The sequence below is a fragment of the Pseudoalteromonas sp. GB43 genome (genome assembly GCF_054923805.1).
This window is the reverse complement of record NZ_JBPCHJ010000001.1, coordinates 1,441,538-1,499,208: the sequence shown is the minus strand read 5'-3', so window position 1 is coordinate 1,499,208 and position 57,671 is coordinate 1,441,538. Positions and strand designations below refer to the sequence as shown.

At 42.4% G+C, this 57,671-nt stretch carries 46 protein-coding genes, 4 tRNA genes, 5 pseudogenes and 1 riboswitch (1 of these 56 cut by a window edge); of the genes and pseudogenes, 36 read left to right on the top strand and 19 right to left on the bottom strand.

What is annotated here, in order from left to right; genetic code table 11:
- Positions 1–27 precede the first annotated feature (27 nt).
- The 4 genes from tuf to ACRWSG_RS07150 all read left to right on the top strand — a co-directional run bounded on the left by tuf (position 28) and on the right by ACRWSG_RS07150 (position 5,893).
- The gene (gene tuf / locus ACRWSG_RS07165; RefSeq protein WP_054564107.1) at positions 28–1,212 is read left to right on the top strand and encodes an elongation factor Tu; all 1,185 of its coding nucleotides are present in this window, start codon (positions 28–30) and stop codon (positions 1,210–1,212) included.
- Positions 1,213–1,706: 494 nt separating this feature from the next.
- Positions 1,707–3,296 (top strand): alkaline phosphatase, encoded by a 1,590-nt coding sequence (locus tag ACRWSG_RS07160; RefSeq protein ID WP_187489787.1) that lies wholly within the window; start codon positions 1,707–1,709, stop codon positions 3,294–3,296.
- 11 nt (positions 3,297–3,307) lie between these two features.
- Complete coding sequence (locus ACRWSG_RS07155; protein ID WP_138601209.1) at positions 3,308–5,104, top strand: alkaline phosphatase; 1,797 nt, start codon at positions 3,308–3,310, stop codon at positions 5,102–5,104.
- Between the two features lie 72 nt (positions 5,105–5,176).
- Positions 5,177–5,893: a hypothetical protein gene (locus tag ACRWSG_RS07150; RefSeq protein ID WP_166339644.1), complete on the top strand. Its 717-nt coding sequence runs from the start codon at positions 5,177–5,179 to the stop codon at positions 5,891–5,893.
- A gap of 53 nt (positions 5,894–5,946) precedes the next feature.
- Here the strand turns inward: ACRWSG_RS07150 and ACRWSG_RS07145 are convergent, their stop codons facing one another.
- The 3 genes from ACRWSG_RS07145 to ACRWSG_RS07135 all read right to left on the bottom strand — a co-directional run bounded on the left by ACRWSG_RS07145 (position 5,947) and on the right by ACRWSG_RS07135 (position 8,012).
- The gene (locus ACRWSG_RS07145) at positions 5,947–6,384 is read right to left on the bottom strand and encodes a TonB-dependent receptor domain-containing protein (RefSeq protein WP_462166908.1); all 438 of its coding nucleotides are present in this window, start codon (positions 6,382–6,384) and stop codon (positions 5,947–5,949) included.
- An 81-nt stretch (positions 6,385–6,465) separates the two neighbouring features.
- Positions 6,466–6,603, bottom strand: a complete 138-nt coding sequence (locus ACRWSG_RS07140) for a hypothetical protein (RefSeq protein ID WP_462165967.1) — start codon at positions 6,601–6,603, stop codon at positions 6,466–6,468.
- Positions 6,579–8,012 (bottom strand): TonB-dependent receptor, encoded by a 1,434-nt coding sequence (locus ACRWSG_RS07135; protein ID WP_462165966.1) that lies wholly within the window; start codon positions 8,010–8,012, stop codon positions 6,579–6,581. The genes ACRWSG_RS07140 and ACRWSG_RS07135 overlap by 25 nt, the downstream gene beginning before the upstream one ends.
- Positions 8,013–8,243: 231 nt before the next feature.
- Here ACRWSG_RS07135 and ACRWSG_RS07130 point away from each other — a divergent pair, with 231 nt between their 5' ends.
- From ACRWSG_RS07130 to ACRWSG_RS07110, 5 genes are all read left to right on the top strand, one after another.
- On the top strand, positions 8,244–9,038 hold the full coding sequence (locus tag ACRWSG_RS07130) for a VOC family protein (RefSeq protein ID WP_462165964.1): 795 nt from the start codon (positions 8,244–8,246) through the stop codon (positions 9,036–9,038).
- A gap of 113 nt (positions 9,039–9,151) precedes the next feature.
- The gene (locus ACRWSG_RS07125) at positions 9,152–9,817 is read left to right on the top strand and encodes an SDR family oxidoreductase (RefSeq protein ID WP_199530011.1); all 666 of its coding nucleotides are present in this window, start codon (positions 9,152–9,154) and stop codon (positions 9,815–9,817) included.
- A gap of 138 nt (positions 9,818–9,955) precedes the next feature.
- Entirely contained in the window at positions 9,956–10,336 is a 381-nt protein-coding gene (locus tag ACRWSG_RS07120) for a hypothetical protein (protein ID WP_054554103.1), read from the top strand.
- Positions 10,333–12,669 carry a fatty acid cis/trans isomerase gene (locus ACRWSG_RS07115; protein ID WP_462165963.1) on the top strand — a complete coding sequence of 779 codons (2,337 nt, stop codon included), beginning with the start codon at positions 10,333–10,335 and terminating at the stop codon, positions 12,667–12,669. Before ACRWSG_RS07120 ends, ACRWSG_RS07115 begins: the two co-directional genes overlap by 4 nt.
- Positions 12,670–12,766: 97 nt before the next feature.
- A complete protein-coding gene (locus ACRWSG_RS07110; protein ID WP_462165962.1) occupies positions 12,767–14,518 on the top strand; it encodes a hybrid sensor histidine kinase/response regulator in 1,752 nt (583 codons plus the stop codon).
- Positions 14,519–14,531: 13 nt separating this feature from the next.
- Here ACRWSG_RS07110 and ACRWSG_RS07105 read toward each other — a convergent pair whose 3' ends face one another.
- The gene (locus tag ACRWSG_RS07105; protein WP_138601195.1) at positions 14,532–15,155 is read right to left on the bottom strand and encodes a DUF4097 family beta strand repeat-containing protein; all 624 of its coding nucleotides are present in this window, start codon (positions 15,153–15,155) and stop codon (positions 14,532–14,534) included.
- A gap of 129 nt (positions 15,156–15,284) precedes the next feature.
- Here ACRWSG_RS07105 and modF point away from each other — a divergent pair, with 129 nt between their 5' ends.
- Positions 15,285–16,742, top strand: coding sequence for a molybdate ABC transporter ATP-binding protein ModF (gene modF / locus ACRWSG_RS07100; protein ID WP_462165960.1), 1,458 nt, complete (start codon positions 15,285–15,287; stop codon positions 16,740–16,742).
- 26 nt (positions 16,743–16,768) lie between these two features.
- On the opposite strand, the gene ACRWSG_RS07095 is transcribed toward modF, so the two are convergent.
- Positions 16,769–17,647, bottom strand: coding sequence for a TraB/GumN family protein (locus ACRWSG_RS07095; RefSeq protein ID WP_138619838.1), 879 nt, complete (start codon positions 17,645–17,647; stop codon positions 16,769–16,771).
- Between the two features lie 537 nt (positions 17,648–18,184).
- Between ACRWSG_RS07095 and ilvG the strand changes: the two genes are divergently transcribed.
- The 7 genes and pseudogenes from ilvG (at position 18,185) to can (ending at position 26,636) form a co-directional block, all read left to right on the top strand.
- On the top strand, positions 18,185–19,777 hold the full coding sequence (gene ilvG / locus ACRWSG_RS07090; RefSeq protein ID WP_462165959.1) for an acetolactate synthase 2 catalytic subunit: 1,593 nt from the start codon (positions 18,185–18,187) through the stop codon (positions 19,775–19,777).
- 53 nt (positions 19,778–19,830) lie between these two features.
- Positions 19,831–20,076 (top strand): acetolactate synthase 2 small subunit, encoded by a 246-nt coding sequence (gene ilvM, locus ACRWSG_RS07085; protein WP_054554110.1) that lies wholly within the window; start codon positions 19,831–19,833, stop codon positions 20,074–20,076.
- A gap of 104 nt (positions 20,077–20,180) precedes the next feature.
- A complete protein-coding gene (gene ilvD, locus ACRWSG_RS07080; protein WP_462165958.1) occupies positions 20,181–22,037 on the top strand; it encodes a dihydroxy-acid dehydratase in 1,857 nt (618 codons plus the stop codon).
- A 2-nt stretch (positions 22,038–22,039) separates the two neighbouring features.
- Complete coding sequence (gene ilvA / locus ACRWSG_RS07075) at positions 22,040–23,590, top strand: threonine ammonia-lyase, biosynthetic (RefSeq protein ID WP_199530008.1); 1,551 nt, start codon at positions 22,040–22,042, stop codon at positions 23,588–23,590.
- A 102-nt stretch (positions 23,591–23,692) separates the two neighbouring features.
- Positions 23,693–24,726, top strand: a pseudogene (locus ACRWSG_RS07070) (ABC transporter substrate-binding protein).
- Positions 24,727–24,776: 50 nt separating this feature from the next.
- Complete coding sequence (locus ACRWSG_RS07065) at positions 24,777–25,955, top strand: methyltransferase (RefSeq protein WP_462165956.1); 1,179 nt, start codon at positions 24,777–24,779, stop codon at positions 25,953–25,955.
- An 18-nt stretch (positions 25,956–25,973) separates the two neighbouring features.
- The gene (gene can, locus ACRWSG_RS07060) at positions 25,974–26,636 is read left to right on the top strand and encodes a carbonate dehydratase (protein ID WP_054554114.1); all 663 of its coding nucleotides are present in this window, start codon (positions 25,974–25,976) and stop codon (positions 26,634–26,636) included.
- A 50-nt stretch (positions 26,637–26,686) separates the two neighbouring features.
- Here can and ubiK read toward each other — a convergent pair whose 3' ends face one another.
- Positions 26,687–26,950, bottom strand: a complete 264-nt coding sequence (ubiK, locus tag ACRWSG_RS07055) for a ubiquinone biosynthesis accessory factor UbiK (protein WP_054561163.1) — start codon at positions 26,948–26,950, stop codon at positions 26,687–26,689.
- 111 nt (positions 26,951–27,061) lie between these two features.
- Here ubiK and rep point away from each other — a divergent pair, with 111 nt between their 5' ends.
- On the top strand, positions 27,062–29,074 hold the full coding sequence (rep, locus tag ACRWSG_RS07050; protein WP_462165955.1) for a DNA helicase Rep: 2,013 nt from the start codon (positions 27,062–27,064) through the stop codon (positions 29,072–29,074).
- Here the strand turns inward: rep and ACRWSG_RS07045 are convergent.
- The 3 genes and pseudogenes from ACRWSG_RS07045 to elbB form a co-directional block, all read right to left on the bottom strand.
- Positions 29,064–31,643 (bottom strand): diguanylate cyclase domain-containing protein, encoded by a 2,580-nt coding sequence (locus tag ACRWSG_RS07045; protein ID WP_462165953.1) that lies wholly within the window; start codon positions 31,641–31,643, stop codon positions 29,064–29,066. The genes rep and ACRWSG_RS07045 overlap by 11 nt on opposite strands.
- 183 nt (positions 31,644–31,826) lie before the next feature.
- Positions 31,827–32,219 (bottom strand): c-type cytochrome, encoded by a 393-nt coding sequence (locus ACRWSG_RS07040; protein ID WP_054554118.1) that lies wholly within the window; start codon positions 32,217–32,219, stop codon positions 31,827–31,829.
- Positions 32,220–32,403: 184 nt separating this feature from the next.
- Positions 32,404–33,053, bottom strand: a pseudogene (gene elbB, locus ACRWSG_RS07035) (isoprenoid biosynthesis glyoxalase ElbB).
- Between the two features lie 511 nt (positions 33,054–33,564).
- Here elbB and polA point away from each other — a divergent pair.
- Positions 33,565–36,302 (top strand): annotated as a pseudogene (gene polA / locus ACRWSG_RS07030) (DNA polymerase I).
- Positions 36,303–36,444: 142 nt separating this feature from the next.
- Here the strand turns inward: polA and ACRWSG_RS07025 are convergent.
- The 3 genes from ACRWSG_RS07025 to ACRWSG_RS07015 form a co-directional block, all read right to left on the bottom strand.
- Positions 36,445–37,521 (bottom strand): phosphotransferase enzyme family protein, encoded by a 1,077-nt coding sequence (locus ACRWSG_RS07025; protein WP_054554121.1) that lies wholly within the window; start codon positions 37,519–37,521, stop codon positions 36,445–36,447.
- Between the two features lie 37 nt (positions 37,522–37,558).
- A complete protein-coding gene (locus ACRWSG_RS07020) occupies positions 37,559–38,446 on the bottom strand; it encodes an NTP transferase domain-containing protein (protein WP_462165952.1) in 888 nt (295 codons plus the stop codon).
- A 177-nt stretch (positions 38,447–38,623) separates the two neighbouring features.
- Positions 38,624–38,914 (bottom strand): hypothetical protein, encoded by a 291-nt coding sequence (locus ACRWSG_RS07015; RefSeq protein ID WP_054554123.1) that lies wholly within the window; start codon positions 38,912–38,914, stop codon positions 38,624–38,626.
- 72 nt (positions 38,915–38,986) lie between these two features.
- On the opposite strand from ACRWSG_RS07015, the gene ACRWSG_RS07010 reads away from it, so the two are divergent.
- Positions 38,987–39,199, top strand: a complete 213-nt coding sequence (locus ACRWSG_RS07010) for a hypothetical protein (protein WP_054554124.1) — start codon at positions 38,987–38,989, stop codon at positions 39,197–39,199.
- Here the strand turns inward: ACRWSG_RS07010 and epmB are convergent.
- The gene (gene epmB / locus ACRWSG_RS07005) at positions 39,196–40,209 is read right to left on the bottom strand and encodes an EF-P beta-lysylation protein EpmB (RefSeq protein WP_462165951.1); all 1,014 of its coding nucleotides are present in this window, start codon (positions 40,207–40,209) and stop codon (positions 39,196–39,198) included. The genes ACRWSG_RS07010 and epmB overlap by 4 nt on opposite strands.
- Positions 40,210–40,250: 41 nt before the next feature.
- On the opposite strand from epmB, the gene efp reads away from it, so the two are divergent.
- Together efp and epmA are read left to right on the top strand one after the other, a co-directional pair.
- Positions 40,251–40,817, top strand: a complete 567-nt coding sequence (gene efp / locus ACRWSG_RS07000; RefSeq protein WP_054554126.1) for an elongation factor P — start codon at positions 40,251–40,253, stop codon at positions 40,815–40,817.
- Between the two features lie 225 nt (positions 40,818–41,042).
- Positions 41,043–42,017 carry an elongation factor P--(R)-beta-lysine ligase gene (gene epmA, locus ACRWSG_RS06995; RefSeq protein WP_462165950.1) on the top strand — a complete coding sequence of 325 codons (975 nt, stop codon included), beginning with the start codon at positions 41,043–41,045 and terminating at the stop codon, positions 42,015–42,017.
- Positions 42,018–42,085: 68 nt separating this feature from the next.
- Here the strand turns inward: epmA and ACRWSG_RS06990 are convergent.
- Positions 42,086–44,184: pseudogene (locus tag ACRWSG_RS06990) on the bottom strand (TonB-dependent receptor).
- 123 nt (positions 44,185–44,307) lie between these two features.
- Between ACRWSG_RS06990 and ACRWSG_RS06985 the strand changes: the two are divergent.
- From ACRWSG_RS06985 to ACRWSG_RS06950, 8 genes are all read left to right on the top strand, one after another.
- Positions 44,308–44,697 carry an acyl-CoA thioesterase gene (locus ACRWSG_RS06985; RefSeq protein ID WP_054554129.1) on the top strand — a complete coding sequence of 130 codons (390 nt, stop codon included), beginning with the start codon at positions 44,308–44,310 and terminating at the stop codon, positions 44,695–44,697.
- Positions 44,698–44,821: 124 nt separating this feature from the next.
- A complete protein-coding gene (locus ACRWSG_RS06980) occupies positions 44,822–45,223 on the top strand; it encodes an META domain-containing protein (RefSeq protein ID WP_054554130.1) in 402 nt (133 codons plus the stop codon).
- 64 nt (positions 45,224–45,287) lie between these two features.
- A riboswitch (TPP riboswitch) is annotated at positions 45,288–45,389 on the top strand.
- A 145-nt stretch (positions 45,390–45,534) separates the two neighbouring features.
- Entirely contained in the window at positions 45,535–47,487 is a 1,953-nt protein-coding gene (gene thiC, locus ACRWSG_RS06975) for a phosphomethylpyrimidine synthase ThiC (protein ID WP_462165949.1), read from the top strand.
- Between the two features lie 73 nt (positions 47,488–47,560).
- The gene (locus ACRWSG_RS06970) at positions 47,561–48,565 is read left to right on the top strand and encodes an FAD-dependent oxidoreductase (RefSeq protein WP_462165948.1); all 1,005 of its coding nucleotides are present in this window, start codon (positions 47,561–47,563) and stop codon (positions 48,563–48,565) included.
- An 8-nt stretch (positions 48,566–48,573) separates the two neighbouring features.
- On the top strand, positions 48,574–48,771 hold the full coding sequence (thiS, locus tag ACRWSG_RS06965) for a sulfur carrier protein ThiS (protein WP_054554133.1): 198 nt from the start codon (positions 48,574–48,576) through the stop codon (positions 48,769–48,771).
- 1 nt (position 48,772) lies between these two features.
- Positions 48,773–49,555 carry a thiazole synthase gene (locus tag ACRWSG_RS06960; protein WP_462165947.1) on the top strand — a complete coding sequence of 261 codons (783 nt, stop codon included), beginning with the start codon at positions 48,773–48,775 and terminating at the stop codon, positions 49,553–49,555.
- Between the two features lie 15 nt (positions 49,556–49,570).
- Positions 49,571–51,094: a thiamine phosphate synthase gene (gene thiE / locus ACRWSG_RS06955; RefSeq protein ID WP_462165946.1), complete on the top strand. Its 1,524-nt coding sequence runs from the start codon at positions 49,571–49,573 to the stop codon at positions 51,092–51,094.
- Position 51,095: 1 nt separating this feature from the next.
- Positions 51,096–51,851 carry a HesA/MoeB/ThiF family protein gene (locus tag ACRWSG_RS06950; protein WP_462165945.1) on the top strand — a complete coding sequence of 252 codons (756 nt, stop codon included), beginning with the start codon at positions 51,096–51,098 and terminating at the stop codon, positions 51,849–51,851.
- Positions 51,852–51,915: 64 nt separating this feature from the next.
- Here the strand turns inward: ACRWSG_RS06950 and asd are convergent, their stop codons facing one another.
- Both asd and rsgA read right to left on the bottom strand, forming a co-directional pair.
- Positions 51,916–52,782: an archaetidylserine decarboxylase gene (gene asd, locus ACRWSG_RS06945; RefSeq protein ID WP_462165944.1), complete on the bottom strand. Its 867-nt coding sequence runs from the start codon at positions 52,780–52,782 to the stop codon at positions 51,916–51,918.
- A gap of 18 nt (positions 52,783–52,800) precedes the next feature.
- The gene (rsgA, locus tag ACRWSG_RS06940; RefSeq protein ID WP_462165943.1) at positions 52,801–53,859 is read right to left on the bottom strand and encodes a small ribosomal subunit biogenesis GTPase RsgA; all 1,059 of its coding nucleotides are present in this window, start codon (positions 53,857–53,859) and stop codon (positions 52,801–52,803) included.
- A 122-nt stretch (positions 53,860–53,981) separates the two neighbouring features.
- Here rsgA and orn point away from each other — a divergent pair.
- The 5 genes and pseudogenes from orn (at position 53,982) to ACRWSG_RS06915 (ending at position 55,564) form a co-directional block, all read left to right on the top strand.
- Positions 53,982–54,528: pseudogene (gene orn, locus ACRWSG_RS06935) on the top strand (oligoribonuclease).
- Positions 54,529–54,886: 358 nt separating this feature from the next.
- Positions 54,887–54,962, top strand: a tRNA-Gly gene (locus tag ACRWSG_RS06930).
- 168 nt (positions 54,963–55,130) lie between these two features.
- Positions 55,131–55,206: transfer RNA gene (locus ACRWSG_RS06925), tRNA-Gly, on the top strand.
- Positions 55,207–55,320: 114 nt separating this feature from the next.
- Positions 55,321–55,396 (top strand) — tRNA-Gly (locus ACRWSG_RS06920).
- A 92-nt stretch (positions 55,397–55,488) separates the two neighbouring features.
- A tRNA-Gly gene (locus tag ACRWSG_RS06915) sits at positions 55,489–55,564 on the top strand.
- Positions 55,565–55,759: 195 nt separating this feature from the next.
- Here the strand turns inward: ACRWSG_RS06915 and ACRWSG_RS06910 are convergent.
- The 3 genes from ACRWSG_RS06910 to ACRWSG_RS06900 form a co-directional block, all read right to left on the bottom strand.
- The gene (locus ACRWSG_RS06910) at positions 55,760–56,185 is read right to left on the bottom strand and encodes a secondary thiamine-phosphate synthase enzyme YjbQ (RefSeq protein ID WP_462165942.1); all 426 of its coding nucleotides are present in this window, start codon (positions 56,183–56,185) and stop codon (positions 55,760–55,762) included.
- Positions 56,182–56,649 (bottom strand): chemotaxis protein CheX, encoded by a 468-nt coding sequence (locus ACRWSG_RS06905; RefSeq protein ID WP_054554140.1) that lies wholly within the window; start codon positions 56,647–56,649, stop codon positions 56,182–56,184. Before ACRWSG_RS06905 ends, ACRWSG_RS06910 begins: the two co-directional genes overlap by 4 nt.
- 73 nt (positions 56,650–56,722) lie before the next feature.
- On the bottom strand, positions 56,723–57,157 hold the full coding sequence (locus tag ACRWSG_RS06900; RefSeq protein ID WP_054554141.1) for a transcriptional repressor: 435 nt from the start codon (positions 57,155–57,157) through the stop codon (positions 56,723–56,725).
- A 94-nt stretch (positions 57,158–57,251) separates the two neighbouring features.
- Between ACRWSG_RS06900 and ACRWSG_RS06895 the strand changes: the two genes are divergently transcribed.
- Positions 57,252–57,671, top strand: the 5' portion of a protein-coding gene (locus ACRWSG_RS06895; protein WP_138601917.1) for a MarC family protein. It continues 201 nt past the right edge of the window; 420 of the gene's 621 nt are visible here — the first part of the coding sequence; its start codon is at positions 57,252–57,254; its stop codon lies beyond the right edge, outside the window.

The following is a 57,671-nucleotide window of genomic DNA, read 5'->3' as shown; positions in this document are numbered from 1 at the left end:
TTAATTTCTTTATAGGAATTTTTTAAGATGGCAAAAGAAAAGTTTGAACGCGTAAAACCGCACGTAAACGTTGGTACAATCGGCCACGTTGACCACGGTAAAACAACTCTAACAGCAGCAATCACTAACGTACTTGCAAAAGTATACGGTGGTGTAGCTAAAGACTTCGCATCAATCGATAACGCTCCAGAAGAGCGTGAGCGTGGTATCACAATCTCAACTTCACACGTTGAGTACGATACTCCAACTCGTCACTACGCACACGTAGACTGTCCAGGACACGCCGATTATGTTAAAAACATGATCACTGGTGCTGCTCAAATGGACGGCGCAATCCTAGTAGTTGCTGCGACTGACGGTCCTATGCCACAAACTCGTGAGCACATCCTACTTTCTCGTCAGGTTGGTGTACCTTACATCATCGTATTCATGAACAAATGTGACATGGTTGACGACGAAGAGCTACTTGAGCTAGTTGAGATGGAAGTTCGTGAACTTCTTTCTGAGTACGACTTCCCAGGTGATGACTTACCACTAATCCAAGGTTCAGCGCTTAAAGCGTTAGAAGGCGAGAAAGAGTGGGAAGACAAAATCGTTGAGCTTGCAGAAGCACTAGATTCTTACATCCCAGAGCCAGAGCGTGACATCGATAAGCCATTCATCATGCCTATCGAAGACGTATTCTCAATCCAAGGTCGTGGTACTGTTGTAACTGGCCGTGTTGAAGCTGGTATCATCAACGTGAATGACGAAGTTGAAATCGTAGGTATCAAAGAAACTACGAAGACAACTTGTACAGGTGTTGAGATGTTCCGTAAGCTTCTAGACGAAGGTCGTGCGGGTGAGAACATCGGTGCACTTCTACGTGGTACTAAGCGTGAAGACGTTGAACGTGGTCAAGTACTAGCTAAGCCTGGTTCAATCACTCCACACACGAAGTTCACTTCAGAAGTATACGTACTTTCTAAAGATGAAGGTGGTCGTCACACGCCATTCTTCAAAGGTTACCGTCCACAGTTCTACTTCCGTACAACTGACGTAACAGGTGACGTACAGTTACCAGACGGCGTTGAAATGGTAATGCCTGGTGATAACATCAAGATGACTGTAGAACTAATCTGCCCAATCGCGATGGACGAAGGTTTACGCTTCGCTATCCGTGAAGGTGGCCGTACAGTTGGTGCTGGTGTTGTTGCAACTATCGTTGAGTAATCAACTATAGTGATGCATCGAGCATTAAGAAAAACCCGAGCTTAGTCTCGGGTTTTTTTATGGGTGAAGAAAAGCTATCAGCTGTCAGCTTTCAGACGTCAGATTAGATTGGTGGAGTTGTTTTGTGCGGTATCTCACTCAGCATTCGGCCTGTTCATTCTTCGGATAGGTTGGTTTGAGCGCAGCGAAACCCAACACAATCCATGTAAACCTTTTCTTTGGTAAAGCCAAACCACATTAAAGCACTCCCAAGGTTATGCTTGACCTAGAAGCTAGAACTTTTACCCTCGCAACTCACACCTAGCAACCAACTCTGTTATTTCTACTAAAACTAATTACTTACCTATAGCTAAAGTTGTTTTTGGTTTCATCATTTCGTCATGAAAAACCACTTTTTTAGTAACAATGCCTTCTTAGTATGGCTGCGCTAATTATCCAAGTGCAGTTTAGTTAGCACTCAAATTCTTAAAATAACGTACTAACGGAACGTAACGATGAAAATTAATAAAATTGCTACTGCAATTGGTTTAACGTTGGCATTGTCAGCGACAGCCAATGCAGGTGTGTTACCAGACAGTCAAAAACAAAATGATTGGTATAGTGCCGCTGAAACAAAATTAACGGAAAAAGAGGCGGCGGCTCAGGCTGAGCAAACGTTTAAAGCTAAAAATGTCATTTTATTTGTTGGCGATGGTATGGGGATCTCAACGCTGACTGCATCTCGTATCATGGCGGGACAAATGGAAGGCAAGTCAGGCGAAGAAGGCTTACTAAGCTTTGAAGAATTTCCATACTCAGCGCAAATCAAAACCTATAACGTTGATGCGCAAACCCCTGACTCTGCAGGCACAATGACAGCAATTATTTCAGGTGTTAAAACCGATGTAGGTGTAATTGGTGTTAACGAAAATATCGAACGTGGCGAGTGTGGAACTGTTGCTGGTAACGAGTTAATTACCGCAACAGAACTGGCAGAAATTAAAGGTTTAGCAACAGGTGTTATCTCTACGGCGCGTATTACTCACGCAACACCGGCTGCAACCTATGCAAAATCAGCTGACCGTAACTGGGAAGACGTATCAGATATGCCGGCTGATGCTGTAGAAGCCGGTTGTGAAGATATTGCCTCACAACTTGTAAATTTTGAGAAAAACCTAGAAGCACGCTTCGTAGGGACTGACGTAGATGGTCTTGAAGTTGTGATGGGCGGTGGTCGTCGTCACTTCTTACCAAAAGACGCAACGTTTAACTCAACTGATGCAGTGAGCGAAGTAGAAGGTGACCGTACGGATGAGCGTGACCTAACGGCTGAGTGGCAAGAAATGTACCCTGATGGTAAGTACGTCATGGACCAAGCAGGCTTCGATACACTAAATGCTGACAGCAAACGTGTATTTGCATTATTTAACGAATCACACATGCAATACGAAGCAGATCGCGCTAACGATGTAGCGGGTGAACCGTCATTATCTGAAATGACAGGTAAAGCAATTGATATCTTAAAGAGCAATGAAAAAGGCTTTTTCTTAACGGTTGAATCAGGCCGTATCGATCATGGTCACCATGCGGGCAATGCTTATAACGCGTTAAACGATACCGTTGAATTTGCCAAAGCAGTGCAAACAGCAGTTGAGAACACCAACCCAGAAGAAACTCTTATTCTTGTTACTGCCGACCACAGCCACGTATTCACTATCGCGGGCTACCCAAAGCGTGGTAATCCAATCTTAGGTCAAGTAGTTGCTATTGGTAGCGAAGAGCCAAGCCTTGCGGCAGATGGTATGCCTTACACCACAGTTGGTTATGCTAATGGTTTAGGTTTTCGCGATTTAGGCGATGAAACCGACGCTGATGCATCTTATAGCGAAGCGGCATTTGCAGGCCGTGTTGATTTAACGGGTGTTGATACGACTACTCCTGGTTATCACCAAGAAGCCACTGTGCCACTAAGTTCAGAGACTCATGCAGGTGAAGATATTTCACTGCATGCAAAAGGTCCAGGTGCGCAACTAGCACAAGGCGTTGTGGAGCAAAACGTAATTTTCCACATCATTAACCAAGCTCTAGAACTAATTGAAGAATAATGGCGACGACGATGAAAAAACTAAATTTAATTTCTCTTGCTGTAGTAGTGGCATTAGCGGGTTGTTCTGATGACGATGACAACTCACCAAAAACATTAACCATTGAAAATACATTAGCTGTTGGCTCTGAGCAGTGCGTAAACGGTGGTACAGAAACCCTTACCGGTGAAGATAGCAACGATAACGGTGAGCTAGACTCAGCAGAAGTAACGGATACAAGCGTTGCATGTAATGCACCAGCAACGTCGTTAACGGCATCGCAATTAGCGCCGTTGACTGATAATGAATGGTTCAAGTCAGCACAAGTTAAAGTCGCTAGTAGCGAAGAAAACATTGCTGCCGTTGTAAAAGAGTCAGGTAAAGCGAAAAACGTGATTCTGTTTGTTGGTGACGGCATGGGTATTTCAACTGTCACAGCAGCACGTATTATGGCCGGTCAACTAGAGGGTAAGCTAGGAGAAGAACATCAACTAAGCTTTGAAACACTACCATTCTCAGGGTTTGCTAAAACCTATAACGTTGATGCGCAAACACCTGATTCTGCGGGTACGATGACAGCAATGGCATCGGGCGTAAAAACGGATGCTGGCGTTATCGGTGTTGATGAAGACATCGAACGTGGTAACTGTGCAACGGTTGCAGGTAATGAACTAGTTACAGCCACTGAGCTTGCTGAGATTGCCGGTAAGTCGACGGGTATTGTTTCGACAGCGCGTATCACTCACGCAACGCCTGCAGCAACGTATGCAAAATCGGCTGACCGTAACTGGGAAGACGTATCAGATATGCCAGAAGCGGCAGTTACCGCTGGCTGTGAAGATATTGCATCGCAATTAGTTAATTTTGAAGCAAACCTAGAAGCACGCTATGAAGGCTTAGATGTTGATGGTTTAGAAGTTGTCATGGGCGGTGGTCGTCGTCATTTCTTACCGAAAGACGCAGCGTTTAACTCTGCTGATGCTGTGAGCTCAGTAGAAGGTGACCGTACAGATGGTCGCGACCTAACAGCTGAGTGGAAAGCTAAATATCCTGCAGGTCAATATGTGATGGACCAAGCTGGTTTTGATGCAATTGATGCAGAGTCAACAGAGCGCGTATTTGGTTTATTCAATGAATCACATATGCAATACGAAGCAGACCGTGCAAACGATGTAGCAGGCGAGCCTTCACTTGCTGAAATGACAGCAAAAGCAATTGATGTGTTAGATAACAACGCCAATGGTTTCATGCTAACAGTTGAAGCTGGTCGTATTGACCACGGTCACCACGCGGGTAATGCTTACAATGCACTAAGCGACACAGTTGAGCTTTCAAAAGCAGTCCAAGTTGCTCTTGATAAAACCAGCATCGAAGACACGTTAATCATAGTAACAGCTGACCACAGCCACGTATTTACCATTGCAGGCTACCCAAAACGTGGTAACCCAATCTTAGGTAAAGTGGTACCTGTGGGTAGTGATGAACCATCACTTGCAGCAGATAACATGCCATACACAACGGTTGGTTATACCAATGGTGGCGGTTTCCGCGACTTAGGTGATGAGACTGATGCTGATGCAGGTTATAACTTTGCACCGGTAACAGGTCGTGTTGATTTAACAGATGTTGACACAACAACACCAGGTTTCCACCAAGAAGCCGTCGTACCTCTAGGCTCTGAAACACATGCAGCAGAAGATGTGGGTGTGTATGCAGTTGGTCCAGGTGCACATTTAGTAACAGGCACTAATGAGCAAAGCCTTATCTTCCATGTTATGGATTATGCCGCTGACCTTGTTAAACAAGCTGATGCTAAATTAGCACAATAATGAGTGTTTGGGAGGCTCCATGCCTCCCTTACTCAATTAGTTATAAAGTAAACCAAGACAAAAGAGAATCCCGTGAAAGCAGCCATCTTACTTGCCTCATTACTTAGTCCACTTGCTGTTGCAGGGCAATGCGATATGAACACCGGTTTTACGCAAGCAGACTATAAAGTCACCACAGAAATCGTTGCTAATAAGCAGCATACTGAAAACACTTTTACCCTTTGGCGTACGCCTCACCAGGTGGCTAAGCAGAATCCACAATTTATTGAATTATGGCAACAGTTGCGCAATCAACAAATTCGCCCAATTCGTTATTTTCAGCATGCCCAGCGTGGTATTGAGTATCAACCATCGGAAGTGCAAGGTGAACAAGATTGGAGTAGCAAATATCAGCTAGTAAGCGATAAGTTTTTAGCCTCAATGACGCACCAGAAAAGCACCGGTGAAGGCTGTGAGTTAACAGAGTATTACACACAGCAGCAGGGTGAGAGCAAAATAGAGCTAAGCTGGCTTGCCAATCAAAAGTTACTCAAAGCAATTCGTATTTCAACACCAACTTATAGCCGTGAAATTGCTTTAACAGCCAGTCATTACAACCAGCAAAAGATTCAGGCAGAGTTTGCGAAATGGGATAACTACCAAACCACCGATTACGCAGATATCGGTGATAATGAAAGCGATCCATTTTTAGCTAAAATGATCAACTTAGGGTTTGTTGAGCATGGTGCAAGTGGATTTTATGATGCGCAAGGTAATCAGCTCAAAGGTGAGCATGGTCATCATCACTAATTAAAAAAGGCATCTTGGTGCCTTTTTTGTTGTTTAATTACTTTAGCTTAAATCTAAAATGCATAGTTCCAAGTTAGATTTACAGTACGGCCAGTGCCTGCAAAATAGCGAGTTGCCGATGGGTTTGTTTGCCCATAATAAGTGATGTAGTACTTATCTAGCAGGTTATCGATACCTAGGCTAAATGCACCATACTCAGCACTTTGATATTGCACTGATAAATCAACGGTTGTGTAGCCGTCAAATTCTTCACCAGTATTAAAGTCGCGGTCAAACACTTTATTAACTTGTAAGCGGCTAGACAGACTTGCTGGCCATTGTTGCTGCCAGTAAAGGTTTAACCGTGTCGGTGAAATATTGCTGCCGCCTAAGTCGCTCTCTACTTTATTGTCGCCATCACCGTCATATTGGCCTTCTGTATCAGCGTAACTTGCACCGAATGTTGTGCTGTTAGTTAGGTAATACTGTGCATTGGCTTCAAAACCTGAGATCTCAGTGCGTTCACGTTTTACACTGTAAATACCATCAGCATCAGCTTGTAAACGAGAGCCTAAGTCTGAGTCAGATTCAAACTAGCTGGCTTTAATATTGAAGCTATCGCTTGCATATTCAAAACCTAATTCGCGGTTATCAGAAATCACAGGTTCTAGGTTTAAGAAACTTTCAACCGATAAGCCAGCTTGGTTTATACCACGCAGTACACGCCCCACATGGACATGCTAAAGCCTTCGCTGTAGCTTGCGTAGAAACGAAGGTCATCAGTCACTTGGTAGACAACACCTAAGTTCTCTAATAATTCGTTAAAGCTTGGCTCACCGCCTTCTACAAAGCTGCTGTTGTAAGATGCTAGGGTAGTAAAGTCATCTACTTTTAATTTGCCGTACTCGTAACGAACACCGGCATTGAAAGTCCAATCTTCTAAGCCGTCATAACGTAGCTGAGCGAATGGTGCGATGTTATTAAACTTGGTTTTTGGCACCCAATGACGACCTGTTTGCGCAAGCTCTTGGTATGTTTCGTCAGAAAGTAAATCGATACCGGTCGCAATATCAAACTGGCTGCTTAATAGGTTATCTTTATTATAAGTAACGCGACTTCCAAACTTTTGTGACTTGTTTTGAGATTGGTCGTAAAGGTTTTCACCAAATTCAGGATCTTGGAAAGTGCCAAATGTACCGCCGCCATACATTGCCGCAAAATCTTGCGTGAATAACTGAACTGCAAGGTTGCCGCCAGCGATATTCGTGTGGTTGTAATCAAGGGTGAAGGTTGTTACACGGTTGCGTGGTGCATCACCTTCTATATCGCCTTTTTCAGCTGATGTGGTAAGGCCTGTTGTTGGGTCACCACTAATAGCAACAAAATCTCCATTACCCTCAATTTTGTAGTGGTTCAGCATCGCTTGAATACTTTGTTCATTATCAAGCTGATATTTAACTTTTAAAAATAGGTCTAGGCTGGTTGAGTCTTGCGTATCACCTTGTGTGCCATCTAACCCAACAAAGTCTCCGTTACCATCGCGATACATACCAGTACTACGTGCCGATACACCGCCAATAAAACTAATATCATCTAGCTGTTGGCTGAATAAGTAGCTGGCTTTATAGCTTTGGCTGTCGCTGCCACCGTCTGTCGGAGTGCTAAACCCTGCGCTCATTTGGTGATTAAAATCGCCTGCTGATTTTGTGATGATATTAATAATACCGCCGCTTGCGCCCATGCCTTGGATTGCATTAGCACCACTGATCACTTCGATGCGTTCGATCATGGCAGGATCAATTGTATTGCCGTCACGAGAACCATTACGCAACGGGTTCGACTGAGGTACACCATCAATCATGTATAGCGGTTCACGGCCACGTAGTGTTTCACCTGCACTGGTCATTTTTTGACGACTTGGTGAAAAGCTCGGTAATAAATTACCTAAAATTTGCGATAGATCTTGAGTGTGAGCAAGTTGCTCAGCAATGTCTTCACTGGTAATAACGCTGATAGTTGCAGGTACAGTACTAACAGGTGCAGTACTACGCGTTGTAGAAACAGTAATACGCTCAATATCTTGAGCCTGATTTGCTAGCGCAGCGATAGGAGTAAGTAAAAAAGGAAGCGCAAATTTCATTGACATCGTTAAATCGCTATATAATTGTTATTAAAAATTGTTCGTATTTATATATGTGTTTATTGCTGCAATCAATATTGTGTAAAGACTATAAAAACTTGGTTTACTTTGGCTTTTCTGTAAGTGACTGATAATGATTATTTAATTTTTCTAAACGGTTATTTAATTAATTTAAAAAATAATTGGTAAAAAAGCCGCTTGTTGATTACCGTTAATGAAGGAGGAACAGTCATGACAAAAATAAATACAAAACACCCTGCGGGTACTTTCTGTTGGGCCGAGTTATGCGCAAAAGACTGGCAAGCTGCAAAGCAATTTTACACGCAACTTTTTGACTGGGGTTTTGATGATCAGCCAATAGGTGAAGACATGTATTACACCATGCTGCAAAAGCAAGGTGATGATATTGCCGCTATGTATCAACTGCCTGCAAGTATGAGTGAGATGCCAACCCATTGGTTATTATATATTGCTGTTGATGATGTTGACCAAAGCACTGAGCTGGCAAAATCATTGGGGGCAACGGTTTTGGCAGGGCTACATGATGTCATGACGGCAGGTCGAATGGTGATGCTGCAAGAGCCTGGCGGCGCAACATTTGCCTTGTGGCAAGCGGGTGAGCATATCGGAGCTAAAAGAGTGCAAGAGCTTAACCTACCTTATTGGTTTGAGCTTGTGTCGAAAGACATGCAAAAAAGTCGCGACTTTTATTGTCAGTTATTCGGATGGCAGTTTGAGGTGAAACCCATGGAAGGTATGGACTACACCTTATTCACTATTGATGAGCAACCGATAGCAGGCATGCTCGAAATGACCGATGAATGGCCAGATGATATTCCACCGCATTGGATGCCGTATTTTGCGGTAGCAGATTGCGATCAGGCGGTTGCCAAAGCAACGCAGCTTAATGGCGCTATTTGTGTGCCAGCAACAGACATTCCAGATGTTGGGCGTTTTAGTGTGATTACCGACCCACAAGGGGCCGTTTTTTCTATTCTTAAGTCAACCATTGATGAATTAACTTAAGCTCTTGGTTTTTGCCAATCTGTCCCAAAGTATACACCTAAGCCTCATCAAGATGCAGAAACTCGCACCTTGAGGTGGTTTAGGTATAAATACCCCAACTAAGGAGCAGATTGATGACTAAGCATGTGGTGGTTACAGGGGCCAATAAAGGTATTGGCCTTAATTTATGTAAACAGTATTTAGCCCAAGGTTACCGTGTTACCGCGGTGGTTCGCACCCCAAGCGAAGAACTTCAAGCACTCGATGTGAAAGTTATTAGCGACATTGATGTATCTAACGCCGATGATGTTGCAACACTTGCCAATTACTTACACGGCGACAAAATTGATATTTTGGTTAATAATGCCGGTATTTTTCACAACGAAACATTCGCTGATATGGACTTTGCTGCCATCGAAAAGCAAATTAGCGTGAACAGTATCGCGCCTATTCGTATTACGCATGCATTACAGCAAAGTTTAGGCATTGATGCTAAAGTGGCGATGATTACATCGCGCATGGGCTCAATTGCTGATAACGGCTCGGGCGGTTACATTGGTTATCGCATGTCAAAGGCGGCCCTTAATGCCGCGAGTGTTAGTTTAGCCTATGAGTTAAAAGATAAAAAAATTGCTGTTGGCTTATTTCACCCAGGCTTTGTACAAACGCAAATGGTTAATTTTGCTGGCGATATCAGCCCTGAAACTGCCGCAGAGCGTCTCATCAAACGTATTGATGAACTAAACCTTAGCAACACAGGTGGGTTTTGGCATTCAAATGGTGAAACGCTACCTTGGTAATACTTTTTTCACTGTTTTTATAACTCGGTTAGTTAGTAGCTAAAAAGCTGCTAACTGCTGATAAGTTTCGCTAATTTTTGAACTTATAGTTTGCTATACTCGTACAATTAAAAGTCATTTTGATGTAGAGAACAGCACATGGAATTAGAGCAAAATAGCGAATTAACCCTTCCTCTTTTTTATTTCGATGAAAACCTTCATAGCCGTGACATCGAGTCCCCAGATCTATTATTACATGTAACGTTAAGCGAAGAGTTACTTGCGCAGCTTTGCCAAAACCCAGCTGCTGATAGCAGTGTCGCTATTGCTATTAATGAATATCGTCTTGAAGCGTTAAATGATGATTATCAAGTATTGATTAATAGTGAGCACGACGCGCAGTTAACTTTAGTTCGCGGGCCATTATTGAGCGCAATGCTTAGCTGTGACAATGATCAAACTTTTGTGTCGCCGCAAGTAGATATGATGCCAACCTTCGATTTAGGTGATGACGTTGAAGATATCGAGGAGGAAGGATGAGAAAAACCCTCACGACCGTATTCGGCCTTATTCTTTTAAGTGGCTGTGCATATTTAGGCGCTGCTCATTACGATGAATTGTTTGGTGAAGAGCAACCTAGAGAGCGTGTTGTTGCTGCATCAACACTTGAAGGTGCTGAGTTTTTAAGTGATGTAAAGCCCGTACTTGATAGTCGCTGTGTGGTTTGTCATGGCTGCTATGATGCACCGTGTCAGCTTAAGTTATCTTCTGTGGAAGGTATCGACCGCGGCTTAAGTAAAGAGCGTGTTTATGACGGCACACGTTTACTAGCGCAAGAGCCAAGCCGCTTGCTGTTTGATGCGACAAGTACCGCCCAGTGGCGTGAAAAAAGCTTTACCCCTGTACTTAATGAGCGAGCTCAAACCGAAGAAGCGAACCTTGCCGGTAGTGTGCTTTATAATGCCTTAGTACTTAAGCAAAGTAGCCCACTACCTAAGCAAGCTATTTTAGGCGATGAGTTTGATTTTTCACTCGACCGTGAGCAAACATGTACCACAATGAATGAGTTTGACTCATTTGCTAAAGATAGCCCGCACAGTGGTATGCCTTATGGTTTACCGGGGATCTCAAGCGAAGAGTTTCAGCACCTTGCTAAATGGCTCAGAAAAGGCGGATATCTTGCTCATATTGAGCCCCCTGAAAAAGGCGTACTTAAGCAAGTGGAGCGCTGGGAAGCTTTCTTAAATCAAGATGGTTTAAAGCATCAACTAGCTGCTCGTTATATTTACGAGCACTGGTACTTAGCGCATATTTATTTTCCTGAGCATGGCGATAAACACAGCTACTTTAAACTAGTTCGCTCTTCGACTCCGCCGGGAGAAGAGATCAAGCATATTAGCACGCGTCGCCCTTATGAAGACCCTAAAGTTGAACGAGTTTACTATCGTTTAATGCATGACCGCTCGACTATTTTAGCTAAAACACATTTACCTTTAGCATTAAATGATGAAAAACTTGCCCGCTTACATTCGCAATTTATTGAAGCTGATTATCAAGTAAATAAATTGCCAAGCTATAAGCCTGAAGTAGCATCAAATCCGTTTAAAGCTTTTGCAGCAATTCCAGTAAACTCGCGTTATCAATTTATGCTTGATGAAGCAGAGCTTATAATCATGGGCTTTATTAAAGGTCCTGTTTGTCGTGGTCAAATCGCGTTAAACGTGATTAACGATCAGTTTTGGGTTGGTTTTGCTAAGCCTGAAATGGCGGCGACACCTAAAGTCGGTGAAATGTTGTTACAACATGAAGATGCGCTAGCTTTACCTGCAGAAGAAGAAAGTAACGCTTTACCGATTTCTAGTTGGGTAAAGTACTCAAAACGCCAAAACAAATACTTATCAGCAAAAGTTGCACTGGCAAATAAGATGTTTGAGAACGGTCTGCACCTTACCACCGATTTACTTTGGCAAGGTGATGGTCATAACCAAAATGCAGCGCTGACGGTGTTCCGTCATTTCGATAGTGCAACGGTTGTAAAAGGTTGGATAGGTCAGCAACCAAAGACTGCTTGGATACTCGATTATGCCTTATTTGAGCGTATTCATTACCTGCTGGTGGCGGGGTTTGATGTGTACGGCAATATAGGTCACCAGCTTTTAACTCGTTTGTATATGGACTTTTTACGCTTAGAAGGCGAAGCGAATTATTTGGCGTTATTACCAGAAGCTAAACGTAAAGAAGTTAAAGCTCAGTGGTATCGTAAATCACCACCTAGTTTAACCAGTTTCTTTGAAGATGAACTGTCATTTAGTCAACCTACTGGCATTGAATTCAAAACAGCAGATCAGCAGTCTGAGCTGTATAACATGCTTAAAGAGAAGCTCAAACCAATTTTGAGTCCTCGTTATGACTACACCAAAGTGCCAGAACCGCTTGCACAAATAAATGATTTGCCTGTCAAAGCAATTAATCTACTGCCGCAAATTTCGTTTGTGTTAGTCAAAGAGGGCGATGAACAGCACAAAGCCTATACTCTTATTCATCACAATGCTCATTACAATATTTCGAGTTTATTGAATGAAGAAGGGCAGCGAGCTTATGACGAAGATACTGTAACAATTGTACCGGGGTTTATTGGTGATTACCCAGAAGCAATTTGGTATCTACATAACGAACAACAGGTTGCTGCATTTGCAGCTGGGCTTGCTAAAGTGACTGATGAGTCGGCATATAGAGACCTGAAAAGCGAATTTGCGATTCGTCGAACGCATCCTCAGTTTTGGCAATACAGCGATATTTTGCATCGTGTAGCTAAAGAATACCGAGGTGTCGAATTTGGGTTATTTGATTATAACCGCCTCGAAAATAGGTAGCCTTTAAGTACTGCTTTGTTTGTTGATAAAGCCCACTTAATAGTGGGCTTTACTGCTTAATTTAGACTAGAATAAAATAAAAAGATCAGAGAAATGCATGTTAAACCTAGTTATTGATATCCGTAAAAGATATCGCTGGGGGTTATTAGCGATAGCGCTTCTAATATCCTTTTCAGCGGCCTTGATTCAATCTTTGTTGTATATCCAAAAGGGTGATGCCGAGGTGATCAATATTGCCGGCAAGCAACGAATGCTCTCTCAAAAGATTGCTTTGCATGGTAACGCATTAATTTATGACAAGTCTCTGCCTGTAAAGCAACAGCATCGCAAGCTGCTACAAGACACCGTTGAGCAGTTTATTGCAGGTCACCAGTTTTTGGTTGCTCGCGATGGTCCAAATACGTTTCGTCATTTAAATCAGGAGTTAGAGGCACATTACTTTGCTGCTCCAAATAAGCTTGATGCGCGTGTTAAGCGCTATGTAAGTAAAGCACAGAAGCTATTAAATAGCCGTGACGACTACACAGATTTTGACGGGCCTGTTTTCGAAACTCAACAAGTTGAAGTCTTATTAAATGAATTAGATGTAGCTGTTGAGTTGCTTGAGCAAGAGTCTGTAAAAAAAGTCACATTTATTGCAACAGTTGAATTAATATTTTGGTTAACGGCTTTGCTGTTGTTATTGATTGAACTATTTTTTGTCTTTAAGCCAATGGAATCATTAATCGCTAAAACAATTAATAAGTATCAAACTCAAAAAGAATATGCGGAGCAAATAAGCAAAAATAAAGAGCGCTTTATAGCTCGCGCAAGTCATGAATTTCGAACACCAATACAAGGCCTTAGAGCCTCTATTGAAGCGCTTGATATCAATGAACAACAGCTCGCAACTAAAAAACAAGCTGTTTATTGTGTGAATAGATTAGTCGCAATGTTAGATGAACTTGTTGATTTACAACAGCTCACAACAGGAAATTGGCAATTAAACCCGAGTCGTGGAAATTTAAAGTCGACTCTAAAACACGCGATCACCCCATTTGAATATGTTTGCGACGAAAAGAATATTCTGCTTAGTATCGATATTCCAGAATCTCTTAACAAAGATGTACTCACTGATCATGCTCGTTTACAGCAAGTTTTGGCTGAACTCATCAACAATGCAGTAAAATTTACTGCTGAACAAGGTCGAATTGCGATCACAGCAAGAAGCCAAGGCGAACAAAACTATATTATTGAAGTGCAAGATAACGGCAAAGGGTTTGAAAAGCCACCGACCGATATACTCAGCTTGGAAAATGATAGCGAGCAGCATTTTCAAGGCCTTAAAACTGGTTTGTTGAGGGTGGTGCATATTGTTAAAGCTTTGCAGGGGAATATTGAGTTTTTAAGTGCTCAACCGCAAGGTGTTAAAGTGGTGCTTAGCTTAGAGTTAAGTAATGCCGCTGGTGATGACGCAGAGGTTTTATTACCCAATAAGTTACACTGCTTAATTGTGGAAGATAATCAGTTGAATGCCACTATATTAGGTCGTATTTTAGGGCAGTTAAATTACAGCTTTGATATCGCTGAAAATGGCTTAATCGCCACAGATAAAGCGTCAGATAAGCAGTATGATTTAATCTTTATGGATTTGAATATGCCAGTTATGGATGGCTTTAAAGCGATTGATATTATTCGTAATGAGCAGGGGCAACAGGTGCCAATTTTGGTGGTGACGGCCAATACATCAAATGATGATTTACAACGTGTGTATGAACTTGGGGCTAACCTACATGTATACAAACCGATCTCGCTAGATTCAGTGCAAAAAGCTCTCAGTATTTTATTTACCGAGAGCTCACAGGGATAACCAAAGCGTTAAATTAGTTTGTTACTTTGATGTCGCCAACACCTACTTCAACGTCAATATCATGCAGTCCATTGCCTCGGTAGCTTGAGTGAGAGCTAACGACTTTGCGGCTGGTGTTAGCCTCTTTTTTCAAGCCGCGAATCTTGGTGTCGCCCACACCGGTATCCAGTTCAATGCGTCTGTAATCGTCAAGCGCACTATCAATTCTTACTGCGCCCACACCAAGCTCAATCTCAACTGAATTACTTGCGTCGTTAATTTCAATATCACCTACACCTAGCTCAACATCAATTGCCATTGATTTAGGCATTTTTACATACCAGTTTTGTTGAATGTCATCGTTATCTAATTTTAAGCTAAGTGAGCTGGCACTTTGCGAGTGGCTTAATTCGATATCAGATAAGTCAACATCAGAGCTGAACCAGCTATTGTCATTTTTTGGTTCAATGCGAACCGTAACCACGACTTCACTGCCGTCATAACTTTCGACTTCTAAGCTGCCCACCGGAAAATCAATATCAAGCTGGCTTGCGCCATTCACTGTAAAGTTATGATTTAGCTCACGTGAGTCTTTTGCCATTGCGTATGTTGTTGTAAGTGCTAGGCCTATTGCTGCTACACAAAGTAATTTTTTCATTGTCTGATTCCTGTTAATGACCTTTTATACCTTAGTCGCAGCCGTGTTCAAAAAAGGTTTAAACGATTTTTAATTTTTTATCGAATGCGGTAACGTCAAGCTAACGGTAACTTAGAATGAGGATTCAAAGTGCAACAAGTGCAGTTGGTTAATGTTCGAGCCAGCCTGAAGGTTCAAGGCAATGACGTTTATTATTTAGATGAGCTCAATATCAATGTATCGCCATTGCAGCATTGGGTATTACTTGGCGCCAATGGGGCGGGTAAATCGGCTGTGGCCGCTGCCATTGCTGGTTTTGCGAAAATAGAGCAAGGCCAGTATGAGAATAGCTTTGAGCGTATAGCATTGGTATCGCCAGACAGCCAAAAGCAGCTCCTCGCGGCCGAGTTAACTAAAGATCAAGATGATATTATTGAGGGTGTTACGGCTACGAGTACAGTTTATGAGCTGATTATTGCAGGTCGAGACGAGCAACAGCTTGATAGTGATTTGCTACAGCAACTAATAAGCCTATTTGATTTTAGTGACAAACTTAGCAAGGCATTTCGCGATTTATCGACCGGCGAAACCCGCAAACTAATGTTGATTCAAGCCATAATCGGTCGGCCAGATTTACTTGTGCTTGATGAGCCTTTTGATGGTTTAGATGTTACGGCAATGGCTGAACTTAATCAGCTACTCACTGAGCTTAGTAAAACAACGACCCTTATTTTTGTGCTCAATCGCTTAACTGAGATCCCTGACTTTGTGGATCATTACGCCTACGTTAAAGAGGGTCATGTGGCTCAGCAATTAGCAAAGCCTACAGCCGAGCAGCGCGATGATTTACTTAAGCTATTGCACCTTACTCATACTCAGCTACAAATACCTGAGGCAGATATTGACCATCAAGCGCCTCCGCTCACAGACTCTATGCTGGTAAGATTAAACAACGCATCAGTCAGTTATGGCGGCGAGGCTATATTTGAAAAACTAAACTGGCAAATTAACCAAGGCGAACATTGGCAGTTAACAGGTAAAAATGGTTCAGGTAAAACCTGTTTGCTGAACCTTATCACGGGTGATAACCCGCAGTGTTACAACAACGATATCAAGGTGTTTGGTTACCAGCGCGGCAGCGGTGAGAGTATTTGGCAAATTAAACAACACATTGGTTATATCTCTAACGCGCTACATATGGATTATCGAGTGAGTATCACTGCGCTCAATACGGTTGTTTCGGGCTTTTATGACAGCATTGGTCTTTACCAAAAAGCCACTGATAAGCAACTTGCCATTGCCAAAAAGTGGTTAGCGTTATTAGGTTTAAGTGATAAACAAAGCAGTTCATTTAGCCAACTGTCTTTTGGTGATCAGCGCTTATTGTTGATTGCTCGGGCTATGGTTAAACACCCTAACTTGTTGATTCTTGATGAGCCTTGCTTAGGTCTTGATGAAGCGAATAGGCAGCGCGTGTTATTACTAATAGAAAAAATCTGTGCTGCAGGCACCAGCACCGTGGTGTATGTTAATCACCACGCGAGTGACAAAATAGTCGGTATCAACAATTATTTAGAGATGGCTGATTTCACAAAAAAAGCGCCATAAGGCGCTTTTTAAACGATTGAAATCATTTAAATACGGGTAACGGTAAAACCCTTATCTGTTAATTGCTTCAATAAGCCGTGTTGCTCTGGTAAGTGCAAAGCGCCCACTGCAATGAACAGCTTTTCTTTACCGATGCGAGTAGATAGTTGATTAACCCAATCGTTGTTACGGTCTATCAACATCACTTGCTCGCTTAGCTGACCATACTGAGAGTCATCAAAGCTTTCGTTATAAAACTGTGTAAGTGTTTTCATGTCACCTGATTTCCAAGCCTTGATGAGGCCAAAAAAGTAGGTGTCTACATCTGCAAGTTGGTCGAACGTTTCTTCGATCATTTTGTCATTCATGATTGCTAAGTGCTCAAACATTTCCATTTGGCGTTCAAGAGTTTCTAGCTCACCAACAGAAATTTTATGTTCTTGAGCATAAGCAAGTACTTGCTTGTCTATGCCGTATTGATCTGAAAAACCAACGCTTTGGAACTCCATTTGCATCATGGTGACCATCACCGCCCACGGTGCTAAGTTCTTAAACATCGCAATATCAATTGATTTATCCGCAAAGTACTTTTGCAGTTTTGCATAGTTTTCTGGTGATAATTCTGATTGTAAGGTTTTGCCATTTTTCAGCATCATAAATGGTAATGAGCGACGCTGCATTTCCATCGGTGAAATAGCGCTGATATCCACCTCAACAATGACTTTATCTGAGTTATCGAGTGCTTTTTTTACCTTGCTCGGTAAGCCTTTCATGCTGTCATCGCCAACATGTACGGTACCAAATAAATATGAAGCAACGCCGTTCTTTTCTACTTTCCATAATCCCGGCTCGGCAAGTGCATGTTGGCTAAAACCAAGCAGTAGCACCATAAAAAACAGGGCATTTATACGTTGGACGAATTTCATAACTTTCCTTTTCATTACGTGGTTATTTTCAATACTAAACTAATTCTTCTTTGATGCGTTAAATTAAATCGGCTTTAAGCAGAAAAAATTACATTTAATTGCCAAAAATTAATCAATCATAGAATGGCAGATAAAGAGGTATGAAATTTCAATATTAAGCAAATGGCGAAAAATAAATCTTATTAATGGTAAAGTTTAGATATTTATTTCTATAAAGTCGTTTTTTTGCTTGTTTTTTGAATTGAATTTTATGTTGACTTAACGCCCCCAGCGCGGTACTAATAGAAAAAGACAGCGGGATGGCTAGATTTCCGCTACAAATGAACAGAATTTGGTTACAGATAAATGCTTACAAACAAACTTTCTCTAATTCTAATTAACGTCGTGGTGATTATTATTACCGCGGGGGCTAGTTAGTGCTTAGAGAAAAGTGAAGCATTTAAAAAGCCCCCCGCACTTAACAGTCCGGGGGGCTTTTTTGTTTTAAGGTTTGAGTCGCAGCAAATACACAATGTCACTGAGGAATGAGGATTTACGATGACAGGCGCAGAGTTAACAATCGATTTATTAGCCAAACATGGCGTTAAGGATGTTTTTGGTTACCCAGGCGGTGCCATCATGCCTATTTACGACGCCTTGTACGGTGCGCCAGTCAAACATTATTTGACGCGTCATGAGCAAGGAGCGGGTTTTGCAGCAGTGGGGTTTGCCCGCAGCACAGGTAAGTTAGGTGTGTGTTTTGCAACATCAGGCCCTGGTGCAACCAACTTAATAACCGCTCTTGCTGATGCAATGATGGATTCAGTGCCGTTACTTGCCATCACAGGGCAAGTACCTACCGCCGCAATAGGCTCCGACGCCTTTCAGGAAGTGGACGTGTTAGGTATGTCGTTATCATGTACTAAACATAGTTACATGGTTGAAAGAGCAGAAGATTTAGCCGAAATCCTACAAGAAGCCATCCACTTAGCGCAAAGCGGTCGCCCAGGTCCTGTGTTAGTTGATATCCCGAAAGACATCCAAATGGCACAAGTGCCATTCCACCCTTGGTTAGCCGCCGAAGATCATTTACCAAAATTAGACCCGAACCAAGTTGCAATAGCTAATCAAATCTTAAGTGAAGCGCAGCGCCCTGTGGCGTATATCGGTGGTGGTGTACAAGCTGCTGATGCACAAAACGAGCTTATGCAGTTTTTAGAAAAAACACATATGCCTGCGGTATCAACTCTAAAAGCGCTAGGCAGTGTATTACCTGATTATGAATATGATTTGGGTATGCTAGGTATGCATGGTGGTAAAGCAGCTAACTTAGCAGTGCAAGAGTGTGATGTTTTGGTTTGTATCGGTGCCCGTTTTGACGACCGTGTTACTGGCAATTTAAGCAAGTTTGCCGCAAAAGCAAAAGTGATACACCTTGATATCGACGCAGCAGAGGTTGGTAAGCGTAAGCCTGCAAAAGCGTCATTAGTCGCAGATTTAAAAACGTCATTACCGCAACTTGATTGTTTTGTAACGCCTGATGAATGGTTAACGCATATCGAAAGCATGATGAAAGAGCATGCATGGCGTTATGACTATCCAGGCGAGAAAGTATTTGCCCCATATTTATTAAACCAACTAAGCCAAAAAATGCCAGCAACGGGTGTTGTGTGCTGTGATGTGGGTCAGCACCAAATGTGGGTGGCGCAGCACATGAAGTTTAGCCACCCAAGCAATCATTTAAGTAGTGGTGGTGCAGGTACCATGGGCTTTGGTTTACCGGCCGCTATCGGCGCTCAAGTTGCTCGTCCAAATGATTTTGTGATCACGGTGTCGGGTGATGGCTCAATCATGATGAACATTCAAGAACTGGCTACAATTCGCCGTAACAATCTGCCAGTTAAAATTCTAATCTTAGATAACCAGCGCTTAGGCATGGTACGTCAATGGCAGCAGCTATTTTTTGAAGGTCGTTATTCTGAAACAAACCTTTCAGATAATCCTGATTTCGTGCAGTTAGCAGCGGTGTTTGGCATTCCAGGTCAAACCATCACTAAAGCAGATGAAGTCGATGCTGCGGTTGATGCGCTAGTTAATAGTGAAGGTCCATACATTCTGCATGCCTGTATTGATGATAAAGAAAATGTATGACCGCTTGTACCACCGGGTGCAGCTAATGATGAAATGATGACGGAGACAGTAAAATGAAACACACCCTAACGATTGCACTAAAGAATCAAAGTGTCGCTGTAGAGCGTTTTTTACGCGTTGCACGTCATCGCGGCTTTGACCTAACAACCATGAATTTAGAAATGGCTGATGAAGCGTTTCACGTCACTATGACGGTAGACAGCGATAAGCCAATTTATCTACTAACATCACAGTTAAATAAATTGGTTGATGTTAAACACGTTAATGTTGAAAACCAATTTCAACAACAAGCAATCTAGTAAAAAATCAACAGGTAGCTAGAGCAATCAGATTGATGCTTTAGTGAGAAATAAATTCGGAATGAGGAAGTCAGTGGCATGCCACTGCAACAACTGAGGTAATTATGGCTAAATTAAGAAGTGCAACAACAACAGAAGGTCGCAAACGTGCAGGGGCGCGTGCTTTGTGGCGTGCAACAGGGATGACAGATAAAGACTTCGGTAAGCCAATTATCGCTGTTGTTAACTCATATACTCAGTTTGTACCGGGTCATGTTCACCTTAACCAACTTAGTGAGCTGATGGCTGAAACCATCACCGAAGCCGGTGGTGTACCAAAAGAATTTAATACTATTGCGATCGACGATGGTATCGCAATGGGTCACGGCGGCATGCTGTATTCACTACCATCGCGTGACTTAATTGCTGACTCAGTGGAATACATGGTTAATGCACACTGTGTCGATGCCATGATCTGTATTTCTAACTGCGACAAAATCACCCCAGGGATGATGCTAGCTGCACTGCGTTTAAATATTCCGGTTATTTTCGTATCAGGTGGTCCAATGGAAGCGGGTAAAACACGCCTTGCTGATATCGACATTAAACTTGATTTAGTGGATGCCATGGTAAAAGGCGCTGATACCACAGTAAGCGATGAAGACTCTGAAAAAGTCGAGCGCTCTGCGTGTCCTACTTGTGGTTCGTGTTCGGGTATGTTTACTGCCAACTCAATGAACTGCTTATTAGAAGCGATTGGTTTAGCGCTGCCGGGTAACGGTACCACACTTGCTACGCATAAAGACCGTAAACAACTTTACGTTGAAGCAGGTGCGCGCATTGTTGATTTATGCCGTGAGTATTATCAAAAAGATAATGCAGCAGTATTACCACGTGCGATTGCTAATCGCACTGCCTTTATGAATGCAATGGTAGTTGATATTGCTATGGGTGGTTCATCAAATACGGTTTTACACTTATTAGCTGCCGCGCAAGAAGCGGGTGTCGATTTTGACATGTCGCACATCGATGAGCTTTCCCGTAAAACTCCTTTCCTTTGTAAAGTGGCACCCGCAACCAATAAATATCACATTGAAGATGTGCACCGCGCTGGTGGCATGATGGCAATTATCCGTGAGTTAGGTAAAGCAGGCCTTGTTGATTTATCTGTTGATCACGTTGCAGGCCACAGTATGGCTGAAATGGTGGCTAAATGGGATGCCACCGATCCTAATAATGAAGTAGCGCAAAAATTCTATAAAGCAGGCCCAGCCGGTATCCGCACTACAAAAGCAATGAGCCAAGAATGTCGCTGGCCAGAACTTGATAATGACCGTGAAAACGGCTGTATCCGCAGTGTTGAAAATGCCTTTCGTCAAGATGGTGGCCTAGCTGTACTTTCAGGTAACTTAGCCCTTGATGGCTGTATTGTTAAAAGTGCTGGCGTAGTTGAAGAAATGCTGCACTTTGAAGGCCCTGCTGTTGTATACGAATCACAAGATGATTCGGTTGAAGGCATTCTTAATGGTGAAGTAAAAGCAGGCGATGTTGTTGTAATTCGTTACGAAGGGCCAAAAGGCGGCCCAGGCATGCAAGAAATGCTGTATCCAACGAGTTACTTAAAATCAATGGGCTTAGGTGAAAAGTGTGCGCTTATCACCGATGGTCGTTTCTCGGGTGGTACATCGGGTTTATCAATAGGTCACGTTTCACCAGAAGCAGCAAGTGGTGGTGCAATCGCCTATGTTGAAAATGGCGATAAAATAGTAATTGATATTGCAACCCGCGAAATCACTTTAGCGCTGTCAGATGAAGAGCTTGAAGCACGTAAACAAAAGCAACTTGCACGTGGTAAAGACGCTTATAAACCACTTGATCGTGACCGCTATGTTTCATCTGCACTTAAAGCCTATGCATTACTTGCAACCAGTGCAGACAAAGGAGCTGTTCGCGATTTAGCAAAACTTGAGGAGCTTAGTTAATTATGGTTTCTCAAGAGCTCGATTATTTTCGCGCTATCATCCAAGCGAACATGGAGCCGCTTGCAAAAGTCACTGAGGTCAGCGAAATGGCTGATCTTAGTGCACGGTTAGGCAACCATGTGTGGTTAAAGCGTGAAGACCAACAACCGGTTTATTCATTTAAGCTTCGTGGTGCTTTTCATAAACTGAGCAAGTTGCCAAAAGGGTCTGATGTGATCACAGCCTCAGCGGGTAACCATGCGCAAGGGGTTGCACTCAGTGCCTCATTTTTAGGGCATAACGCAACGATTGTGATGCCAGTTACAACACCAGAAATTAAAGTGAATGCAGTACGTTCACTCGGTGGTGAAGTGGTATTACACGGCCATCATTTTGATGCGGCAAAAGCCCATGCTTTAGAACTGACAGAGCAGCGTAACGGGGTGTTTGTGCCACCGTTTGATGATCCTGATGTGATTGTTGGCCAAGGTACCGTTGCCCGTGAATTAATGCAGCAATTGAACGACCTCGATGCTGTTTTTATTCCTGTTGGCGGTGGTGGTTTACTTGCAGGCATGGCGGTGTACATTAAGTCGTTACGTCCTGATATCAAAGTCATTGGTGTTGAAGCTGATGAGAGTGCTTGCCTAAAAGCAGCGCTTGAAGCAGGCAAGCCCGTTGAGCTTGACCGTGTTGGCAGCTTTGCTGATGGGGTAGCCGTAAAAGTCATCGGCACAGAAACATTTCGTTTAGCGCAAAAGTTTTGTGATGAAGTGGTCACTGTAACGGGCGATGAAATCTGCGCCGCAATGCAAGATATCTTTGTTTCGACTCGTGCGATAGCGGAGCCTTCTGGGGCGCTATCAACAGCTGGGCTGAAAAAATGGTGCCAACAAAATGGTGTTAAAGGCTTAAACGTTGCTGCGATTTTATCGGGTGCAAACTTAAACTTTGACCGCTTACGTTATGTTGCTGAGCGAACGGCACTTGGTGAAAAGAACGAGGCACTGCTTGCTGTGACTATTAAAGAAGAAAAGGGCAGCTTTAAGCAGTTTTGTAACTCATTAGGTGGCAGAGCTATCACCGAGTTTAATTACCGTTATGCAGGCCCCGGCGAAGCACAAATTTTTGTTGGTATTGCATTAAGGCAAGGGCAGCAAGAGCTTGAAGAGTTAAAAGCGGCACTGACAGAAAACGACTACACGTTTTGCGATCTATCAGATAACGAGCTGGCTAAATTGCATATTCGTTATATGGTGGGTGGTAAAGCGCCAGCTCAACTTCATGAGCGTTTATTACGCTTTGAGTTTCCTGAATACCCAGGTGCACTGGCACGATTCTTAGATACCCTTGGTAGTAATTGGAATATCACTTTATTCCATTATCGTAATCATGGTGGAGCGATTGGTAATGTGCTGGCGGCCTTTGCTATTGAACCGAGTGATTATGAGGTATTCAATGAGCATTTGAACCGTTTGGGATACAACGTTCAAGATGAAACGAACAATCCATGTTTCACCCAGTTCCTAACCAGCCAAGGTCAGGAGTTGAGCGCAGTGAAAGTGGCTAATTAGTTATAAAATCAGAATAAGGCTGCTAATTAGTAGCCTTGTTTTTTTGTCTATTTTTCCTATAGTTATTGCACGGTTCTCAATCAAGGATGATGCGTGCAAGGAATGAAAAGTCTACTAGGGTTAATCTGTCTAATGCTCTCTATGAGCGCACAGAGCGTTGATAACGTTAGCTTACAATTAAAATGGACTCACCAGTTTCAATTTGCAGGTTATTATATGGCTGCAGAAAAAGGCTTTTACAAGGAAGCGGGCCTTAATGTTGCTATTATACCTGCCGACCCAAATGACCCTGATACCTTTCCTAAAGTGTTAAACGACAAGCCGACTTTGCCATTACTCACTCAGGCATATTACAAAAACGCCAGCAAGGCGCATCGGTTGTTGCCCTTGGAGCCATTCTGCAGTTTTCGCCTTACTGCTGGATGGTAAAGAATAACTCAGATATTTTTCAGCCCAGAGACTTTGTTGGAAAGAAACTCAGCAAAGTTAGCTCACTAGAAAATGCAGAACTCTTGGTCATGTTACAGCGTGCTGGGTTGAGCCAAGAAAGCTTGATGGCAGCTAGCTATGAAGGCGGCGTTAAAGAGTGGCTTGCCGGTGATTTAGATGCGGTGCAAGTTTATGTCACCAATGAGCCTTACAGCATGACTCTTAGAGGGGTTGGCTATCGACTCATTTGCCCTCAAAAGTTCGGCTTGAATGTGTATGGTGATATTTTATATACCTCTGAGCAGTTTTTAGCGAAGAAGCCTGAGGTTGTAGAGCGTTTTTACCGCGCGAGCCTAAAAGGGTGGCGGTATGCTTTATTGCACTTAGAAGAAAGCATCGATGTGACCAAGCAGCACTATGCTAAACATAAAAGCGTACAGGAGCTGGCTTATGAAGCACATGTTTTGGCAAGCTATATTCAACCTCCAGGGATTAAGTTAGGCAATATGTCGATGGCAAAATGGCGTTTAATTGCAGATCTATATGGCATCGAGCAAGCTGATTTTGATCAGGCTTTTGATGGCTTTATGTATGATCAGCAGCAAGCTGAAGCTATTGAGCTGTCGTGGATGTTGATCCTCGCCATCATTTTAAGTATTGCGTGTGTGCCATTGTACAGTCGCTTGATCAGCAGTAACCGACGTTAAATAAGATAAAAGCTGTTATACTGCTCTTTATTTCTTGTCGCTAAGTAGTTATGACACTTGCCGAGCACTTTGCAGCTTTAGATGCACTGCTATTTTCAACCCGCCAATACTGGCAATGTACCGCATTTGATTTTGATGATCTTCCTTGGCCTGAATTAGCCAACTTATTATGGGCGCTTGATGACCAACAAGTGAGTGAACTTGATGCCGATCAGCAAGCTTTATATCGTTATTTTACTGAGGCAATAGGGGGTATCGACCAGTTGGCTGAGTTGTGTAATTTGCCTGCTATAAGTGCTGCCCGTAATGAATTTCCATTTTGGATAAGTAATGGCATTAAGGGCCGTAAGTTTGAACAACTACAAGACTTTGTCGCGGCCATTAGTCAGCAGTCATTAAACCAGCCTGTTTTAGAGTGGTGTGCAGGTAAAGGGCATTTAGGTCGTATGTTGGCATTTAATGGGGTACCACGTGTCCATAGCATTGAGCTACAACAACACTTGTGCGATCAAGGTCAACACAGTGCTAAGCAACAGCAATTGGCGATGCAGTTTTCACAAGCTGATGTATTAACCGATGACACAGATGGCTTTTTTGAAAGCCAGCAGCATGCAGTTGCATTGCATGCCTGTGGTCGTTTGCATCAAACATTTATGCAGCAAGCAAGTAAAGCGAAAACTCAGCAAATTAGTTTTTCACCGTGCTGTTATCATTTATTCACAGATAACGCTTATCAAGCAATGAGCGAGCCTGCCAAGCAAAGCCAACTTGCGCTTACTCATCGCGATTTAAAACTGGCGCTGCAAGAAACGGTAACAGCACCGAGCCGAGTTGATAAGGTAAGAAAAACAGAGGTTGAATGGCGTCTTGGATTTGATGCGTTACGTAAATCACTGACCGGTGAAATGCACTATGTGAGTGTACCGTCAGTGAACAAAGCGATCTTCTCTGATTCGTTTAACTCATTTTGTTTATGGGCTGCTGAGAAAAAATCATTACATTTACCTGAAGGTATTGATTACAATAAGTTTTTAGAGATAGGTAAAAAGCGCAAAAGGGTCACCGAGCGAGTTGAACTCGTCCGACATGTGTTCAGAAGGGCAATTGAAGTTTGGCTCGTGCTCGATCGTGCTTTATATTTGCAACAACAAGGGTATCAAGTAACAGTTAGTAAGTTTTGCGAAAAGCAGCTGACACCAAGGAATATCTTGATCCAAGCTAATTATTAAAAACCGTAAAGAGGCGCAATGAGAAAGTTAAAAAATTTATTCGAAAATAATAGACGTTGGGCAGCGCGTACGAGTGAAAATGATCCTGAGTTTTTTAAAATTCTATCAATGCAGCAAAATCCAGAGTATTTGTGGATCGGTTGTTCTGACTCGCGTGTACCTGCAAACGAAATTGTAGACTTATTACCGGGTGAGCTATTTGTTCACCGTAACGTAGCAAATGTCGTTGTGCATACTGACCATAACTGTCTTTCGGTAATGCAATACGCTGTTGAAGTGCTGAAAGTGAAGCACATCATGGTCGTTGGTCACTATGGCTGTGGTGGTGTTCAAGCAGTATTAAACGAAGCGCGTTTTGGCTTAATTGATAACTGGCTACGCCATGTAGGTGATGTAAAAGAAAAACACATCGAACAACTCAATGCATTACCTGAGCAAGAGCGTTTAAATAGCTTAATTGAACTAAACGTTATCGAACAAGTACGTAACGTGTGCCGTACTAACATTGTGCAAGATGCTTGGGCGAAAGGCCAAGATTTAACAATTCATGGTTGGGTGTATGGCTTAGCGAATGGTCACCTTAATGATCTTGAGTCGGTTGTGACCTGTGCGGAAGAAGCTAGCGATACTTACGGTATTGCCGTTAAGCGCGTATTTGAACGTGTGGCAGAAAAAAGCTAAAACCTAAACTAGTTAGGTAGAAAAAAGGAGAGCTAATTTGCTCTCCTTTTTTATTGTTCGTCTTGTTTGCTAGCAAGTTGCTGCTCGAGTAATGCAACTTTCTCTTCAAGCTCAGTGAGTTTTTCACGAGTACGAATAAGTACTTGGCTTTGAATATCAAACTCATCACGGCTTACAAAGTCCATCTCAGCAAGTTTGTTTTGAATAGCTTGCTTTGTTTTGCCTTCAACTGTTTCGGCAAGGTTTTTCACGCCTTGCGGCATGTTGTCAGTAATTTGCTTAGCGATTTCTTCAAGTTTTGCTGGGTTGATCATCTTCGTCCCTTGAGTCACGTAAAAAAACAATCTTACCTTATTGGCTAGGCGTAGTGTAGTGATTACGGTAAAATTGCCCGTCCTGTCTTTGGATAATTTCTTTAGGGGCTTATGAAACTCAACCCAAAACAAGATGAAGCGGTAAAGTATATCAGTGGACCGTGTCTGGTATTAGCCGGTGCGGGCTCTGGTAAAACGCGTGTTATTACTAATAAAATCGCTTACTTGGTGCAAAAGTGTGAGTATCAAGCGCGCAATATTGCGGCGGTAACTTTTACCAATAAAGCGGCAAAAGAAATGCGCGAGCGTGTAACGCAAACACTGGGTAAACAAGAGTCGAAAGGCTTATGGGTTTCAACGTTTCATACCCTTGGGCTTGAGATCATCAAAAAAGAGTTAACGACGCTAGGGTTTAAACCCGGCTTTTCGTTGTTTGATGATCAAGATACCAACCAGTTACTAGCTGAGCTGACCGAAGAAGAACTTAAAAAAGACAAAGATCTACTTAACCTACTGAAGATGCAAATAGGTAGCTGGAAGAACGAATTGATTCTGCCAGAGCGTGCTGTTCGCGAAGCCCGTGAGCCACAAAAAGCCTTATTTGCTCAGCTGTATGCGCGTTACCAAAATCAACTACGTGCTTATAATGCCCTTGATTTTGATGATCTGATCATGATCCCTACTTTATTGTTAGGCCAAAATGCTACTGCGCGTGAGCGTTGGCAGCAGCGTTTTCGTTACCTACTGGTGGATGAGTATCAAGATACCAACACCAGTCAGTATCAGCTGGTTAAGCTATTAGTGGGTGAACGAGCTCGTTTTACAGTGGTAGGTGATGATGACCAATCAATTTACTCATGGCGCGGTGCTAAGCCTCAAAACCTTGTACTATTGAGTAAAGATTTTCCGGGCTTACGTTTAATTAAGCTTGAACAAAACTACCGAAGCGCAGGGCGAATTCTAAAAGCGGCGAATATTTTGATCGCTAATAACCCTCACGAGTTTGATAAAAAGCTATTCAGTGAACTTGGTTATGGTGAGCCAATCAAAGTGATTGGTTGTCGTGATGAAGAGCATGAATCAGAGCGAGTGGTGGCAGAGATCATTTCTCATAAATTCATGAAGCGTACCAGCTACAAAGATTACGCGATTTTATACCGTGGTAACCATCAAGCGCGCGTGTTTGAAAAAGCACTTATGAGCAACCGTATTCCTTATAAGATAAGCGGTGGCATGTCGTTTTTCTCGCGTTCAGAGATTAAAGATATCATGGCGTATTTACGCTTATTGGTGAACCAAGATGATGACAATGCCTTTTTACGTATTGTAAATACGCCACGCCGTGAGATTGGTACGGTCACACTCGAAAAACTTGGCACCCTTGCTAATGAAAAGCATATCAGCTTATTTGCAGCCTGTTTTGAACCTGAACTTGCACACCGCTTAAAAGGCCGTGGTTTTAATGCCTTAGCTGGTTTTGCCCGCTGGGTGGTTGAGCTTTCTGATAATGCGGTACGCGGCGATACCCTTGAAGCTGTGAAAGAGTTAGTTAGGCAAATTAACTACGAAGCATACCTTTATGAGTCATCACCGAGTGCAAAAGCTGCTGAAATGCGCATGAAGAACGTTTCAGAGCTTTATCGTTGGATCACCGACATGCTAACAGGGGACGCAGACAACCCGCCGCTGAACCTTGCTGAGGTGGTTAGTAAACTGACTTTACGTGACATGCTTGAACGTAACGAAGAGGAAGACGAATCTGATGCGGTACAATTACTGACACTGCATGCTTCAAAAGGTTTGGAGTATCCGTATGTGTTCATGGTTGGTATGGAAGAGGGTTTGTTACCGCACCAAGTAAGTATCGATGAAGATAACGTTGAAGAAGAGCGTCGTCTTGCTTATGTAGGTATCACACGTGCACAGCAAGAGCTGGTAATGACTTATGCTAAGTTACGTCGTCAATTTGGTGAAACTTCAGATACTGAGCTTAGTCGCTTTGTACAGGAGTTACCACAAGATGATTTAGCCTTCGAAGCGAAAAAAACACCGTCTTCACAGGCTGAGCGCATGGAAAAAGGCCAAGCCCGTGTAGCTAATCTAAGAGCGATGCTTAAGAAGTAATAAATTGTGCGCTTGGTGCTTCGTGTTCGAAGGGCGCCAGCGCATGTTGCTTACCAATAAACAACGACAATCCGTGCTTATCGAGTAAGGTGCGGTAGTTAAAAATTGACGGAACTTTCGCGATTACTTGGATATTTTGCAGCTTAGTAATCGCCAGTACACCTTGCAGTTGTAAGTGATAGTTTTCTTGCTGCAGTACTCGCTTACTGAACGTTGAACTTAATAATAAGTAATCGAATTGGAACTCAGTCAGTAAGTTTAACTCACAGCAATCTTTGGCAAATTCATTCAAACCAATCGAAAACCCTTGAGCGACCAAGTTTTTTAAATTTTCAATTTGTACCGCTGATGCGTAACGAATTTCTTGTTCGTTGAATAACAGACACATTCTATTCGCATCGTGGGCTTTTAATAGCTTACATAGTGCTTGAAAATTAATACGTTCAAGGACTAAGCCAGAGCAAGGGAACAATACTTTTTCTTTCTTACTGTCACTTACTAAGCTGAATGCTTGTTTTAGTAAGTTAAGTTCAACCTCAAAGTGCTGTACTCTATCGGTCGCAAACTTCTTAAGTACTTCAAAGCTGGTGCTGCCAAGTACTGGGTGTTCACCAAATGCTTCGAGTAAAGACTCTGCGCGAGTTTGCTCATCCAAGGTAATGATTTCGGCACTTCTAAAGTGCATAGGCAAGTCATCTAAGTGATGCATATTGTCAGCATCATGTTGCACATTACTGGCATTAAGCAGCGGATGGAAACATTCAAAGCGATTACGGCCTGCATTTTTAGCGTAATACATGGCGGCGTCGGCATCACGTATAATTTCATCGGTGTGCTTGTAGCTTGGTTTTGAGTAAGTAATACCAATACTGGCACCACTTTGAATGCATTGGCCCTTCATACAGAAAGGTTTTCTCATTATTTCGATGATACGCTTGGCAACATCTTGGGCTTGCTGTTGCTCAGTTAAGTGAGTGAGCAACACCACAAATTCATCACCACCCAAACGTGCAAGTAAATCATGCTCACGGATACAATGCGAGAAAGATTCAGCAACACCAATTAAAAATTGATCGCCTGCTTGGTGACCAAGGTGATCGTTGATGTCTTTAAATTTATCAAGGTCAATAAATAACACTGCAAACTGCTGCTCTGGATAGCGCTGATAATGCTGCAATGTTTTTTCTAACTGTGTTAGGAATAAACTGCGATTAGGTAAACTGGTTAATGAGTCATGGTGTGCATCGTGGTACAGCTGTTGTTCTATTTTTTTACGCTCTTCAATTTGCATCTGTAAGTGCAGGTTTGCTTGGCGTAACTCTTTCGTTTTCTCTGCAACTCTGTTTTCCAGCTTTTGATGATTTAGCTTTAACTCTTGATTTGCTAAATGGGTTTGAATGACGTTGGCTATTTGATGCGATACAAAGGTAATTAACTCACAGTCATCTTGCGTGAATTCGTGTTTATTATTATACGCTTGGCAAACTATTAGACCAATGACACCTTGCGATGTTTTAAGTGGTGCACCTAACCAGCTAGTTGCTGTTCGTTCAGCCGGGACGTCTACGGGCCTTTCAACAACGCCTAACTTAATTAGATTATTTGCTTTATCAATATCGATGACTTGGCATTCTTCGGAGCTTAAAACAAGTTCACTAAAACCTTTTGCAAAAGGTCTCGGCCTGCCTGTGTCATTGTATTCATCGACACAGTACGGAAAACTTAACCAGTGAGTTTGCTCATCATAAAGGGCAATATATAGGTTGTCTGCATAGGTAATGGTTTTAATAATTTCGTGAACATGTTTATAAACGTCGTCAAGATTTTCACTTAAGGTTGCCAGCTCTGATATTTTAAAAAGGATCTGTTGACGCTCTAACGCTTTTTTACGTTGCTGTATTTCTTCATTGAGAGCTTGATTACTTTGTGTCAGTGCACGAGTGCGAATTTTAACTTCTGATTCGAGCAGTTCACGTTTCTTAACTCGTTCGATGGCCGTTGCCAAATAAAGTGACATTACTTCTAGCAACTCAATTTGTTGCTCAGAATAACTCAGGTCTTTTTCATAGCTTTGCGCGACCATCACTCCAATTATTGACTTATCGCGGTATACAGGAACTCCAACCCAATGCTCGGCAGGTGTGCCAAAGCATTTGAGTAAGCCTTGTTCAACCGCTAGCTCTGTTTGTTGTTTGGTAAAGTAGCTGGTTTTACCTTGCTTAAATACGTAACCTGTCAGGCCTTCTTTAAAGTACTGCTCATACTTCAATGGCACAGAGAGGCCATCTTTTTCGTCGGCAAAATAAGATAACTCAAGGTTATCGTAAACAGGGTTATGCAAAACCACGAAGAAGTTTTTACTTGGAATATAGTCTTGCAGGATGTTGTGGATAGCAGGGTAAAGCAAGGTTAATTCGGCAACAGTACTCGCTTGCTCTGATAATTGTAAAAGAGCATGTTGCAAGTGATGTGATTGCTTATACTTTTGTAAAAGCGATTTTAAGCGAACATTTTTACGTGCAAGCTTATCAAAGTGTGTTGCTGAATCTTCCAATGATTTAGAACTCATTTTATTATTGTTTAAATATCGTCCTTAATAGTTCCACTTTTTTATTAGATCGTCAAGTAACAGCTGTTAACAAAATAGTAATTTATTATGGTCATATTTGGCTACAGAGCTAGCCTCGCGCCCTGATAAAGGCATAAAAAAAGGGCTTATAAAAATAAGCCCTTAGTATTAGATTTTAAACTGTTACTTGCTAGTCATGAAATCGATAGCAGCGCTGATCTCTTCATCAGAACAGTCCATACACGTACCTTTAGGAGGCATCGCGTTGAAACCATTGATTGCATGGTCAAGTAAAGTGTCCATGCCTTTAGCAATACGAGGAGCCCAATCATCAGCTGATTTTGGTGCGCCTAGTGCACCAGTGCCGTGACAAGCAAAGCATGCTGCTTGGTAAACTTGTTCACCAGAACGAGGGCCTGTAGGTTCAGCAGCGACTGCAGCTTTATCACCTTCTAGATAGACAGAACCAATTGGCGCTAGACGCTTTTTGATAGCATCTTCAGTCAAAGAGTTGTCATACGCTTGTGCATATGCCGTTGTTGCTAGCAGTAATAATGCAGCTGATAGTTTTTTCATTTTGCCTTGCTCACTTCGATTTGAACGTGATCAATCACGATATATATGACGGAAATTAGAACGATTATAACGCTAAGCCACAATTTATAAAATGATCTAAAAGGCTTTTTCTTGAGAAAAACCGTCATTTTTTTGCGTTAGCGCAAGAAAAGCCAGCATAAAATACTGGCTCTTAGCTTGATGCTTAAGCAAGCTCTAATACTTTGTTAACTAATTTTTCGATACCCGCATCTGCATCTAAAATACTTTGATCAACATATAGGCTGGGGTAGTGACCACTTTATGTTGTTGATCAACAACGATATCGTTCACAGCACAGCTTTGGTGTGCTCCACCAAGTTGTTCTATAGCTGCGGCGGTCTCTGCATCGCTCCCAATGGTTATTTTTACACCTTTACCATAAATAAGCGGCAGCATGGCAGGCGCAATACATATATAACCTGCTGCTTTGTTGGCATCGACAAAAGCCTTCGCTGTTGTCAGTACATCACCTTGAACTTGGGCATCTGCACCTTTTACTGCAAAGTCAGATAGGTTTTTCGCGGCCCCAAAGCCACCTGGTACGATCAAGGCATCGAACTCATCTACATTTAGCTCAGTGAGCGCTTTAATTTCACCGCGGGCAATACGTGCAGCTTCAACTAGCACATTACGATTAGGTGTCATTTCTTCACCTGTTAGGTGATTAACGGTGTGCATTTGTTCGATATCGGGTGCGAAGCATTCATAGCTCGCGCCTGCTTTAGCGATATGTAATAAGGTTAACACAGCTTCATTGATTTCTGCGCCGTCGTAAACACCGCAACCAGCTAAAATTACAGCAACTTTTTTCATTTTTGAACTCTCCTTAATGCGACTAGCTTAAGTTTAACAAGGATACGAGCATGGCGACAAAATAAAAAATTTTCGTCGCTTGATAACTCGCAAAGCATGATGAATAGCTGTTTATGCCTTTTTATAAATTACTAACGAAAAAAAAAGTATAAAGGATCGCTATAATCTTTGATCCATTATGCTAGAATACTCCTCCGGTTATGAAAAGGGATGTTAATTCGGTATCGAATAAGCAAAAGGTTATCGCTACTAAAACCGTTTTCCACATCGGACAAAAATAATAAAAAAAGAACGCCGTAATATCTTTTTTAAATAAAAACATAAGCTTATCTAATTTTCCTAAATGTTTTTTCATTTTGGGAGAATTAACTGTGTCTGTTATCTACAAAGTTATCCACAGCTTGCTCTGTCATAAAGCTTTATTGGTTAATAATTCACAGTCGTTTTCTTCATGACCTTATGGCATGCTTACAAACAATTTAATGTTATTCAATTAGGATCCAATTTCACCATGGCTCAGATCCCTGAAAATCCACTTATTCTTGTAGATGGTTCTTCTTATTTATTCCGTGCATACCATTCGCCACCGCACCTTACTAACTCAAAAGGTGAAGCGACAGGCGCAATCTATGGCGTAGTTAATATGCTTAAGAGTTTGATCAAGCAATATGATCCATCGCACATGGTGGTGGTATTTGATGCCAAGGGTAAAACCTTCAGAAATGATATGTACAGCGAATATAAAGCGAATCGTCCGCCAATGCCGGATGACTTACGCACACAGATCGCACCACTGCATAACATTATTAAAGCAATGGGTTTTCCGCTGATTAGTATTGAAGGTGTTGAAGCTGACGATGTTATCGGTACGTTTGCGCGAATAGCCTCAGAGCAGCAGCGTCATGTGCTGATCTCGACTGGCGATAAAGATATGGCGCAGCTTGTTAATGAGCATGTTACGCTGATCAATACCATGACAGATAGCATTTCAGATCCAGAAACCGTGGTTGAGAAGTTTGGCGTTGGTCCTGAATTGATCATTGATTACCTTGCCCTAATGGGTGACAAAGTCGATAACATCCCAGGTGTTGATGGCTGTGGTCCAAAAACAGCGGTGAAGTGGCTGCAAAAATATGGATCATTACAAGGTGTCATTGATCATGCAGGTGAAATAAAAGGCAAGATTGGTGAAAAGCTTGCTACAGCACTTGATCATTTGCCACTTAGCTATGAGTTAGCAACAATTAAGTGTGATGTTGAGGTTGAGTCAGATCTTGAAAGCTTTAAGCTGCAAGAGCCTAATCGTGACGAATTGATTGCACTTTATGGTGAGTGTGAGTTCCGCCGTTGGTTAGCTGAGCTACTTGATAACCCTAAAGACGCTGACACGCATTTAGATGTGCCAACTGAAGCTAACGAACTACCAAAAGTTGCTGATGCACACTACGAAACAATCTTAACTGAAGAGCAACTTGATACCTTAGTGGCGCAGTTAAATGACGCCGAATTGTTTGCTTTTGATACTGAAACAACCAGCCTTGATTATATGCAAGCGCAATTGGTTGGTATGAGCTTTGCGGTTAAAGCCGGTGAAGCGGCTTACCTTCCGGTTGGTCACGATTACCCAGATGCGCCTGAGCAATTAAGCTTAGAAACCGTAATGGCAAAAATTGGCCCAATCTTAGCTGACGAAAACAAAGCGAAAGTGGGGCAAAACCTTAAGTACGATAAAAGCGTGTTAGCTAACGCAGGCTTTGAATTAAAAGGCATTAAATACGACACCATGCTGGAGTCGTATGTATTTAATAGTGTAGGCAGCCGCCATGATATGGACTCGTTGGCACTGAAATACCTTGGTCACAAAAATATCAGCTTTGAAGATATTGCCGGTAAAGGTAAAAAGCAGTTAACGTTTAACCAAATTGAGCTAGAAAAAGCTGCGCCTTATGCTGCTGAAGATGCTGATATAACGCTACGTCTTCATCAAGTATTATGGCCAAAAATTGATGCTGATAGCCAATTAAAATCGGTATTCGAAGAGATTGAGTTACCACTTGTCACAGTACTTTCTGATATTGAGCGTACTGGTGTTGCAATTGATAGCAACATGCTAGCAGCTCATAGTCAACGTTTAGGTGAACGCCTGTTAGAGCTTGAGCAAGAAGCTTATGATATTGCAGGTGAAAAATTTAACTTAGGCTCACCTAAGCAACTGCAAGCTATTTTGTTTGAAAAACTTGAGCTGCCTGTTATCAAGAAAACACCTAAGGGTGCACCTTCGACAGCAGAAGAGGTGTTACAAGAACTTGCTCATGATTATCCGTTACCAAAAGTGATTATTGAGCACCGTGGTTTATCTAAACTTAAATCAACCTACACAGATAAACTTCCGCTAATGGTTGATGAGCGTACTAAGCGAGTGCATACCTCTTACCATCAAGCTGTAACAGCAACAGGTCGTTTAAGTTCAACGGATCCTAACTTACAGAATATTCCAATTCGTTCAGAAGAAAGTGCCGTCGAATTCGTGAAGCCTTTATTGCTGCACCTGGCCATAAAATTGTGGCTGCCGATTACAGCCAAATTGAATTACGTATCATGGCGCATTTATCTCAAGATAAAGGCCTATTAACTGCCTTTGCGAATGGTTTAGATGTTCACAGTGCAACAGCGGCAGAAGTCTTCGGGGTTAGCCTTGAAGAGGTTACCAGCGATATGCGCCGTAAAGCTAAAGCGGTTAACTTCGGTTTAATTTATGGCATGTCGGCGTTTGGTTTATCACGTCAATTAGATGTACCACGTCATGAAGCACAGCATTATATTGATAAATACTTCGAGCGTTTCCCTGGCGTACTTGAGTACATGGAAACAACCCGTGAAAAAGCAGCTGATAAAGGGTATGTAGAAACGATTTTTGGCCGCCGCTTACATTTACCTGAAATCAATGCCCGTAACGGTGCTCGTCGTAAAGCCGCTGAGCGTGCTGCTATCAACGCACCAATGCAAGGGACTGCTGCAGATATCATCAAAAAAGCGATGCTAAAAGTTCATCAATGGGTGAACGCACAAGCTGCAGGTTCAGTTAAGCTGCTCATGCAAGTGCACGATGAATTAGTGTTCGAAATTAAAGAAGAATCTGTGGACGACTATAAAGCTGAAATTTGTAAGTTAATGTCAGAAGCCGCTACTCTTGATGTGCCTCTGATTGTTGAAGCCGACAGCGGTGACAACTGGCAACAAGCTCACTAATATCTAAACTAAGAGCCACCGATATAACAATTCGAGTGGCTCGGTCTGATTAGTTAAGGAGTGGTCGGTAGCTCCTATCATCCCCATAGCTTGACGTGAAATTGCTCCAAAAGTTTAACCCCAAACTTTAATTGTAAGCTCGTTACTTATTTATTTCTAAAATAGCTTTTAGGGTATTCTCTTTTTCAAGAATATCGCGATACAGTGCGAACTGGTTTCGGGCTCGTTCGAGATTATGGTGAGCATGTTTAGTCGCAAAGTAATTGTCACCATCAATAAAATCAGTAAGAAAGCGCAAGCCAATCATAAATGTCATTACTTTTGTGCCAAGCCAAAAGCTCTCTTTTTCTGCATCAGTGATTACATTTTTTAATGGTTCTACATAGCCCTTAACAATAGCTGCAAAAATTTCTTCGCGAACTGTTACATTTTTCAGGTTAGTTGAGTCCTCTTGCTCAGGTGAACAGAAAGTGCGCACCATGTCACCAAAATCAAATAACCAATAGCCAGGCATACAGGTATCTAAATCGATAACTGCTTTTGCATCATCAGAATCTTTACAAAAAAGCATGTTATTGATTTTTGTATCATTATGACAGGGTCTTAATGGGATCTTACCTTCCAGTTTCTGTAGTTCATCAATTAGCGATTGCTGATTTAAACAGAACTCGATATCTGGTTGGCAAAGCTCGATACGATTTACAGGGTCATTTTCGATTGCTTTTCTGAAAGCATCAAAACGCATTGCTAAATTATGAAAATCTGGGATAACATGATGTAGTTGCTCAGCCTGAAAGTCTTGTAAAGCAAGCGCAAATTGACCAAATGCATTGGCCGCAGTTTGTGCTTGAGAGATGTTTGCTACAACATCCTCACTGTAACTGCCGCCAATAAATTCGAGTGCACGCCACACGCCTTGGTCACATTCCACCAAAAAATCATTTTTTATTGTCGGTACATGACGAATAATCTCGAGACTATATTCACCTTTCACATGTTTGTCGTTTAGGTGCTTTTCGATAAGCCTTGCATTCTCTACAAGCTGCTCAGGGTTAGGAAATACATCAGTATTTAGTTTTTGCACAACGACAGCATTATCTTGTGACTTAAGAAGCATCGTTGTGTTTATATGGCCGTTGCCAATAGGTTTCAGTGTCACGTGATCTGAACTTAAGCCAAAATGCTCAGAAAGATAAGTTGCAACAGGATTCGACTTCATTAATTTTCCATTACTTTTTGTAAGAAGAGGTGTAGATTTATTCATTAAGCCCGAGGCGTAACTGACGTAATGTACTTGCTATTGCATCCAATTCAGCTTTGTAGGTTACGCCGTACCATGGCTCTTGTGCGGTATAAACGGCGACAGTTTGATTGTAATCTTTAATCGCAAGTTGTATCTGATTTGGTAAATAATACTCTTTCGTGACACCGTTGTCAGTATTTTCTAAAAACTGTACAAAGCCCTTTTCTAGAACCATGAATAAATCATCTGTAATCCCCCAAAAACTCATTGAACCAAGAGCTTCCTTAGCAATACTCTGACGCTCACCTAGAGAGTTATTACCTAACAAAATATCTTGCTCTAGCTTGATATCAAGATATTCAACAACATCGATTAAATGTTGTTGCTCATCGATGCTACACACTCCGCGATTGACCCCTCCTTGAATCGATAAAGTATCAACTACAGGGTAACCAACCATAGCCCAATCATTACTACGCTTAAAATGTTCGGCGATAATTTTAAACGAAGAGGCCCCATAATAATCATCGGCTGTAATTACAATTGCAGGGTTCTTTACATAGGGTTTTGCACATAAAAGAGCGTGGCCTGTTCCCCAAGGCTTTTGCCGCTCTTTAGCTAAAGAAAGATACTTTTCTGGAATTGCAGTGATTTCTTGATTAACTAAGATAACTTCAAGTGATTTAGGCAAACGGGGTAAAATTCTTGCTTCAAATTCGGCTCGAATATTAGCATTTATGATGATAACAGCTTGAGTTACACCTACTTGAACAGCATCTCGAATACTTAGTTCCATAATAGTACTGTTAAGACCTGGAATATCAGCAATTTGTTTGTTTCCACCAAAGCGACTACCGAGTCCGCCAGCTAATACGATTAAGGTTAGAGAATGATGAGTCATTGCGCGAGTAATAAGATGAACAAAGGAAAAGTGTACCAGAACCTTTGATATTCGAGCAACGGCTGTTAATAAGGATTGTAAGTATTAAAAAGCACTATGTTAAGAGAGATTTAAGAGGGCACAAAGTAGAGCTCAGTGCTCCTCAAAAATCATCAGCACGTTGTAGTGATTAAGTGTTTATTTGAAGGTTGCTAGCAACTGTAATAACTGTTGCAGTTTAATAACGGTTTTTTTCAGCTTTTCTTCGTCCATACCGTCGTTGCTTAAGCTTTCTACATCAGCTGCAACATCGAGAACGTAAGGTTTAAAGCGTTTCGCTTCAAAATCAAAGCCAGCATCTTTTGCAAATAAGGCTTTGAATTTGCCATGGCCTTGCTGCTGTAAATCATCTAATTTTTTATCAGCATCAAGTGCCTGACGATAAACGATTTTTAGGTTAGCATTGAGTTGTTCAATAATTGAATCCATTTTTTTCCTAAAGCTTTAGACTGCAATGCCGATATAGTACGTGGATTGTCATAAAAAGTCAGGTAATGAACTATGAATATATCAGGATCAAGCTTACCAGCTATGAGTGGCGGTGGCGAAAGCGCAGAAGTTTACAGCGCATCACTTGCTAAAAAACAGCAAAAGGCTGATGGTGCTGCGGCACTTGCACTTATCGAAGGCGCAGCAATGAATACCAGTGCTGCACAAACACCTGCTAAGTCGGTAACTGCGACACTAGGTAACAACGTAAACGTATACGTTTAACTTAGATTGAGATCGATAGGCGTTTTACTTTTTTCGCCGCCGATCTCACGCACCAGCTTAGGAACCAAAAAACCCGGCAATGCTGCCAGCATAGCCGTTACGATTTCTCGTGCCTGACTCTCAGCTATATCAAAATGGCTAGCACCCTCAACTTTATCTAGTAGATGTAAGTAGTAAGGAAGTATATCTGCCTCAAACAGAGCCTCACTAAGTGCAACTTGCGACTCGACAGAATCATTCACATCTTTTAGTAACACCGCCTGATTTAGTAACGTCACCCCTGCAGCTTTTAACTTTTGCATGGCCGCTTTAAAGTCATCATCAATTTCGTTAGCGTGATTGATATGATTTATAAACACCACCTTTAAGGGCGATGCAGCAAAGCGTGCACATAGCTCATCGGTAATTCTTGCTGGGATCACCACAGGTAAGCGGCTGTGAATACGCATGCGTTTAATTTGCGGAAGTTGCTCTAACTCATCCATAAACCAACTAACAGCATCGTCTTCGGTCATCAATGGATCGCCACCACTTAAAATGACTTCGTTGATGTTGCTGTCGGCTTTAATGTAAGCCAGTGCATCAATTAAACTGCGTTTGTTTAATTGGTTTTCTTGATAAGGAAAATGGCGTCTAAAGCAATAACGGCAATTTACGGCACAACCGGTTTTAAACATTACTAAAACGCGAGAGCGATACTTGTGTAACAAGCCAGGTTGGTTGTTATCTTGCTCTTTTAGAGGGTCTTTGTCGTAACCTGTTTTTGCTAAAAACTCTTGGTGCCTGGGCATCACTTGCAGCAAAAGAGGGTCGTTTATGTCGCCATAACGCATTTTTTTGATAAAAGGCAGCGGCACGCGGACAGGAAAAAGACTGCGTGCTTTGAGGTCTTTTTCGTCTACTTTGCTTGATAATCCTAGCATTTCTAGCAAGCGTTCAGGACAAGTGACAACATTTGCCAATTCTTTTTGCCAGTTTTTATGCAAATTTACTTCATTTCTTTGTATCATTGACACGTAGATTACTCGAAATTATTTAGACAGAGGAAACGATGGCGAATTATAGCACCAATGAGTTCAAGGGCGGCCTAAAAATTATGTTAGACGGCGAACCTTGCAGCATCTTAGAAAATGAAATGGTAAAACCAGGTAAAGGCCAGGCGTTTAACCGTGTTCGTATTCGTAAACTTATCACAGGTAAAGTACTAGAAAAAACATTCAAGTCAGGTGAATCAGTTGAAGGTGCAGACGTAATGGATACAGATTTAGCGTATCTATACACTGACGGTGAGTTCTGGCACTTCATGAACAACGAAACATTTGAGCAAATCGCTGCTGACGAAAAAGCGCTTGGCGACAATGCAAAATGGTTAGTTGAAAATGACGTTTGTACTATCACGCTTTGGAACGGTAGCCCAATCGCCGTGACTCCACCAAACTTCGTTGAATTAGAAATCACTGAAACAGATCCAGGTCTAAAAGGTGATACAGCGGGTACTGGCGGTAAACCAGCAACATTAAGCACAGGTGCTGTTGTTCGTGTTCCTCTATTCGTACAAATCGGCGAAGTGATCAAAGTTGATACTCGTAGCGGTGAATACGTGAGTCGTGTTAAGTAATAGGCTTTTATAATACCAATTCGCAATAATACTTAATCATTTTGAGGGATTAAACCTGTAGCTAGCTGCGTTAAAAATTTCTGATTTAGAACAACTAAATAACGAAATTTTTGCCTTGCTATCAACGAGGTTTTATTGCCTCAAAATAGACCACTTAATTAAGCGAGTTGGTATGAAATTTTTATAAAATCCCAGCTTCTGCTGGGATTTTTTTTGGGAAACACTATGTCTAATGTCCTTTGGCAACCAAGCGCCGATATTGATACTTTACGAGAGCGTGCCGTCATCATTCGCCGTATTCGCGAGTTCTTTTATGCCCGTGATATTATGGAGGTTGAAACGCCAAGCCTTAGTGCTGCCAGTGTAACCGATGTGCATTTAGTGACTTTTAGTACCGAGTTTGTTGGCCCTGGTCATGCTGGTGGCTTACCACTTTATTTGCAAACGTCACCTGAGTTTGCCATGAAGCGTTTACTTGCGGCGGGCTCTGGGGCTATTTTCCAGCTATGCAAAGCTTTTCGTAATGAAGAGGCGGGTAGTCATCATAATCCTGAATTTACAATGCTTGAGTGGTATCGTCCGGGTTTTGATGAATTTGCGCTTATGGATGAAATGGATGAGCTTATGCAATTGGTGCTTGGCGTAGAAAGCGCTGAGCGACTCACTTATCAGCAAGCCTTTATGAACGCCTTAGGTGTAGACCCTTTAACTGCTGATATCAGCACATTACAGCAACTAGCAAAGGAGCAGGGCTTCGCCGATATTGCCGCGAATGAAACGCATCGCGATACCTTGTTACAGCTATTATTTTGTATGAAGGTTGAACCAACGATTGGCCAAGAAAAGCCTTGTTTCGTTTATCATTTTCCAGCTTCGCAAGCAGCGCTTGCCCAAATTTGTCAGCACGATGAGCGAGTAGCTGGGCGCTTTGAGTTATATTTTAAAAATATGGAACTTGCAAACGGCTTTAATGAGCTGACCAATGGCAAAGAGCAAGCAGCTCGTTTTAGTGAAGATAATCAGTACCGTGAAGCAAATGGCTTAAAGCAAGTGCCAATGGATGAGCGTTTAATAGCTGCACTAGAGCATGGCTTACCACAATGTGCGGGTGTCGCACTGGGTATAGATCGACTCATTATGCTGGCAACGAATAAGCAAAAGATTAAAGACGTACTCGCCTTTGATGTTGAAAGGGCTTAACTTATTTGGCTCTAGGCTCTAGGCTCTAGGTGTTTGGGTGCTAGGTAAAAAACCTAGCACCTAATTGCTTATAGCTCGTAAATAAATGTCACACCGGCAACCATAGGTTCGCCAAGCTGTGTGTATGTATGAGTGGTGTAACCGTCTAATGGATCGTTACCAAACTCAAAACCACGGGTTGGTACGTCTTCATCAAATAAGTTACGTGCCCATGCATTAATGCTCCAATTATCACTTTCATAACCAAATGAAGCATTCACTAAGTTGCTGCTAGGTGCTTTTGAGTTATGGCTATCAGAGAAGTAGTAATCGTCTTTGCCTTCTACTCCAATTGATGCATAAAGTGCTGGCGTAAAGTTATAACGCGCAGTGAATGCATATTGGTATTTAGGAGCTTGTGCTTGATCTCGACCATCTTGATCTAGGCCTGATTGCGCAACAAAGTCATTGATTTCTGTATGTAGATAACCTGCACTACCCGTTAGTAGTAAATTGTCAGTTGCTTGGAAGCTGCCTTCAATTTCTAAACCGTAGTTTTCACCAGAGCTGGCGTTATCGATATAACCTGTGAATTTTTGGCCTTCAACTTGCCACGATTTTAGCTGCATATCTTCACGGTACATGTAGAAAGCGGCAAGACGTAACACAAACTTATCGTCCAAAGAGCTGCCTTTAACACCAAATTCACCGCTCCATAGGTATTCAGGGGCAAATGATGTGTGATTAGCAAAGAAATCAGCATCTAGGTTTAAGCCTTCGTCTTTTGCTTTTGCTAAAGCTTCAGAGTTAATACCGCCAGCTTTATAGCCACGAGTAATACTGGTATAGATCATGGTGCGATCAATCACTTGGTATTCAAGTGCAAGCTTACCGCCCACCATGACATCATCGGTTTCTTCAATAAAACCGTTGTTGTCGGTGTAGTCGCCCTGATACTGCTCAACACGCAAACCCGTAATTAAGGTTGTTTTTGGGCCGATAGGTGTTGCTAATTGACCATATGCAGCAATATTGCTGGTTTCATAATTAGATGCAAATGGTTGTGCCAGCCAAGTGTATTGACGTTCTAAGTCAACTTCGCGGCCTTGATAGTAAATGCCTGCGACCCACTCGCCAGATTTACCACTAAATTGCAGCTCAGCCGCTTGATCTTGGCGATCGCGAAAGTAAGCATCTGTTGAGCTATAGCCCCAATCATGCAAGCCAGCAGCACATAATTCAGGTTGAGTTTCATCATTACACACCCAGTCTTCGTCATAGCTGTATAACAGCTCGCTGTCGATACCAGATAGGTTTAAGCTAACATCAAAAAAGTCAAAGCCGGTGTATATGTTTGCTAGGCCAACCGCAATGCTTTCTTGGTTGTCTTGGCCTGGTTCATCAGCAACACTGTAACGGCTGTTATCTAATGTGAATGCGTCATAGCCGTTATTTATATCGATGTAATGTACATTCAGTTCAGTACGCAGATGGTCGGTTAATTGACTGTATAATTTAAAGCGAGAGACAAGCTCGTCTTGTTGCTGGGTATCTTTGCCTAAATAACGGTTTTCTACATACCCATCCGATTCACGTTGATAAATACTAGCGCGTACTGCTGTGTCGTCGGTAATACCGGTACCTGCGGCAATACCTGCTTCATAGCTGTTGTAGTTGCCCGCACCTAATTGTATTTTCACACTTGGGTCAAGAGTGGGGGTTGCAGATTCCATTTGAATCATGCCAGCTAAGGCATCAGCACCAAAGCGAGTTCCTTGTGGTCGCGATAAATTTCAACTTGGTCGATATCAAATAACAGTGAACTGCCGCCTAAACCAGAGTAGTTAATACCGTCGATCACTAAGCCAACCGAAGGATTAATAGGGTCAACAAACTGTGAGCGTAAACCGACACCACGAATTTGCACGAAACGACCACGAGATGCCCCTGAGGTAAAGTTTACATTCGCTGCACTAGCAAGCATCTCATCTAAAAACTTTGCACCGCGTTGATTGATTTCATGATCTGAAAACAAGCTTGCGCTGGCACTAAGGGTTTGAATGCTTTCTCTTTTGAAATCACCGGTAACTTCAATTTTTTCAAGCTCACCGTCTTCAGCGTAAGCAATCGAAGATGCTGCGAATAAAGGCAGGATGGCAGCAGATAATAATGATAAACGTCGTTTCATGCGGATTCTTAACTCCATTTTCGGGACTGCTATTCTAGCAACCTAGCTAGCCAAATGGCTATAAAATCAATTTTTATGATATAAACGCAGGCAATTATACGTAAATTGATTAGGAATACGACTATGACCTTTAAAGTAGACTTTAAAGTGCGTGATTATGAGTGTGATTTACAAGGAATTGTAAACAACAGTGTTTATTTTAATTATTTAGAACATGCACGCCATGAGTTTTTACATGCCCAAGGTATCGATTTTGCAAAGCTCGCAAGAGAAAAAGTAAACCTTGTCGTACTGCGTAGCGAAATGGATTACAAGGCATCACTTATGCCGGGTGATGAATTTTACGTTGCCGTTGAGCCCGAGCGTATCAGCCGATTAAAGTTTGCTTTTAGGCAAACAGTGTATCGCAAACATGATGATAAAGTGATGCTACAAGCGTTAGTGATTGGCACGTCAGTAAATGAAAAAGGTCGTCCTTTTTTACCAGAAGAAGTCGATAACTTATTCAAATAGTCTGCGTTGTTCTTTGATAAGCTAACTTAGAACAATTTTTTACAGATAAAACATGTTTTTTTAACGATCAATTGCGTTAAATGTTGTTATTATTACTACATTGAAATTTGAATAGTTAAAAAATATGAAGTTAGTAGCCTTGCCTCTTCTTTTTGTATTATTTTGCATGGGCTGCTCATCGACAGGGACAGTCACTAGTGAGCAATTAAAATATACACAGTGGCAATTATCAAAAGTGAATGGTTTAGCTATTCCTGTATCTCAAAAAGCCTCTATACGCTTTATAGAAGCGATGCAGGTTAACGGCTTTGCTGGCTGTAATAAATTTTTTGGTGAAGGTGCGCTCAGCGAAGATACGCTAACGGTAAATAAGTTAGGTATGACTCGTAAATCATGTGGCGAGCAAGTTAATGAGCTTGAGCAGCAATTATTGTCAGCGCTAAAAGAAGGTGCGGCAATTACGCTAACAGGTGAGAAACTAACTCTGCAAGGCGAGCATCACTTTACCTTCATTGCAAAAAACTAAAGTGGCTTAGCTTGCAGCAATTTTTTAACTGACGTACACTCAGAGCGTTTTAAAAGAAACGAATTTATACTTGTCGGAGTGCCTTTAACAAGGCTGAGATCGCGAAAGCGGGATCCGTGAACCTGATCAGGCTAACACCTGCGTAGGGAACAAGCTGCCTTACTGGGCGCTTGTGCGCCAAATTTATGGGGCATAAGTGGCACAGGCTGCACTAGTAAGCATTTAGCTTATTAACGATCCAATGGCGTTTGCCACTCTCTATTGCATTTGCAATATCTGACAAGACAACCCTTAAAGCAATGAGGTAAGTCATGTCAAACACAACAACTAAACCATCTCGCCGCGAAGTCCGCGCGGCTGCATCAGATTATATTTATAACTTAACGGGTCAACCCTTTCCTAATTCTCATAAAGTTTATGTAGAAGGTACACAAGACAATGTACGAGTAGGGATGCGTGAAATCACCCTCAGCGATACCTTTATCGGTGGCACTGAAGAGAACCCTGTATTTGAATCTAACGCACCAATTCGTGTTTACGATACCTCGGGCCCATACACTGACCCAGATTTTAAACTTGATGTGCGCAAGGGTCTTGAGAAATACCGTGAAAAGTGGATTGAAAGCCGCGGCGACACTGAAATTTTAGACTCAGTGACTTCGCAGTTTTCTCAACAGCGAATGGCAGATGAAGGGTTAGACCATATCCGCTTTGAACATCTACCAAAAATCCGCCGTGCAAAAGCGGGCAAAAACGTAACGCAAATGCATTATGCGCGACAAGGTATTGTGACGCCTGAAATGGAATATGTGGCAATTCGTGAAAACATGGGACGCGCTAAAATTCGTGAAGAGTTACTTGCAGCCCAGCACAAAGGCGAATCGTTTGGCGCTAGTATTCCTGATTTTATTACCCCTGAATTTGTGCGTGATGAAATTGCCCGTGGTCGCGCTGTGCTTCCTAACAACATCAACCACCCGGAAACTGAGCCGATGATCATTAGCCGAAACTTCTTAGTTAAGGTGAACGCGAATATTGGTAATTCGTCGGTGACTTCATCAATCGAAGAAGAAGTAGAAAAAATGGTGTGGTCGACTCGTTGGGGCGCCGACACGGTAATGGACTTATCAACGGGTCGCTACATTCACGAAACCCGTGAGTGGGTGGTACGTAACTCGCCAGTGCCAATTGGTACCGTACCAATTTACCAAGCGCTTGAAAAAGTAAACGGCGTGGCTGAAGACCTAACGTGGGAGATTTTCCGCGATACCTTGATTGAACAAGCAGAACAAGGGGTTGATTACTTTACTATTCATGCTGGGGTATTGTTGCGTTACGTGCCGATGACAGCAAAGCGTGTTACCGGTATTGTTTCGCGTGGTGGCTCAATTATGGCGAAATGGTGTTTAGCGCACCATAAAGAAAACTTCTTATACACGCACTTTGAAGAAATTTGTGAAATTTTAAAACAGTACGATGTGTGTTTTTCATTAGGTGATGGCTTGCGCCCGGGCTCTATTGCTGATGCTAATGACGAAGCCCAGTTCAGCGAATTACGTACTTTAGGTGAGCTGACAAAACTTGCTTGGAAACATGATGTGCAAGTGTTCATCGAAGGCCCAGGCCATGTGCCAATGCATATGATCAAAGAGAACATGGAAGAGCAGCTAAAACACTGTGAAGAAGCACCGTTTTATACTCTTGGTCCATTAACCACGGATATTGCACCGGGGTACGATCATTTCACATCAGGTATTGGCGCTGCGCAAATTGCTTGGTACGGCTGCGCTATGCTTTGTTATGTAACCCCTAAAGAGCATTTAGGCTTACCAAACAAAGAAGACGTTAAAGAAGGTTTAATCACTTACAAAATTGCTGCTCATGCTGCCGATTTGGCAAAAGGCCACCCGGGTGCGCAAGAGCGTGACAACGCATTATCAAAAGCACGCTTTGAGTTCCGTTGGCACGACCAATTTAACCTAGGTTTAGACCCAGAACGCGCCCGCGAATATCACGATGAAACACTGCCACAAGAATCAGGCAAGATTGCACACTTCTGCTCTATGTGTGGCCCTAAGTTCTGCTCGATGAAGATCACTCAAGAAGTACGTGATTACGCCAAAGATCTTGAAGCTAGAGGCATTGATCCAAATAACGTAGGCGATACTATCGAAATCAAAATGGTCGATGTTGAAGCTGAAATGAAAGCGAAATCAGACGAGTTCAAAAAAACGGGCTCTGAGATTTACCACAAAGCAGTTTAATTGATGGAGCTAGGCATCAGCGATGGGCTCTGGGTTTTTACTTGGAACATAGAGCCTAGCGCCTAGAAAGTTTATGTCTTTAAAGATAGCGATACTGGGCTTTGGTTTAACTGGCCGTTTAACTGCATTGGCACTTGCTAAAGAGCATCAGTTAAGTGTGTTTGAGCAAGATGATGAACATGCTAGCAACAGTGCAGGCAGCGTTGCTGCAGCGATGTTAGCCCCCCTTGCAGAATCAGTCTTGTGTGAACAGGATTTAGCCCTACAAGGGCTTAATAGCATCACTCGTTGGCAGCAAATTTTAAGTGAGCTCGATGACGCTGTGTATTTTCAACAAACAGGCAGCTTAGTGGTTGCTCATCAGCAAGATAAGGGCGATTTACAAAGTTTTGTGAGCCGCTTAAAACCGCTTGAAAGCTATCAGGCACAGGCATTGGTTGGTACTCAAATTGCTGATCTTGAGCCAGAACTAGCTGGGCGTTTCCATCAAGGTGTGTATTTACCTTGTGAAGGGCAACTCGATAATCAGGCATTTTATAGCGCTAGTTTTAAAAAGCTTACCTCGCAAGGAGTGCAATTTAACTTTAGCTGTAAAGTTGAATTGAACGCCCATAAAATGAATGGCCAAAGCTTTGATTATGTATTTGATTGTCGCGGCTTAGGTGCAAAACAGGCTGAACCTTTATTGCGTGGAGTAAGAGGGGAGGTGGCGCGTTTATATGCACCAGAGGTGAACTTAACCAGACCAATACGGCTGATGCATCCGCGTTACCCAATTTATATTGCCCCTAAGCCAAACCATCAATTTGTGATTGGTGCGACTGAAATCGAATCGCAAGACCGCGGTAAAGTCACCGTGCGCTCGGCGCTGGAGTTATTGTCTGCTGCTTATACGGTGCATAGCGGATTTGCTGAAGGGCGTATCGAAAGTTTGCAATCGGGGCTTCGTCCTGCGTTTGCAGACAACCGCCCGAAAGTCACTAAGCAAGGTCGAGTGATCAGTATTAATGGCTTGTACCGCCATGGCTATTTACTTGCGCCTAAAGTGGTTGATGATGCAGTGAGCTTAATTGCTTAAGGATAAAAATGAATATTTTAATTAATGGTCAGTCAGTTACAGTGAACGACAATACATCGCTCACTCAGGCGTTGAGCCAGTTTGGCGCAAGACCTCCATTTGCCGTTGCCGTTAATGGTGACTTTGTACCGCGCAGCCAATGCGATGCTAAACCCCTCAATGAAGGCGACAGCATTGAGTTATTGTCGCCAATTCAAGGAGGCTAAGATGGATAATTTTTCGGTTTATGGTGAGCAATTTACGAGTCGTTTACTGATTGGCTCAGCACTGTACCCTTCGCCAAGTGTTATGACAGAGTCGATAGTGGCCTCACAGGCTGAAATTGTCACCGTTTCATTGAGACGTCAGCAAAGCGTTGCTGCGGGTGATGATTTTTGGCAATTGATAAAAAACACTGGGCTAAAGGTGCTGCCAAATACGGCGGGTTGCCATAGTGTGAAAGAAGCAGTGACCTTGGCACAAATGTGCCGCGAAGTGTTTGCCACTGATTGGATCAAGTTAGAGTTGATTGGTGACGAATATAATTTACAGCCAGATCCATTCGCACTGCTCGAAGCCACTAAAATTTTATTGGCCGATGGCTTTAAAGTTTTGCCTTATTGCACAGATGATTTAGTGCTGTGTCAGCGCCTCGCTGATTTAGGCTGCGAAGTATTAATGCCTTGGGGGGCACCGATTGGCACTGGTAAAGGCTTGCTGAATCCTTACAACCTAAAAATGATCCGTGAGCGCTTGCCAAACCATACGTTAATTGTTGATGCGGGTTTAGGTTTACCATCCCATGCCTGCCAAGCGCTTGAATTAGGGTATGATGCCGTATTATTAAATTCGGCAATTGCAGGTGCAGGTTGCCCAGTAACGATGAGTAAAGCGTTTAAAAGTGCTGTTGAGGCGGGGCGATATAGCTATGTGGCTAAAGCGATGCCAGAGAAAGACGTAGCAAGCCCATCAACGCCGACGCTTGGAATGCCATTTTGGCATCAAGAATAAAATGTGAGGAATAACATGAATCAGGTTGTATGGACCATAGCTGGCTCAGATTCGGGCGGCGGTGCAGGAATTCAAGCCGACATCAAGGCAATGCAAAGTTTTAATGTACATGGCTGTACGGTTATTACTGCTTTAACGGCACAAAATAGTTTAGGTGTAGAAGCACTTAACCCGATTTCAACAGAAGTGATTGAGTCGCAACTATTAGCCTTAGCCAGTGATATGCCTGCCAGCGTGATTAAAATTGGCATGCTTGCCAATGTGCAGCAAATACAGCTTATTAGTGAGCATTTAAAACATTACAAAGCAACCTGGGTAGAGCCGCCTTTGGTTGTTTATGATCCGGTTGCCATTGCTTCAAGTGGTGATTTATTAACAGAAGAAGATACCGTTAGTGCCATTAAAGAGTGTTTATTACCATTAGTCGATGTAGTAACACCGAATACCCACGAAACGCAGCTCTTAACCGGTGTTTATTTGATTGGCCCAAGCGCAGTGAAAGAGGCCGCAGAGAAGTTAAAAGTCTATGGTGCAAAAGCGGTGATTATCAAAGGGGGGCACTGGGATTACCCAAGTGGCTATTGCATTGATTACTGCGTGCAAGGTGAGCAGGAATATTGGCTTGGTAACGAAAAAATTCAAACTCCGCATAGTCACGGTACTGGATGCAGTATGGCCTCTGTGATTGCTGCGTGTTTAACCAAACAGTATCCTCTCAAAGATGTCTTTATTTTAGCGAAAGCCTATATCAACCAAGGATTAAAAGCAGCCATTCGATATGGTGAAGGGATTGGTCCCGTTGCACACACTTGCTTTCCAACAAATATAGCTGATTACCCACAAGTCATCGAAGCGGGAAGTTTGCTGGGTGATGAGCTCGACTTTGATTGCCCAGTTGATTTTACCATGGCAGCAGGTTTTGCCGAGTGCGACTCTAAACAGCTTGGGCTGTATGCCGTTGTAGATACGGTTGATTGGTTAGAGAAGTGTTTAGCAGAAGGGGTTAAAACCGTTCAATTAAGAATGAAAAATGCAGACGATGCAGCACTTGAAGAGTCGATTGCAAGTGCGGTTATGTTGGGGCAGAAGTACGATGCGCAGGTATATATCAATGATTATTGGCAATTGGCGATCAAGCACGGCGCTTATGGTGTTCATTTAGGGCAAGAAGACTTACAAACTGCTAATTTAATTGCCATAAAAGAGGCAGGGTTACGCTTAGGTGTGTCGACCCATGGCTTTTATGAAATGCTACGTGCACATAATTACAGACCAAGTTATATGGCGTTTGGTGCTATTTACCCAACCACCACTAAAGACATGACGGGGCAAATTCAAGGTTTAGAAAAGCTCGAAAAATTTGTACCGCTAATGGCTGATTATCCAACGGTGGCAATTGGTGGAATTGATATATCACGGGCAGAGCAAGTTGCGAGCACGGGGGTTGGCAGTGTTGCCGTAGTACGTGCGATTACTGAAGCCGAAGACTACCAAGCAGCCATTGCCACGTTAAAACAGCTGGTCGAAGGTCAGTCTTAATATGAGCGCGTTAAGCGACAAAGAGCAAATTCGTTATAGCCGCCACTTGCTATTAAAAGAGGTAGGGCTTGCGGGTCAGCAAAAGTTAAAGGCTGCTCATATTGTGGTTGTCGGAGCGGGTGGGCTTGGCTCACCTGCACTTTTTTATTTAGCGGCTGCAGGAATCGGGACGCTCACTTTGATTGACGACGATAAAGTTGAGCTTTCAAATCTACAGCGACAAATACTCTATAAAGTAAACCACATGGGGCAGGCAAAAACACAGGCGGCTGCCAAGGTGTTAAGCAGTTTAAATAATCAAATTTCGGTTAAGCCTCTATGCCAAAAGCTTGATGAAAGTAACAGTGCTGAGCTACTTGAAGGCGCTGACATCATCCTTGATTGCAGTGATAACTTTGCTACCCGGTATTTGGTTAATCGCTATTGTTTAGCTAAATCTATTCCGCTTGTTTCAGCTGCAGCTATTGCAACACAGGGGCAGGTGATGAGTTTTGATTTTCGTGATGAACAAAGCCCTTGCTATGGCTGTATATTCCCGCAAACGGAGGAGCAAACAGCACTTAATTGTGACAATGCTGGGGTATTGAGCCCGTTATTGGGTGTTATGGGCAGCATGCAAAGTTTATTGGCTATCAATATATTGCTTGGCCATAAAACGGGCAGCGAGTTTATTCAATTTGACGGGCTAACACTAAAACAGCAGCGCTTTAATATTCAAAAAGACAGTGAGTGCTCAGAGTGTAATCGTGGGGTATAGGCGCGATTTATAGAGAATTTTAAGCAAACCACTTTTGCTCAAGTGGTTTGCTAAATTGAACTTATTAGTCGTTAATTTTCGCAAATGGTGTGCCCATGCGCGTTACTGTTTCTGGGTGTTGATTTGATAAGAACTCAGCTTGATTTGCACCCCAAGCTAAAATAACGGTAGAGCCTAATTTAAAGCGACCCATTTCTTCACCTTTCTTCAGAGTAATCGCGTTGTCACCTGTGGTTGGGTAATTCCAACTAAATACATCTTTACCTGCTGGTGGCGTTACTGTGCCTGCCCAAATAGTCTCGATGCTAGCAACAATTGTTGCACCTACAAGTACCATGGCTAGCGGGCCAATTTCAGTTTCAAAGATAGCCACAACACGCTCGTTACGAGCAAATAGGTTAGGTACATTTTGTGCTGTTAACGGGTTTACCGAAAATAAATCACCCGGTACGTAGATCATTTTGCTCAGCGTGCCATCAACTGGCATGTGGATACGGTGGTAATCTTTAGGCGCTAAATAAATAGTCGCAAATTTACCGCCTAAAAACGGCGCTGTGTCTTCTTCTTTGCCACCAAGGAGTGCTTGTAAGCTGTAGTCATGACCTTTTGCTTGGATGATTTGACCGTCGACTACATCGCCTAATTGGCTAATTGCACCATCAACTGGGTGAGCAATAATGTCGCTATCTTCAGCAAGTGGACGAATACCTTCTTTTAATGGGCGAGTAAAAAACTCATTAAAAGTTTTGTAATGAGCTGGATCTGGGTATTTAGCCTCACTCATATCAATTTTGTATTGTTTGATGAACAATTTAATTAAGGCCGTTGTTAAGCCACCCGCTTTTGCTGCTGCTAACTTGCCAACCATGCGCGAAATGAAATGTTTTGGCATGGCATATTGCATAGCAATTTTGAATTTATCTAAACTCACTTGTTATTTCCTAAATAGTTATACGCGAGGAGCGCGTGCACCAGCACGATCGTCGGCCATAGTTTCTAAAATTCGGTGGTAACTGTCAAAGCGAAGTTCTGAAATTTCACCATCATCAACAGCTTGGCGGATTATACAGCCAGGATCGTTTAAATGTTTACAATCGCGAAAACGACAGCCACCAATAAAATCACGGAACTCTTTAAAGCACCATGTAACGCGCTCAACATCTAAATGCCATAAGCCAAACTCACGAATTCCCGGTGAGTCAATTAGGTTACCACCACTTGGTAAATGGTGTAATCGCGATACGGTTGTTGTGTGTTGACCAAGGCCGCTGTTCTCAGAGACTTCTTGGGTTAAGATATCTGCATCTGGCAGTACCGTGTTCACTAAGGTTGATTTACCCACACCGCTTTGACCAACAAAAATGCTGTTTTTATCAACTAGTTTTTGTTTAAGCTCAGCAATGCCTTGACCGGTTTTATTACTGACTAACAGTACTTGATAACCTAGCTCACGATAGATATCGAGAATTTCATCAATAAAAGCAAGGCCTTCATCGTCAATTAAATCTATTTTGTTAAGCACTAAAATAGGCTCAATACCCATGTCTTCACAGGCAACTAAATAGCGGTCGATAATGTTTGGTGTAAACTCAGGCAATACCGCAGAAACCATTAAAATTTGGTCGATATTGGCAGCGACGACTTTTACCCCGTCATAAAAATCAGGACGTGTTAGTTGTGAGCGACGCTCATGGGTTGCTTCAATAACCCCCGCTAAGTCGCCTTCGCTAACTTTTGCACGGCGAAAAATAACTTCATCACCACATACAAGGCTCGATACAGTTCTGCGTATATTACAGCGCAATACTTCGCCTGATTCGGTTTCGATATCGGCATGTTGGCCAAATCGACTGATCACAACCGCATTTTCGGCAGGGCCTAAATTGTCATTTTGCCATTGCACAGTTGCCCCTTTCTGTTGCTTTTTGTCTGCATTAGAGAGGCGTTTTTGATGATTGGCCTTAATTCGACGCGATTGGCCTTTACTTAATTTCTTTTGTTTTGCCACTTTTGGCCTATAACTTGAGTAAATGTCGGGCTTTTTGAAAAAAAAGCTTTAGGTCGACTGATGATACTAATATGATATATCTAAATGCGTTGGATCTAAAGGAAAGCACCGCTAAGGTAACTATGTCTTTTCATAAATCAAATCTTATCTGGCTCGACCTAGAAATGACAGGCCTCGAACCAGCAACAGATAAAATACTCGAAATTGCCACTGTTGTCACCGACAGTGATTTAAACATCTTGGCCGAAGGCCCTGTTATTGCTATTCATCAAAGCGATGAACTGCTTGATGGCATGGACGAGTGGTGTACGACTCAGCACGGTCAATCTGGTTTAACAGCTCGTTGTAAAGCAAGCACATTCACTGAACAAGATGCTATTTGATCAAACTTTGGCATTTCTAAAGCAATGGGTACCTGCGGGTGCTTCACCTATGTGTGGTAATTCTATCGGCCAAGACCGCCGTTTTATGAATAAGTACATGCCTGAATTGGAAGACTACTTTCACTACCGTAACCTTGATGTGAGTACCGTTAAAGAACTTGCACGTCGTTGGAAACCTGACGTTTTAGCGCAAGTGAACAAAAAAGGTTCACATCTAGCCCTCGACGATATCAAAGATTCGATCATGGAATTAAAGGTTTACCAAGAAAAATTCTTTAATTTGTAAAAAACATTTGCAAACACATCGGATTATTGTAGAATCCTGCCCCGCTTAAGACGTTAACCCCCGCGGGGGTTGGTATGTCTTTAGCTAAACTTTTATAGTTGAAATTTGCGGCACTAGCTCAGTTGCCAGAACGTTTTACCGCAACCTTCAGGTTGTGCGACAACGGACAAATTACTGACTACTTTTGAATGCGGCACTAGCTCAGTTGCCAGAACGTTTTACCGCAACCTTCAAGGTTGTGCACCAACGGACAAATTACTGACTACTTTTGAATGCGGCACTAGCTCAGTTGCCAGAACGTTTTACCGCAACCTTCAAGGTTGTGCACCAACGGACAAATTACTGACTACTTTTGAATGCGGCACTAGCTCAGTTGGTAGAGCGCAACCTTGCCAAGGTTGAGGTCACGAGTTCGAGCCTCGTGTGCCGCTCCAATTTCTCACCAAAAGAAATTGGCTTAAGTTTCAAGTGGAAAGTAACTAACTTGAAGCTTGTAACTTAAAACTAGTAACTTATTGTGCGGCACTAGCTCAGTTGCCAGAACGTTTCACCGCAACCTTCAGGTTGTGCGACAACGGACAAATTACTGACTACTTTTGAATGCGGCACTAGCTCAGTTGGTAGAGCGCAACCTTGCCAAGGTTGAGGTCACGAGTTCGAGCCTCGTGTGCCGCTCCAATTTCTCACCAAAAGAAATTGATATAAGTTTCAAGGGGAAAGCATTAGCTTGTAACTAGAAACTTGTAACTAGAAACTTGTAACTAGAAACTTGTAACTAGAAACTATTTGAATGCGGCACTAGCTCAGTTGGTAGAGCGCAACCTTGCCAAGGTTGAGGTCACGAGTTCGAGCCTCGTGTGCCGCTCCAATTTCTCACCAAAAGAAATTGGCTTAAGTTTCAAGGGGAAAGTTGAAAGCATTAGCTTGAAACTAGAAACTTGCAGCTTACAACTTATTTATGCGGCACTAGCTCAGTTGGTAGAGCGCAACCTTGCCAAGGTTGAGGTCACGAGTTCGAGCCTCGTGTGCCGCTCCAATCTCTAAAAAATCCCAAAACACTTTCTTAAATAATTTAGTTAATACCAAGATTTGCTTACAGCTTACAGCTTACAGCTTACAGCTTACAGCTTACAGCTTACAGCTTACAGCTTACAGCTTACAGCTTACAGCTTACAGCTTACAGCTTACAGCTTACAGCTTACAGCTTACAGCTTACAGCTTACAGCTAGTTTTAGATCTGACCTTGAATCGTCGCGACAATGCGTCTTACACCGCCATGATCTCGGTGTTCGCCTAAATAGATACCTTGCCAGGTACCAAGCATTAAACGGCATTGGTTAATTGGAATAGTGAGTTCAGCACCTAAAGTACTGCTTTTTATGTGGGCAGGCATGTCGTCATCACCTTCATAATCATGGCGGTAATAACTTTGTCGTTCTGGCACAAAATGATTGAAGTGACTTTCCATATCCATTCTAACTGTAGGATCTGCATTTTCGTTAATAGTTAAGCTTGCAGAAGTGTGTTGAATGAATAGATGTAATAAGCCGACTTTGTATTGTGTTATCTCTGGAAGTTGTCGAATTAGCTCGTCATCAATGATGTGAAAGCCTCGTGAGCGAGGCTTCAATTGAATGGTTTTTTGCTGCCAGCTCATAGTTTATCAAAGCTAACTTCAATATTGGCGTTACCATCAGCTGACGTGAATGGAATTAATACCTTGGCGCCTTCACATTTATGAGCAATTGTATGTCCCTTACCAGACACTACAACTGGCGTTGCCATATCAAACTCATAACCTTTTTCACCGAGTAGGTTTTTAGCGCCACCTGTTACCATGTTAGTAATTTCACCTACCATGTCGGTTACTTCTTCATTTACCGTATCAGGGCGTTCACCTAGCATTCTTTCCATAATGGTCAGAGCTAGATTTTCATCAAAGGTGATTGAAAGTGAACCTTTCGTTTGTGGGCCAACCATACCAATCAAGCCTGATACATCGCCACGGGCTAATTCGTCTTTCTTTAAACTAGGTTTGCCCGGCTTTAATTCTGTTTGAGCCATGGTGCTCAATACATTTAATAATGATGATAAAAAAGGGTTGATGAACTCCACATTCATTATTTATTTTCCCTTAGGTTTCGAAATGCCGTTAATCATACTTTAAGTGTAGTGGTTGTTTCAAACACCGCACTTATTCTTTGCATTTTTCGCATTTACCATGCGCTTCGATTGTTTGTCCAGAAACAATGAATCCACTTTCTGCTGCTAAGTTATTAAGTTCATGAGAAATTACTGTTGAATGTAATTCTTTTACATAACCACAGCTATCACAAATTAATAATTGTACAGGGTGGATGTGATCAAAATGATGGCACAACATAAATGAGTTGGTGCTTTCAATTTTATGAATAAAGCCAAGTTCCGATAAGAAATCGAGCGCTCGATAAATAGTGGCAGGTTTTGCGCCTGATTCAGTTAATTTAAGTTGTTCTAATAGGTCATAAGCACCCACACCACCTTGCGCACTAGCTAATAGGCGGAATACTTTTTCACGGATGGGTGTGAAACGAGCACCACGATTATCGCATACTTGTTTTGCTTTACTGACGAGTGATTCTATATTCATCTTCTCTTATCCTTACGCTACCGTGATATACTAACATACTGTATTGTAGTTGCAGTGTTTTTATTCGCTAACACGTTTTTAGGGAGTTTGATTAATGAGTGAATTGCTAGCGGCATTCATTTTCTTTTTTGCGGTAATCGATCCAATAGGCACAGTTCCCGTTTTTATTGCTGTTACGCGCTGGGATGATGCTAAGTTCAAACGTAAAGTTGCTTTAAAGGCGGTTGGCGTTTCGGCGCTGGTTTTATTATTTTTTGTTGTTGCAGGTGAGCTACTCTTAAACGCGATTAACATTCCTCTTTCGGCGTTTCAGATTGCCGGAGGAATTGTACTATTACTTTTTGCACTGTCGATGATATTTGGTGAAAGTAAACCTGAAACAGAAATCAAAAGTGTTCGAGATAGCACCGAAACCGCTATTTTTCCTTTGGCGATTCCTTCTATTGCCAGTCCGGGTGCCATGCTTGGTGCAGTACTAATGACCCGAAATACCGAATACACTTGGTATGAACAG

What these genes read in the sequence shown, in the direction of transcription:
- ACRWSG_RS07045 (WP_462165953.1), bottom strand. Translation starts at nt 31,643, where the DNA reads ATGAGTTCTAAATCATTGGAAGATTCAGCAACACACTTTGATAAGCTT.
- ACRWSG_RS06900 (WP_054554141.1), bottom strand. Translation starts at nt 57,157, where the DNA reads ATGAATATAGAATCACTCGTCAGTAAAGCAAAACAAGTATGCGATAAT.
- ilvG (WP_462165959.1), top strand. Translation starts at nt 18,185, where the DNA reads ATGACAGGCGCAGAGTTAACAATCGATTTATTAGCCAAACATGGCGTT.
- ACRWSG_RS06910 (WP_462165942.1), bottom strand. Translation starts at nt 56,185, where the DNA reads ATGAGCTGGCAGCAAAAAACCATTCAATTGAAGCCTCGCTCACGAGGC.
- ACRWSG_RS07010 (WP_054554124.1), top strand. Translation starts at nt 38,987, where the DNA reads ATGAATATATCAGGATCAAGCTTACCAGCTATGAGTGGCGGTGGCGAA.
- ACRWSG_RS07040 (WP_054554118.1), bottom strand. Translation starts at nt 32,219, where the DNA reads ATGAAAAAACTATCAGCTGCATTATTACTGCTAGCAACAACGGCATAT.
- ACRWSG_RS07015 (WP_054554123.1), bottom strand. Translation starts at nt 38,914, where the DNA reads ATGGATTCAATTATTGAACAACTCAATGCTAACCTAAAAATCGTTTAT.
- ACRWSG_RS07105 (WP_138601195.1), bottom strand. Translation starts at nt 15,155, where the DNA reads ATGAAAAAATTACTTTGTGTAGCAGCAATAGGCCTAGCACTTACAACA.
- ACRWSG_RS07155 (WP_138601209.1), top strand. Translation starts at nt 3,308, where the DNA reads ATGAAAAAACTAAATTTAATTTCTCTTGCTGTAGTAGTGGCATTAGCG.
- ACRWSG_RS07020 (WP_462165952.1), bottom strand. Translation starts at nt 38,446, where the DNA reads ATGACTCATCATTCTCTAACCTTAATCGTATTAGCTGGCGGACTCGGT.
- ACRWSG_RS07160 (WP_187489787.1), top strand. Translation starts at nt 1,707, where the DNA reads ATGAAAATTAATAAAATTGCTACTGCAATTGGTTTAACGTTGGCATTG.
- ACRWSG_RS06960 (WP_462165947.1), top strand. Translation starts at nt 48,773, where the DNA reads ATGGATAATTTTTCGGTTTATGGTGAGCAATTTACGAGTCGTTTACTG.
- tuf (WP_054564107.1), top strand. Translation starts at nt 28, where the DNA reads ATGGCAAAAGAAAAGTTTGAACGCGTAAAACCGCACGTAAACGTTGGT.
- ACRWSG_RS07125 (WP_199530011.1), top strand. Translation starts at nt 9,152, where the DNA reads ATGACTAAGCATGTGGTGGTTACAGGGGCCAATAAAGGTATTGGCCTT.
- ACRWSG_RS06905 (WP_054554140.1), bottom strand. Translation starts at nt 56,649, where the DNA reads ATGAATGTGGAGTTCATCAACCCTTTTTTATCATCATTATTAAATGTA.
- ACRWSG_RS07135 (WP_462165966.1), bottom strand. Translation starts at nt 8,012, where the DNA reads ATGAAATTTGCGCTTCCTTTTTTACTTACTCCTATCGCTGCGCTAGCA.
- ACRWSG_RS07025 (WP_054554121.1), bottom strand. Translation starts at nt 37,521, where the DNA reads ATGAAGTCGAATCCTGTTGCAACTTATCTTTCTGAGCATTTTGGCTTA.
- thiE (WP_462165946.1), top strand. Translation starts at nt 49,571, where the DNA reads ATGAATCAGGTTGTATGGACCATAGCTGGCTCAGATTCGGGCGGCGGT.
- can (WP_054554114.1), top strand. Translation starts at nt 25,974, where the DNA reads ATGAGAAAGTTAAAAAATTTATTCGAAAATAATAGACGTTGGGCAGCG.
- ACRWSG_RS07110 (WP_462165962.1), top strand. Translation starts at nt 12,767, where the DNA reads ATGTTAAACCTAGTTATTGATATCCGTAAAAGATATCGCTGGGGGTTA.
- ACRWSG_RS07120 (WP_054554103.1), top strand. Translation starts at nt 9,956, where the DNA reads ATGGAATTAGAGCAAAATAGCGAATTAACCCTTCCTCTTTTTTATTTC.
- ACRWSG_RS07095 (WP_138619838.1), bottom strand. Translation starts at nt 17,647, where the DNA reads ATGAAATTCGTCCAACGTATAAATGCCCTGTTTTTTATGGTGCTACTG.
- ACRWSG_RS07065 (WP_462165956.1), top strand. Translation starts at nt 24,777, where the DNA reads ATGACACTTGCCGAGCACTTTGCAGCTTTAGATGCACTGCTATTTTCA.
- ACRWSG_RS06950 (WP_462165945.1), top strand. Translation starts at nt 51,096, where the DNA reads ATGAGCGCGTTAAGCGACAAAGAGCAAATTCGTTATAGCCGCCACTTG.
- ACRWSG_RS07115 (WP_462165963.1), top strand. Translation starts at nt 10,333, where the DNA reads ATGAGAAAAACCCTCACGACCGTATTCGGCCTTATTCTTTTAAGTGGC.
- epmA (WP_462165950.1), top strand. Translation starts at nt 41,043, where the DNA reads ATGTCTAATGTCCTTTGGCAACCAAGCGCCGATATTGATACTTTACGA.
- ilvM (WP_054554110.1), top strand. Translation starts at nt 19,831, where the DNA reads ATGAAACACACCCTAACGATTGCACTAAAGAATCAAAGTGTCGCTGTA.
- ubiK (WP_054561163.1), bottom strand. Translation starts at nt 26,950, where the DNA reads ATGATCAACCCAGCAAAACTTGAAGAAATCGCTAAGCAAATTACTGAC.
- epmB (WP_462165951.1), bottom strand. Translation starts at nt 40,209, where the DNA reads ATGATACAAAGAAATGAAGTAAATTTGCATAAAAACTGGCAAAAAGAA.
- efp (WP_054554126.1), top strand. Translation starts at nt 40,251, where the DNA reads ATGGCGAATTATAGCACCAATGAGTTCAAGGGCGGCCTAAAAATTATG.
- thiC (WP_462165949.1), top strand. Translation starts at nt 45,535, where the DNA reads ATGTCAAACACAACAACTAAACCATCTCGCCGCGAAGTCCGCGCGGCT.
- ACRWSG_RS06970 (WP_462165948.1), top strand. Translation starts at nt 47,561, where the DNA reads ATGTCTTTAAAGATAGCGATACTGGGCTTTGGTTTAACTGGCCGTTTA.
- rep (WP_462165955.1), top strand. Translation starts at nt 27,062, where the DNA reads ATGAAACTCAACCCAAAACAAGATGAAGCGGTAAAGTATATCAGTGGA.
- ilvD (WP_462165958.1), top strand. Translation starts at nt 20,181, where the DNA reads ATGGCTAAATTAAGAAGTGCAACAACAACAGAAGGTCGCAAACGTGCA.
- ACRWSG_RS07130 (WP_462165964.1), top strand. Translation starts at nt 8,244, where the DNA reads ATGACAAAAATAAATACAAAACACCCTGCGGGTACTTTCTGTTGGGCC.
- thiS (WP_054554133.1), top strand. Translation starts at nt 48,574, where the DNA reads ATGAATATTTTAATTAATGGTCAGTCAGTTACAGTGAACGACAATACA.
- ACRWSG_RS06985 (WP_054554129.1), top strand. Translation starts at nt 44,308, where the DNA reads ATGACCTTTAAAGTAGACTTTAAAGTGCGTGATTATGAGTGTGATTTA.
- ACRWSG_RS06980 (WP_054554130.1), top strand. Translation starts at nt 44,822, where the DNA reads ATGAAGTTAGTAGCCTTGCCTCTTCTTTTTGTATTATTTTGCATGGGC.
- ilvA (WP_199530008.1), top strand. Translation starts at nt 22,040, where the DNA reads ATGGTTTCTCAAGAGCTCGATTATTTTCGCGCTATCATCCAAGCGAAC.